Origin of the sequence: Desulfobacter vibrioformis DSM 8776 (assembly GCF_000745975.1) — a bacterium.
Lineage (GTDB): Bacteria > Desulfobacterota > Desulfobacteria > Desulfobacterales > Desulfobacteraceae > Desulfobacter > Desulfobacter vibrioformis.
Genome location: NZ_JQKJ01000026.1, coordinates 1 through 50,537, shown reverse-complemented (window position 1 = coordinate 50,537; position 50,537 = coordinate 1). Strand labels below are relative to the sequence as shown.

56 protein-coding genes are annotated in these 50,537 nt (G+C 51.8%); 30 read left to right on the top strand and 26 right to left on the bottom strand.

Annotation, left to right across the window (positions count from 1 at the left end; genetic code table 11):
- The 6 genes from tnpA to Q366_RS15225 form a co-directional block, all read right to left on the bottom strand.
- A partial coding sequence (gene tnpA, locus Q366_RS21355) for an IS66 family insertion sequence element accessory protein TnpA (RefSeq protein WP_035240539.1) occupies positions 1–233 on the bottom strand: 233 nt, incomplete at its 3' end.
- 19 nt (positions 234–252) lie between these two features.
- On the bottom strand, positions 253–717 hold the full coding sequence (locus Q366_RS21350) for a hypothetical protein (protein WP_035240538.1): 465 nt from the start codon (positions 715–717) through the stop codon (positions 253–255).
- 306 nt (positions 718–1,023) lie between these two features.
- On the bottom strand, positions 1,024–1,428 hold the full coding sequence (locus Q366_RS15240; RefSeq protein ID WP_035240537.1) for a type II toxin-antitoxin system VapC family toxin: 405 nt from the start codon (positions 1,426–1,428) through the stop codon (positions 1,024–1,026).
- Positions 1,425–1,649 carry an AbrB/MazE/SpoVT family DNA-binding domain-containing protein gene (locus Q366_RS15235; RefSeq protein WP_035240536.1) on the bottom strand — a complete coding sequence of 75 codons (225 nt, stop codon included), beginning with the start codon at positions 1,647–1,649 and terminating at the stop codon, positions 1,425–1,427. The genes Q366_RS15240 and Q366_RS15235 overlap by 4 nt, the downstream gene beginning before the upstream one ends.
- 325 nt (positions 1,650–1,974) lie before the next feature.
- Positions 1,975–2,604: a TIGR00725 family protein gene (locus tag Q366_RS15230; RefSeq protein ID WP_035240535.1), complete on the bottom strand. Its 630-nt coding sequence runs from the start codon at positions 2,602–2,604 to the stop codon at positions 1,975–1,977.
- 77 nt (positions 2,605–2,681) lie between these two features.
- Complete coding sequence (locus Q366_RS15225; protein WP_035240534.1) at positions 2,682–3,473, bottom strand: alpha/beta fold hydrolase; 792 nt, start codon at positions 3,471–3,473, stop codon at positions 2,682–2,684.
- Between the two features lie 228 nt (positions 3,474–3,701).
- On the opposite strand from Q366_RS15225, the gene Q366_RS15220 reads away from it, so the two are divergent.
- Positions 3,702–4,994, top strand: a complete 1,293-nt coding sequence (locus Q366_RS15220) for an MFS transporter (protein ID WP_035240533.1) — start codon at positions 3,702–3,704, stop codon at positions 4,992–4,994.
- A gap of 23 nt (positions 4,995–5,017) precedes the next feature.
- Here Q366_RS15220 and msrB read toward each other — a convergent pair whose 3' ends face one another.
- The 6 genes from msrB to Q366_RS15190 form a co-directional block, all read right to left on the bottom strand.
- Positions 5,018–6,052, bottom strand: a complete 1,035-nt coding sequence (gene msrB / locus Q366_RS15215; RefSeq protein ID WP_281175499.1) for a peptide-methionine (R)-S-oxide reductase MsrB — start codon at positions 6,050–6,052, stop codon at positions 5,018–5,020.
- A gap of 218 nt (positions 6,053–6,270) precedes the next feature.
- Positions 6,271–6,528 carry a phosphopantetheine-binding protein gene (locus Q366_RS15210; RefSeq protein WP_035240531.1) on the bottom strand — a complete coding sequence of 86 codons (258 nt, stop codon included), beginning with the start codon at positions 6,526–6,528 and terminating at the stop codon, positions 6,271–6,273.
- Between the two features lie 11 nt (positions 6,529–6,539).
- Positions 6,540–7,763, bottom strand: a complete 1,224-nt coding sequence (locus Q366_RS15205; RefSeq protein WP_035240530.1) for an ABC transporter permease — start codon at positions 7,761–7,763, stop codon at positions 6,540–6,542.
- The gene (locus Q366_RS15200; RefSeq protein WP_035240529.1) at positions 7,763–8,524 is read right to left on the bottom strand and encodes an ABC transporter ATP-binding protein; all 762 of its coding nucleotides are present in this window, start codon (positions 8,522–8,524) and stop codon (positions 7,763–7,765) included. Before Q366_RS15200 ends, Q366_RS15205 begins: the two co-directional genes overlap by 1 nt.
- Positions 8,514–9,527 carry a BtrH-related acyltransferase DarH gene (gene darH, locus Q366_RS15195; protein ID WP_035240528.1) on the bottom strand — a complete coding sequence of 338 codons (1,014 nt, stop codon included), beginning with the start codon at positions 9,525–9,527 and terminating at the stop codon, positions 8,514–8,516. Before darH ends, Q366_RS15200 begins: the two co-directional genes overlap by 11 nt.
- A 10-nt stretch (positions 9,528–9,537) precedes the next feature.
- On the bottom strand, positions 9,538–9,960 hold the full coding sequence (locus Q366_RS15190) for a DarG family dialkylresorcinol biosynthesis protein (RefSeq protein WP_035240527.1): 423 nt from the start codon (positions 9,958–9,960) through the stop codon (positions 9,538–9,540).
- 205 nt (positions 9,961–10,165) lie between these two features.
- Between Q366_RS15190 and Q366_RS15185 the strand changes: the two genes are divergently transcribed.
- The 15 genes from Q366_RS15185 (at position 10,166) to Q366_RS15115 (ending at position 27,669) form a co-directional block, all read left to right on the top strand.
- Entirely contained in the window at positions 10,166–12,349 is a 2,184-nt protein-coding gene (locus Q366_RS15185; protein ID WP_035240526.1) for a beta-ketoacyl-[acyl-carrier-protein] synthase family protein, read from the top strand.
- Between the two features lie 179 nt (positions 12,350–12,528).
- Positions 12,529–13,527, top strand: coding sequence for a radical SAM protein (locus Q366_RS15180; protein ID WP_035240525.1), 999 nt, complete (start codon positions 12,529–12,531; stop codon positions 13,525–13,527).
- Positions 13,521–13,958, top strand: a complete 438-nt coding sequence (locus Q366_RS15175) for an acyl-CoA thioesterase (RefSeq protein ID WP_035240524.1) — start codon at positions 13,521–13,523, stop codon at positions 13,956–13,958. Before Q366_RS15180 ends, Q366_RS15175 begins: the two co-directional genes overlap by 7 nt.
- Positions 13,959–13,962: 4 nt before the next feature.
- Positions 13,963–17,328, top strand: a complete 3,366-nt coding sequence (locus tag Q366_RS15170; protein ID WP_035240523.1) for a DegV family protein — start codon at positions 13,963–13,965, stop codon at positions 17,326–17,328.
- Between the two features lie 44 nt (positions 17,329–17,372).
- A complete protein-coding gene (locus Q366_RS15165) occupies positions 17,373–17,636 on the top strand; it encodes a phosphopantetheine-binding protein (protein WP_035240522.1) in 264 nt (87 codons plus the stop codon).
- Positions 17,633–18,052: an ApeI family dehydratase gene (locus tag Q366_RS15160; RefSeq protein ID WP_035240521.1), complete on the top strand. Its 420-nt coding sequence runs from the start codon at positions 17,633–17,635 to the stop codon at positions 18,050–18,052. Before Q366_RS15165 ends, Q366_RS15160 begins: the two co-directional genes overlap by 4 nt.
- A gap of 35 nt (positions 18,053–18,087) precedes the next feature.
- On the top strand, positions 18,088–19,221 hold the full coding sequence (locus Q366_RS15155; RefSeq protein ID WP_035240520.1) for an AAA family ATPase: 1,134 nt from the start codon (positions 18,088–18,090) through the stop codon (positions 19,219–19,221).
- Positions 19,214–19,900: a DUF4276 family protein gene (locus tag Q366_RS15150; RefSeq protein WP_035240519.1), complete on the top strand. Its 687-nt coding sequence runs from the start codon at positions 19,214–19,216 to the stop codon at positions 19,898–19,900. The genes Q366_RS15155 and Q366_RS15150 overlap by 8 nt, the downstream gene beginning before the upstream one ends.
- 99 nt (positions 19,901–19,999) lie before the next feature.
- Entirely contained in the window at positions 20,000–20,260 is a 261-nt protein-coding gene (locus Q366_RS15145) for an acyl carrier protein (RefSeq protein ID WP_035240518.1), read from the top strand.
- Between the two features lie 11 nt (positions 20,261–20,271).
- Positions 20,272–21,318, top strand: a complete 1,047-nt coding sequence (locus tag Q366_RS15140) for a radical SAM protein (protein WP_035240517.1) — start codon at positions 20,272–20,274, stop codon at positions 21,316–21,318.
- 1 nt (position 21,319) lies between these two features.
- On the top strand, positions 21,320–22,186 hold the full coding sequence (locus tag Q366_RS15135) for a hotdog family protein (protein ID WP_035240516.1): 867 nt from the start codon (positions 21,320–21,322) through the stop codon (positions 22,184–22,186).
- Positions 22,186–22,794 carry a glycerol-3-phosphate acyltransferase gene (locus Q366_RS15130; protein ID WP_245619982.1) on the top strand — a complete coding sequence of 203 codons (609 nt, stop codon included), beginning with the start codon at positions 22,186–22,188 and terminating at the stop codon, positions 22,792–22,794. Before Q366_RS15135 ends, Q366_RS15130 begins: the two co-directional genes overlap by 1 nt.
- Positions 22,791–23,504 carry a glycosyltransferase family 25 protein gene (locus Q366_RS15125; RefSeq protein WP_035240515.1) on the top strand — a complete coding sequence of 238 codons (714 nt, stop codon included), beginning with the start codon at positions 22,791–22,793 and terminating at the stop codon, positions 23,502–23,504. Before Q366_RS15130 ends, Q366_RS15125 begins: the two co-directional genes overlap by 4 nt.
- A complete protein-coding gene (locus Q366_RS15120) occupies positions 23,498–26,602 on the top strand; it encodes a methyltransferase domain-containing protein (RefSeq protein WP_035240514.1) in 3,105 nt (1,034 codons plus the stop codon). Before Q366_RS15125 ends, Q366_RS15120 begins: the two co-directional genes overlap by 7 nt.
- Positions 26,599–27,669, top strand: a complete 1,071-nt coding sequence (locus Q366_RS15115; protein ID WP_051958087.1) for a radical SAM/SPASM domain-containing protein — start codon at positions 26,599–26,601, stop codon at positions 27,667–27,669. Before Q366_RS15120 ends, Q366_RS15115 begins: the two co-directional genes overlap by 4 nt.
- Positions 27,670–27,723: 54 nt before the next feature.
- On the opposite strand, the gene Q366_RS15110 is transcribed toward Q366_RS15115, so the two are convergent.
- Together Q366_RS15110 and Q366_RS15105 are read right to left on the bottom strand one after the other, a co-directional pair.
- The gene (locus Q366_RS15110; protein ID WP_035240513.1) at positions 27,724–28,002 is read right to left on the bottom strand and encodes an addiction module antidote protein; all 279 of its coding nucleotides are present in this window, start codon (positions 28,000–28,002) and stop codon (positions 27,724–27,726) included.
- A gap of 3 nt (positions 28,003–28,005) precedes the next feature.
- Positions 28,006–28,305, bottom strand: a complete 300-nt coding sequence (locus Q366_RS15105; RefSeq protein WP_035240511.1) for a type II toxin-antitoxin system RelE/ParE family toxin — start codon at positions 28,303–28,305, stop codon at positions 28,006–28,008.
- A 287-nt stretch (positions 28,306–28,592) separates the two neighbouring features.
- Between Q366_RS15105 and Q366_RS15100 the strand changes: the two genes are divergently transcribed.
- Positions 28,593–28,982, top strand: coding sequence for a class I SAM-dependent methyltransferase (locus Q366_RS15100; RefSeq protein WP_245619981.1), 390 nt, complete (start codon positions 28,593–28,595; stop codon positions 28,980–28,982).
- Positions 28,979–29,344 (top strand): radical SAM/SPASM domain-containing protein, encoded by a 366-nt coding sequence (locus Q366_RS15095; RefSeq protein WP_035240507.1) that lies wholly within the window; start codon positions 28,979–28,981, stop codon positions 29,342–29,344. Before Q366_RS15100 ends, Q366_RS15095 begins: the two co-directional genes overlap by 4 nt.
- Positions 29,345–29,373: 29 nt before the next feature.
- On the opposite strand, the gene Q366_RS15090 is transcribed toward Q366_RS15095, so the two are convergent.
- On the bottom strand, positions 29,374–30,297 hold the full coding sequence (locus tag Q366_RS15090) for an AraC family transcriptional regulator (protein ID WP_035240505.1): 924 nt from the start codon (positions 30,295–30,297) through the stop codon (positions 29,374–29,376).
- A 189-nt stretch (positions 30,298–30,486) separates the two neighbouring features.
- Between Q366_RS15090 and Q366_RS15085 the strand changes: the two genes are divergently transcribed.
- From Q366_RS15085 to Q366_RS15055, 8 genes are all read left to right on the top strand, one after another.
- Complete coding sequence (locus Q366_RS15085) at positions 30,487–31,476, top strand: aldo/keto reductase (RefSeq protein WP_035240503.1); 990 nt, start codon at positions 30,487–30,489, stop codon at positions 31,474–31,476.
- Between the two features lie 211 nt (positions 31,477–31,687).
- Positions 31,688–32,569 carry an oxidoreductase gene (locus Q366_RS15080; protein ID WP_211251904.1) on the top strand — a complete coding sequence of 294 codons (882 nt, stop codon included), beginning with the start codon at positions 31,688–31,690 and terminating at the stop codon, positions 32,567–32,569.
- An 11-nt stretch (positions 32,570–32,580) separates the two neighbouring features.
- Complete coding sequence (locus tag Q366_RS22190; protein ID WP_281175498.1) at positions 32,581–32,709, top strand: hypothetical protein; 129 nt, start codon at positions 32,581–32,583, stop codon at positions 32,707–32,709.
- The gene (locus Q366_RS15075) at positions 32,709–33,950 is read left to right on the top strand and encodes a multidrug effflux MFS transporter (protein WP_084691847.1); all 1,242 of its coding nucleotides are present in this window, start codon (positions 32,709–32,711) and stop codon (positions 33,948–33,950) included. Before Q366_RS22190 ends, Q366_RS15075 begins: the two co-directional genes overlap by 1 nt.
- Positions 33,951–33,965: 15 nt before the next feature.
- Positions 33,966–35,051, top strand: coding sequence for an alpha/beta hydrolase (locus Q366_RS15070; RefSeq protein ID WP_035240500.1), 1,086 nt, complete (start codon positions 33,966–33,968; stop codon positions 35,049–35,051).
- On the top strand, positions 35,035–36,123 hold the full coding sequence (locus tag Q366_RS15065; RefSeq protein ID WP_051958086.1) for an alpha/beta hydrolase: 1,089 nt from the start codon (positions 35,035–35,037) through the stop codon (positions 36,121–36,123). The genes Q366_RS15070 and Q366_RS15065 overlap by 17 nt, the downstream gene beginning before the upstream one ends.
- Positions 36,124–36,217: 94 nt before the next feature.
- Positions 36,218–37,342, top strand: coding sequence for a (R)-mandelonitrile lyase (locus tag Q366_RS15060; RefSeq protein WP_035240498.1), 1,125 nt, complete (start codon positions 36,218–36,220; stop codon positions 37,340–37,342).
- Between the two features lie 41 nt (positions 37,343–37,383).
- Entirely contained in the window at positions 37,384–38,061 is a 678-nt protein-coding gene (locus tag Q366_RS15055) for a flavodoxin (protein WP_035240496.1), read from the top strand.
- Between the two features lie 17 nt (positions 38,062–38,078).
- Here the strand turns inward: Q366_RS15055 and Q366_RS20965 are convergent, their stop codons facing one another.
- From Q366_RS20965 to Q366_RS20435, 3 genes are all read right to left on the bottom strand, one after another.
- On the bottom strand, positions 38,079–38,240 hold the full coding sequence (locus tag Q366_RS20965) for a helix-turn-helix domain-containing protein (RefSeq protein WP_281175500.1): 162 nt from the start codon (positions 38,238–38,240) through the stop codon (positions 38,079–38,081).
- A 228-nt stretch (positions 38,241–38,468) separates the two neighbouring features.
- Positions 38,469–39,335 (bottom strand): polysaccharide deacetylase family protein, encoded by an 867-nt coding sequence (locus Q366_RS15045; protein WP_051958085.1) that lies wholly within the window; start codon positions 39,333–39,335, stop codon positions 38,469–38,471.
- 119 nt (positions 39,336–39,454) lie between these two features.
- A complete protein-coding gene (locus Q366_RS20435) occupies positions 39,455–39,865 on the bottom strand; it encodes a helix-turn-helix domain-containing protein (protein ID WP_051958084.1) in 411 nt (136 codons plus the stop codon).
- Between the two features lie 221 nt (positions 39,866–40,086).
- Between Q366_RS20435 and Q366_RS15035 the strand changes: the two genes are divergently transcribed.
- Complete coding sequence (locus Q366_RS15035) at positions 40,087–40,536, top strand: response regulator (RefSeq protein WP_035240495.1); 450 nt, start codon at positions 40,087–40,089, stop codon at positions 40,534–40,536.
- Positions 40,537–40,554: 18 nt separating this feature from the next.
- On the opposite strand, the gene Q366_RS15030 is transcribed toward Q366_RS15035, so the two are convergent.
- Genes Q366_RS15030 through Q366_RS15000 form a run of 7 tightly spaced genes read right to left on the bottom strand, consistent with a single transcriptional unit; the run spans position 40,555 to position 46,527 of the window.
- On the bottom strand, positions 40,555–41,898 hold the full coding sequence (locus Q366_RS15030) for a hypothetical protein (RefSeq protein WP_035240492.1): 1,344 nt from the start codon (positions 41,896–41,898) through the stop codon (positions 40,555–40,557).
- On the bottom strand, positions 41,882–42,565 hold the full coding sequence (locus tag Q366_RS15025) for an ABC transporter ATP-binding protein (RefSeq protein ID WP_035240489.1): 684 nt from the start codon (positions 42,563–42,565) through the stop codon (positions 41,882–41,884). Before Q366_RS15025 ends, Q366_RS15030 begins: the two co-directional genes overlap by 17 nt.
- Before the next feature lie 20 nt (positions 42,566–42,585).
- Positions 42,586–43,812, bottom strand: a complete 1,227-nt coding sequence (locus Q366_RS15020) for an ABC transporter permease (RefSeq protein ID WP_035240485.1) — start codon at positions 43,810–43,812, stop codon at positions 42,586–42,588.
- A gap of 9 nt (positions 43,813–43,821) precedes the next feature.
- Positions 43,822–45,078, bottom strand: coding sequence for an ABC transporter permease (locus tag Q366_RS15015; protein ID WP_245619980.1), 1,257 nt, complete (start codon positions 45,076–45,078; stop codon positions 43,822–43,824).
- 3 nt (positions 45,079–45,081) lie between these two features.
- On the bottom strand, positions 45,082–45,843 hold the full coding sequence (locus Q366_RS15010; protein ID WP_035240480.1) for an outer membrane lipoprotein-sorting protein: 762 nt from the start codon (positions 45,841–45,843) through the stop codon (positions 45,082–45,084).
- Between the two features lie 46 nt (positions 45,844–45,889).
- Positions 45,890–46,315: a type II toxin-antitoxin system VapC family toxin gene (locus Q366_RS15005; protein ID WP_035240478.1), complete on the bottom strand. Its 426-nt coding sequence runs from the start codon at positions 46,313–46,315 to the stop codon at positions 45,890–45,892.
- On the bottom strand, positions 46,312–46,527 hold the full coding sequence (locus Q366_RS15000) for an AbrB/MazE/SpoVT family DNA-binding domain-containing protein (protein ID WP_035240475.1): 216 nt from the start codon (positions 46,525–46,527) through the stop codon (positions 46,312–46,314). The genes Q366_RS15005 and Q366_RS15000 overlap by 4 nt, the downstream gene beginning before the upstream one ends.
- Before the next feature lie 351 nt (positions 46,528–46,878).
- On the opposite strand from Q366_RS15000, the gene Q366_RS14995 reads away from it, so the two are divergent.
- The 3 genes from Q366_RS14995 to Q366_RS14990 are packed head-to-tail and all read left to right on the top strand — an operon-like array spanning position 46,879 to position 50,143.
- The gene (locus Q366_RS14995) at positions 46,879–48,159 is read left to right on the top strand and encodes a TolC family protein (RefSeq protein ID WP_035240473.1); all 1,281 of its coding nucleotides are present in this window, start codon (positions 46,879–46,881) and stop codon (positions 48,157–48,159) included.
- Positions 48,156–48,605 (top strand): hypothetical protein, encoded by a 450-nt coding sequence (locus tag Q366_RS21345; protein WP_051958083.1) that lies wholly within the window; start codon positions 48,156–48,158, stop codon positions 48,603–48,605. Before Q366_RS14995 ends, Q366_RS21345 begins: the two co-directional genes overlap by 4 nt.
- The gene (locus Q366_RS14990; RefSeq protein ID WP_051958082.1) at positions 48,605–50,143 is read left to right on the top strand and encodes an ATP-binding cassette domain-containing protein; all 1,539 of its coding nucleotides are present in this window, start codon (positions 48,605–48,607) and stop codon (positions 50,141–50,143) included. The genes Q366_RS21345 and Q366_RS14990 overlap by 1 nt, the downstream gene beginning before the upstream one ends.
- On the opposite strand, the gene Q366_RS22410 is transcribed toward Q366_RS14990, so the two are convergent.
- Positions 50,034–50,417 (bottom strand): IS3 family transposase, encoded by a 384-nt coding sequence (locus Q366_RS22410; RefSeq protein ID WP_425388328.1) that lies wholly within the window; start codon positions 50,415–50,417, stop codon positions 50,034–50,036. The genes Q366_RS14990 and Q366_RS22410 overlap by 110 nt on opposite strands.
- Positions 50,418–50,537: the final 120 nt, after the last annotated feature.

The following is a 50,537-nucleotide window of genomic DNA, read 5'->3' as shown; positions in this document are numbered from 1 at the left end:
GACGCACTTGGCTCAGAGATGTTTATTGGAAGAAGGGCAAAGTTCATTTTTTCTTCCTTTTTAAAGAGTTTCCTTTTCCAGTATCCGAAACGATGGCGGGTCAAATCGTTCTGTCTACAATACTCAGCTTGACTGAGACCAGAATTTTTCCAATTATTCAAATGTTCTTGGTAAAATTCGCAAAGAATTGCCGGGGACTCCTGGCCGTTAATTGGGGTGATATTTTTTTTCATACTGGAGCAAGCATCCTTTTTATCTATTCGTTAAAAGATGGCCCACTATTTCATGAAAAACACCTCTCTGGAAGATGGGGTTTATAGAGCGCTTACTTTGTTCCACACTAAGGGCAGGCTCAAACGATTCAATAACCCACCATGTATCTTGGTCAGTCCAAAGCTGTGGTAGCCTTGTTAAGTATTCTTCTTGACCAAACTCGCTTCTATCTTGCGACGGCCAAATATTTGATGGGATCATACTTAGTTCTGGGTATCTTCCAAATACCGACCAGCCGATCAAAATCGTAAATTCATCATAGTCCTTTTGACTCGGACACAATACCACCCAACATTTAGATCCATCATTATTTAATTTGCTGAAAGCTCTTTCCCCTGGCGCAAGATAAATTGACTTAACTTTCTCCTCTTCGAACTCCGGAACGAGATCTCTCATTCGTCTTAAAAAGCGGTTTCTCAGAATTTTTCCATATTCCTTGCGCACCGTGGACTCCTAATTGGCTAATCGCGGTGCTGACCGGCGCCGTGCGCCGATCAAGCAAACGCAGTTTGATTGATCGGTGTGCGGTGTCCGGTCCAGTACCTTGTTCTGGCGCCAGAGGCTCCGGAACAAGGTGCTGGACGCAGTCAGCACCGCGATTCTCGGCGGCGCAGCCGCCGAAGAAAGCCTGCAAAGAACCGCTCACGTTCTGGCGGTCTGGGGGGGGCACCTTTTTCCAACGATTCGGATTTATCTGGGCACGACCAGTGTTTTGTTCGCTTGGTGTTTGCGATCACGTCTTGAAGCAAATTATGGGCAAATAAGTTTTATGTTTGGGAAATACGTTCTATATTTTGCGATGTCCCTTGTGACTAAGTCAAATGAAGATACTGTAGCGTGTGCGCCAATAAAGAAATCCGGAAGGGTTGAACTTTTAGTTCCCTTGTTTCTTCGATACTCAAGAAATGTCTTTCCAGCCAAAAACAGAGCTTCGCGTGGAATTTCCAGTACTTTCACACCCACTTGTTCAACAGCTTCCTCGACTTCTTCAATACGGTTGAAACCAATTGATATTTCGGTATACACAATTGAATTTATAAATAATGTATTCGTTTGACTATAGCGACTTAACACGTCTTCAGACCAGTTTCCCCATTTGGGATCATTCGTAAACAGATCAAGCAACACACACGAATCAATAAAAATTCCGTTCATTTTATTTTTCTTGTCATATTCATGATTTCGTCTGTAGACATTTTAGCTGTAGCAATCCCCCTTAACTTCGAAAATTTAGAGGTCGTTTTGTTTTTTGATGCTTTGACCAGATAAAATCTTCCGTTATCTTCATGAAAATCAACTTCTGTCTCTGGAACAATACCTAATATTTCCCTTACATTCTTGGGGATAGTGACTTGACCTTTTGTGGTTACACGCATAATAAACCTCCTTTTATAGTGTAATACCAATATAGTATTACTTTTTAATCCGTGCAACGATTTTTTGAAGCGAACAATATGATGTGTGGTTTTGTATATCCGCTTATTATCCAAATTTTAAACTGCATATCTTGAAAATATGAGTGTTATCCAGGTGCATTGGAAATACAGAGGATAAAATTAAAAATCAAGATTATTGGAAATAAAACATCTTAATGCCCTATTTAATTTGATTCCCCCCTGGCCGTGGATCAGATTTAACCCGGTCCAGCCAGGGGGATACGGTTTCAGGGGGGTACCCAGGCTGGACCGGGGCCGGGAGATACTATTGGGGCAGATTCAGGACCACCCGGGCTATTCTGGCGGCAGCCTCTTTCGGGCTGCGGCAGGGGAGCATACCCGGAATGTTGGGGGCCCCTGGGAGGCCGAGTACCTTTTTTTCAAACTGAAGGCCAAAGGCAATCTCCGAAAGGGTGCCGTATCCCCCGCCCACGGCCACGAGGCAAAGAGCGGCCCGTGTCAGGATTGCGTTTCTGGCCACCCCGATCCCGGTGGCCAGGGGGATGGTGACATAAGGGTTGGCTGTACCTGGATTTTCATCGGGCAGCAGCCCCACACAGATTCCGCCAGCCTCTGCCGCCCCCTTGCAGGCGGCTTCCATCACCCCCTGGCGCCCGCCGCAGATCAGGGTCAGCCCCATCCGAGCGATGAGCGTTCCCAATTCCAACGCATCTGCAAGCTGCTCTTCCGACGCCTTCCGGCCGCCTATAATCCCTACCGGAACCCGGCACCGGCTGCCCTGCTGCTGCAGCCGGGTGACCGCATCTGTTTCCGATACCGGGGCAAGTTCCGCCGCAATGGCGTCAAGTTCTTCCCAGGCCCGATTCTCCGGGGAAAAGATCCGGGCCGAGCGCAGATCAATAAGATTGTTTTCTAAGTCAAAAGCCAATGACATGGGAATACCTCCTGTGACTGTACCTCTCTCCGGCAGCCGCGCGTACCAAAGCGGTCAGCGTCCCCTTTGTCCTGGCATTAGTTGTCACGTAAAAAATCAACTAGCGCGGAATTAAATGCTTCGGGTTGCTCAATGTTGACCATATGACTGGCATCGGACAGCATGCAGAGTTTTGCCCCGGGAATCCGTTCGGCCAGATCCGTTGATTTTTCCGGCGGAATTGCCTTGTCTCCGCGGGCACCCATGACCAATACCGGGATCTTCAGCCCAGGCAGCAATGTTGATGAATCGCCCCGATCCCGAATCGTCTCTAACCCCAAAATCAAACCGGATGGCGAGGTCGCCGTCATCCAGCCGCGCACCTCCTCCACCAACTCAGGACGGGCAGCAACCGTCTGGTCGGCAAAAAGAAGCGGGGTAAACGCGCTTGGCACCGCCTCCGGCCGGCCGGCTTTAATCTCGGCAATCAGATGGTTGCGCTTGCCCCGGGCGGTTTCATCATCGGCGTCAGCCCGGGTGACGATAAAACAGGCAGCGGAAACCCGTTCCGGATAACGGGCCAGTAAGTTGAGCAGCACATACCCGCCCATGGACATGCCGCCGACCACGGCTTTCTCGATACCGAGGTGATCCAGCAGCGCAATCAGATCATCTGCCAACAGATCCGTTGAGCCGGCCTCGGTGCCCGGTTCACTTTCCCCGAATCCCCTCAGATCGGGAACCACAGCCCGGAAACCCGCAGCGGCCAAAGCCTGGGTCTGGGGACGCCACATTTGACGGCAAAGCGGAAATCCGTGAATCAACAATACTGCGGGCCCATCCCCTGCTTCATCATAAGCCAGTTGAATACCATTAAGTTTTGTTTGCATATAAACCTCCCGAATAAAATTTAAGATCAACCATACTCACTCACGTCAGACACATCCTACCAGCTCCCCTTGCGCACAACAAGCCCTCAAAAAAAGACCGTTTTCATTGTCCCCAGGTAATTATTATTGACAATTGCACTGCACGGTGAATAAGTTCTTTTTCAATTAGAACAATTATGGGGCATTTCCAACCTGACAATTTACGACGTGTAGCAGGAGCACGGTTTCATGCACCAGAAAAAAATTTTTTATGGCTGGACCATTGTTGCCGTGACTTTTTTGATCGGGTTTACCCAGGCCGGTGTGTTCCAGAATGTGCTGTCTATCTTCCTCAAACCCATGGCCGAGGAGTTCGGATGGAATCGTTCCATCATCACCGGTTCCATCGCTGTGGGGTCCCTGGCCGGCGGACTCCTGTCCCCTCTGATTGGTCCTTACCTGGATCACTATGGCCCGCGAAAACCGGCATTCTGGGGAATTACCATTTTAAGTGCGGGCCTGATTGCACTTTCACAGCTATCATCAGTCTGGCAGCTGTACCTGTTTTTCGGAACCGGCCGGATGATTGCTTCCGGTCTGCTGGCTCTGGTGGTCACGGTTAGTGTCTCCAACTGGTTTATTGAAAAACGGGGAAGGGCCATGGGGATTTCCCAGCTGGGCAGCCGCATCGGAATCGCTTTTCTCCCGTTGCTGGTACAGCATATCATCATTTCCTATGGGTGGCGGACAGCCTGGGCTGTATTGGGGATTATTGTATTTGCATTTTCGGCGCTTCCAAGTCTGATTTTTCTGAAACGAAGACCGGAAGACATTGGATTGCTGCCGGATGGGAGAGCCCCGGAAAAAAAGTTGGGGACCGGCCCGGAACGACCGGATGAAAAAAAACAGGGGTCCCGCTTTAATATAGAAAATGAACCGGTGTGGACCCAAAAAACCGCTGTCCGCACCACGGCATTCTGGCAACTGGTGTTTGTCATGTGTGTGATTTATCTGGTTGGGGCCGGGTCTAATTTTCATTTGTTTCCGTTTATGACGGACCAGGGATTGCCGCCAACCACGGCGGTTCTGGTCATCACTGTTTTATCGGTTTGCGCCGCATTCGGCGGGGTGTTGTTCGGTTTTCTGGCAGAAAAGATCTCTGTTAAAATACTCATGGGAGGGGTTCTGATCACCAACGGAATCCTCTTCTATTCAGTTTTCTGGGCAGTCAAAGAATCTGTGTGGATGTTTATCTTTGCCGTTGTGTACGGAACGATCCGGGGCGGCGTTCTGCCATTAATATTTCTGCTTTGGACGGAATTTTATGGCAGAAGATCTTCCGGGACCGTGCTGGGGATTGCCGGCCCTTTCCGGATGGCTGCAAACGCAGCAGGCCCTGTCTCGGCGGCGATCTGTTTTGACCTTTTCCATAACTACTGGATTCCTTTTTCAGTCTTCACTGTTCTCCTCCTCATGGCCGGTTTTTTGTGCTTGGTCGCAAAACCTCCCGTGAGCAAGCCTGGAATGCCCATGCAATACTAGTTTTGTCCCCTCTCTGCTTCGAATTATTTCACAAATAGCTCGGTGTATTGGGCATAGCCTTCCTTTTCAAGGTCTTCTTTGGGGATAAAGCGAAGTGCCGCTGAGTTAATGCAGTATCGAAGACCTGTGGGCGCCGGGCCATCATCAAAAACGTGACCCAGATGGGAGCCGGCGTTTCTGCTTTTGACCTCGGTCCGGGCCATGAACGCAGTCCGGTCAGATTCTTCCACAATATGATCCGGTTCCAGAGGCGTGGTAAAGCTTGGCCACCCGGTCCCGGAATCGAATTTGTCCAGAGAGCTGAAAAGTGGCTCTCCGGATACAATATCCACATAAATACCTTCTTTTTTGTTATCCCAGTACTCATTATTGAATGGGGATTCTGTACCCGCGTTCTGGGTAACATCATATTGAAGGGGGGTCAGTTTTTTTTTGATATCCGGGTTCCCTGGTTTAGACCATCCCCGTGTTTTTTGAAGTGTACATACCTTGTTGCGGTCCGGTGCCGAATCGGGCACATTTGCCCAGGTCTTTTTCAAAAACTGGTCACGGCCGGCCCCCTGGCGATAATACGTGTACTGAAGGGGATTTTTCTTGGCGTAATTCTGGTGATATTCTTCGGCCGGAAAAAATTTTTTAAATTGGGTAATTGATGTCACAACCGGTTTCTGGAAAACGCCCGAAGCGTCCAGTGCCTTTCTGGAGGCTAGAGCTTTTGCTTTCTGGGACGCGGTGTGATAAAAAATTTCAGCGCGGTACTGGTTGCCCCGATCCACAAACTGCCCCCCGGCATCCGTTGGATTGATATGGCGCCAGAAAACATCTAAAAGCTGTTCATAGCTGACCTTTTCAGGATCAAAATGAACCTGGATCGCTTCTGCATGGCCGGTGGTTCCCGACGACACAGAAGAATAGTCTGGCTGCATGTCATGGCCGCCGGTATATCCGGATGTGACCATGATAACACCGGGCACTTTTTCAAAGTCGGTTTCGGTGCACCAGAAACATCCGCCGGCAAATGTGGCCACTTCCAGGTGCTTATTTTCAGCTGTTTTCATTTTTTTACCCTCCGGGTTTTGGGAAAAGAGTACAGAATTGGAAAACAAAATGAATGATACCAACGATACGATTATGATAAAAACGTATTTCATGTTGAATCTCCTTTTTTGCTGGGATCTTGCCTATCCATTGAAAATAATCACGAATGAATCACAAAAAAGGGGCAGGGGGCAAAAACGCGATAAAGTGATATTATTAAAGTTGCAGTAATCGTTTCTTATAAATTCCCCCTTTCCCGTATATAACCGGCAAGGGTTTTAATCGTTGATAAAATTTCACGGGCCTGGTCCTGGGTGTCGATTCGAAGCCCATAGACATCCTGGACCATGACAACAATTTCAACCGCGTCCAGGGAATCCAGTCCAAGCAGGGAGTCCGGTCCCACCAGGGGGGCGTCCATTGGAAAGTCATCCGGAATATCTTCCTGGACATTGCAGAGTTCGACAATGGTTGTTAACAGCTCTTTTTCCAGCATTATGGTTTACCTTATTTTTTGTATTTAAAAGAGATATGGGAAATGCCTGACGCAGCAAATCCAAACACCAGCAGGTAACCTGCTTCGGGCAAAACATCTTTGATCTGTTTTCCCCTCAGAAGGATATCGTAAAATGCGTCCAAAGCCCATGCCAGGGGGGATAAGTGACTGATAAACTGCATGGGTTCCGGCATCAGATAAACAGGAACGATGATACCGCCCAGTGCTGCGGCAATCACGATGGTTGTGGGACCGATGACAAAGGCCTGTTCATAGGAGCCTGCAACCTGTCCCAGCATGAGGCCGTAATTTGCAGCAGCCACCGCACATGCGGCAATAATAATAAGCACGGCAAGCCATGGGCCCTCTATGACAAAGGCGGGCAGGCCCAGCAGGGGGAAAACAAATTTACCGATGAAAAAAACAAAGAAAAACTGAATCAGGCACACACAGATATAGGCGGCAATTTTTCCAAATATAAATATAAATCCCGGAACAGGCATGGTTTTGAGCCGGGCCAGGGTTTTATTGTCACGCTCCTGGATCATGCTGCCGGCAATGGGCACACAGATGAAAAAGATGCCGAATAAGGCCCAGGCCGGCACATTCTGCTGAACCGATGTGGGCATTTTAATGAATCCGAATTCCGTTGCCCAGGCCTCTTTGATGTCAAACCACGGGGCAGGCGGTGACGTATCCGGGAGCCTGTCCGTCAATAAAAGTGCCTGTCGCAGTTTGATCTCATACTCCAGACATAAAAGCACCTTTGAGATTGAACTTAACACCGCAGCCCGAAAGCCCCCCTGGACCGAAGGATCGAAATATACGGTGATCTGTCTGCTGTCTGTGCCTGAGGGATCAGTTTGTCCCAGGGCAAACTGCCGGGCCTTGTCAAAAGCAAAGCGGGTGCTGCCCCGGGGAATGATAATGCTGAACTGGTACTGGCCTTTATTCACAAGGGATTTTGCAGCGGCCTCGGTGTCACAGCCGATATCTTTCCCGTTTACGGCAATAATATTGTCCGACGCTTTTAAGCCTTTAAAAATAATTTTCCCGATCTCATTTTTATCGTTATCAAGGACCAGAACATGGGTGGTGGGGTTCAGCACTTTTTCCTGCACAAGACAGACAATGGTCACCAGCACGGCAGGCATGACAAACAACAGCACCAGCCCCACCCGGTCCCGGATGAGCAAAAGCAGTTCTTTTTTTAATGTGGCAGCCAAAAGTCCCATTAACAATTAGTCTCTTTTCCTGTGGCAGTCAAAAACAGCTCATTAAGATCACGGCATTTGTCATTGCCGCTGATCAGATCTCTGGTGGCACCTTGGGCAAGGCAGATGCCCTTGTCCATGATCAGGACCCGTGAACAGATTTTTTCGGCCTCTTCCATGTAATGGGTGGTATAGATAAGGGTGCTGCCCTTAAGGCTTAACTGCTGAATCCGGGCGAGCAATGCGTTGCGGGAGGGAACATCCATTCCCACGGTGGGTTCATCCAGAAAAATCAGTGCCGGATCGTGCAGAATCCCGCAGGCAATATTAAACCTGCGCTGGATGCCGCCGGAACATTTGCCTGCCAGCTCATCGGCAAAATCATCAAGGTCAAACAATGCCAGGGTTTCAGAAATTTTCAAACCCAGCGCTTTTTTTTTAAGGCCGTATAACGTGCCGAAGTAGCGCATGTTTTCCCGTCCGGTGAGTTTGGGGAACAAAGCGATTTCCTGGGGGATCAGGCTGATAAGGCGCCTGACTTTAACGGGATGTTTCAAGGCGTCCACCCCGCAGATCCGCACGCTGCCCCGGGTGGGTTTTATCAAGGTGGACAAAATTGAGATGGTTGTGGTTTTCCCCGCACCGTTGGACCCCAGCAATCCGAAAATCTCGCCTTTTTCAACCCTTAAATTCAGGTCGTTCAAGACATCTTTGCTGCCGCCTGGATAGCGTTTTCCCAATCCACTGACCTCAAGAACCGATTGATCATTATCAGCCGGCAATGGATAAAAGTTCCTTAAAGGTGCGGGTTTCGATATCCGCGCAGGCATTAAGCACCTGACGCATGGCATGTACCGAGTCGTCCTGGGTTGCCCTGCCTTTGCAATGCCTTGCGGCCTTGACGGCAAATCTGCGCCACAGATCTCCGGAAGCTGTCATCTGTTCGGCCATGGGGGTGAGCCGCGGGTCATCCAATATCCCGGCAGCCTGCTGGAGAAAGGCCGAATACATGAAGCGAAAGCCGCCGCCGCCTGTACCGATCTCCTCCTGCATCCGTATGAGCTGACCCAAAAGGAGTATGGTTTTCTCCTGGCCGAATTTTTCAGGCCACTTTTCAACACATTTTCCCAGGAAACGGATCCCCCGGGTGCCCAGAAACGGCACAGGCGTTTTCACCATGCTTTTTGCCGCACCTTTGATCCCGGACAATATGGCCGGTTTAAGATCAATTTTTCCAGGTACCCGGGTAATCCGGTACATGCTTCCCTTGGGTGCAAGTGCCCCCTTTGCAAACCGGGCAAGGGCCAGGTCCTTTGCCGGGCACTCTACCACCGACGGAAAAACCGGATCACTGATGATATAGTTATCCCCCTGTTTGCCGATCACTACGATATTGTGCATGTTAAAATGAAATCTCAGTGCCGGGGGAAAATACGGGAGCCAGTACCCGCCGGTCCGGCATCCCACGGGATGCCCCTTGTCAAGTTCCATGTCCAGGGCATCCATGGCTTTGGGGACGCTTGAAAACTTCTGCCATTTGACGTCAATACCCAAAGACCGGGTCACGCTTTTGAATATTTTGCCCACCGGGCACCGAAAGGTTGTCAGCGGCAGTTCATTGACCTTGATAAACGGCAGGTATCCGAAAAAGATGCCCTGGCCGATGCCAAATGCCAGGGCTTCTGAAAGCTGCGGGTCACTTTCTTTTACGGCATGATTGATCAGGTTTGCTGTGACCCCGCATTCGCAATGGGCAGACTGGGTATGTTTAAAATCAATTATCATTTTTTTATATTTATATATGGCAATCCCTGGTCAGTTTGTCCGGCAGCGATGTTAATTCATCCACGGATACATTGAATAATGCCGCGTACTTGTCCAGTACATTTTTTTTGATTCTTTTGAATACCGCAGGCTTGAGATGCCGTCTGACCTGCCAGCAATACAATCCCATATACTGGGCAAGAAGCCTGATATCCATCTGGTTGCACGCCATATAAAACCCAATGGGACTGAGCTTTCCGCCAAGGATATCTTCACGGGCCTTATTTATTTTTTTTTCAATGGCCTGCCATGCCTGTCTGTTTGCTATATTTTTGGGATACCAGCCAATACTCTGCACCAGATTGTAATTGCCGTTCTGGTCTACGGCATAGCATATTTCACGGCCATAATCGTCTAAAATACCAGGGTCTTGGGGGACGTCTTTAATTTCCATCACAGATAAAAACTTGTGTTAAAAAAGGGGTTAAAAAATAGTGTGTTCAAAGTTTGCATAGGACTTACACTGAATTTATCGTTAAAAACAAGCCTAATTTTACAATGTGCTTCCATTGGCCTGCCTTAAATGATATTTCGAATGGGAAAATTTTCCAACAGGGTCTTGTTTGCCGGTCACCAGCCTGACGATAGGAGCTTAAATTATGACATGTGGTGCTTACATTGCTGCAATGGGAATTATCTCCGCATTGGGGACAGGGACGGACAGCACCTTCCAGGCCCTTAAACGCTGCGAATCCGGCCTGGTTTCCGTGGATTTTTTTCAACTCAACCGTCCGGAGTTTCCCAAGGTGGGCATGGTCCGCGGGACAATCAAAAACACGCTGCCCAGAACACACGAGCTTGCCCGGATCGCTGCCGGACAGATCATGGCCCAATGCAGCCTGGTTCCGGATGCCGTTGTTCTCGGGGTCACCACCGGGGGCATGCTGACCTGCGAATCCCTGCTTAAAGCAAAGGAAACCGATCCAGCGCTTTTTCAATACCACGGTCTGGGAACGGTTGCAGAGGATATTGCCGAACTGGTTGGCTGCACCGGCCCGGCTATCACCGTGGCCACGGCCTGCGCTTCGGGAAACACGGCCCTGACAATCGCTTTGGAGATGATCCGTTCGGGCCAGGCACAAACCGTCCTGGCCGGGGGGGCAGATGCGCTGTGCCGGATGACCTGTTTCGGGTTTCAATCCCTGCAGGTGGTTGACCCTGCCGGGGCCCGCCCCTTTGACCAAAATCGTTCCGGCATGAGTGTTGCCGAGGGTGCAGGCCTGCTGCTGCTTGTATCCCAAAGACCTGAAAATCCCGTTGCACAACTGTCCGGCGGCGGCCTGTCCTGTGATGCATTCCACGCCTCATCCCCGCACCCCGAAGGGAACGGGGCGTTTGATGCCATGGCAAAAGCCCTGGATGACGCCGGTATCACACCCGAACAGGTCGATTACATCAGCCTTCACGGCACCGGCACCGAGGCCAATGACAAGGCCGAAGCCATGGCCGTGAACCGGCTTTTTAACCGGAACAGACCTGCGGCATCATCAATAAAAGGCGCCACAGGCCACCCCATGGCCGCTGCCGGGGCCATTGAAGCGGTCATTTCCGCCCTGGCCGTATCCAAAGGCATCATTCCCGGCAATACCGGGTTCAGTACACCGGATCCTGAACTCAATTTTATCCCGGTGCCCGGTCCCATACAAAAGCCAGTTCACAGGGTATTGTCAAACACATTTGGATTTGGGGGCAATAATGCGGCCATTGTGATATCAGAAACCCAAAACCGGACATCCGGGGCCTGGGCCCGGGATGTAAAAGGGGGGCAAGAGCCGAAGATGGGTCCCATGTCGGTTCTGGGTTACGCCTGTGTGACCGGTGCGGGCACCACGGCTGAAAGCCTGGACGCATTTTACAAGGGGCAGTCCCTTGCCGGAATGATCCCGGACAAAATCCTGACAGACCTGCTCTCCTTGAAAAAAGTGCGGCGGATGAAACGGTTTTCCCGCCTGATGCTGGCCCTGGCAGTCCTGGCCGGGAAAAATATTTCCGGCATATCGCCGGCATCCATTATCGGCGGAACCGGCTGGGGATCTTTGTCGGAAACCTGGGATTTTCTTTCGCGGCTTTTTGCAGGCAATGAAATGTCCTCCAGCCCCATTGATTTTGTGGGATCAGTCCACAACGCAGCCCTGGGCCATGTGGCCATGGAACTGGGTGCCAAAGGCGCAAACATCACCACCACGGGCGGGGATGCCTCCTTTGAACAGGCCCTTTGGACAGCCGGGATGCTAAGTCAAAAGGATCATGCCCCCATGATGGTCATGGGCGCAGATGAACACCATAAGGATCTGTCTTTCAGATTTGACATGTCCGTGGTCCCCGGGAACACGGCATCGGACGGCGGCGGTGCCCTAGTGCTGGTCCCGGGGGCGGTGCCCGGCAAAACCACCCTGACTCCCCGTCTTTTTATGAAAAATGACAATAATGTGCCACCCCAAGATGCCCTGGCAGGCCTTATCCGGGAACTGCCGGAGGTCAATGACAGGTATGGTGCTGTCATGGCCGGTATTCCCCGGGCCTGTGCCGTCCGGGGAAAGGCCCTGGCTGATGCGTTGCCCCACGCGTTTTCATCGTCCATACCCATCCTGGATTACCGCTGTCTGACCGGGCAGTTTGCCACGGCCCCGGCTGTTGCCGCCGTGCTTGCCGTGGATGCGATAGAAAACAACAGGCTGCCTGACCCCCATGCCCCGGGACAATACATAGACCTTCAAGACCGCGGCATTCTTCTTTTAGGCCTTGGCCGGTATCTCACAGCCGTTGAGGTGATGCCCGGATGAACGCGCGTTTTGATTCTAGCGTTTGAACGCAAAGTCACCCATCTGCCGCGGTGCAGAAAAATTTGCGTCCAAACACGAATTTGGGTCCAGACACTATTTTAGTCTTGTTTACGGTGCGTCATTTTATTATATTACCTAACCTTTGAAGAATTAATACAGGCAAGTCAAGGAAACTGTCTATGAAAACAGTTAGTTCACTGCTGGACCAGCAGTGGTATGCACGATATAAAGCGATTTCCAAGCTTAACATAAGAAGTTCCATCTATGATGTAACCAACCGCTGCAATCTGCGGTGCAAGGGCTGTTTCTTTTTTTCATCCGGCGAACACGAGGCAGCCAGAGAACAGATGGATGTTTCAGAATGGGAAGCCTTTATTGACCGGGAAAAGGAGCGGGGCGTCAACCTCGCCATTCTCATCGGCGGGGAACCCACCCTCTGCCTGGACCGGGTTGAGGCGTTTTATAAACGCATGCCCGCCTTTGTTGCCACAAACGGGCTGATCAAAGTGCCCAGGGACCGTTTCCCGGATATGATGGTGGGCATTTCGCTGTGGGGCAGCAGCGACGACGAAAAAACATTAAGGGGAAAGGATACCTTTGCCATATCCAGCCGCCACTATGAAGGCGATCCCCATGTTTACTATCTTCTGACCATTACCCCCAGGCTGGTGGGAAATATCGAGCCCATTATCCGGAAAATCCGCAATGTCGGACTCAAAGTGCATATGCAGCTTCTGTCCAATGACGAAGGCGTGGACGGATTCAGCTGGACAGAACCTGAACTTGCCGCCGTGTGCCGGGAGATGGACGAATTGCTGGACCGCTATCCGGATACAGTGGTCTCCTCAAAATACTACCACAAAATTATTACCACAGGCACCATGCTGGGCAGGCCTTTCGGGTGGCCGGAATGCCCCTCGGTAACCCAGCCCCTGGACAGCCGGAAAAATAACCCCAAACGGCTGACCAACTTCATCCGCTGGGCTTCGGACCTTAAAACCATGCACCGCTGCTGCACCTCTGAAACCCGGGACTGCAAAACCTGCAAGGACGGCGCAGCCCACATGAGCTGGGTCATGGTCAACAAACGGGCCCACATGAACAGCACCCGGGATCTGCAGAACTGGATAACGGTTTATGAAATGTTCGCCAAACTGTATCAGTTCATTCCATGGTAAAAAAAAACGAAAATAAAAAGCCGGTCTACAGGCAGATCGAAACGATCCACAAAGTCCCGTTCCACGACCTGGACCCCATGCATGTGATGTGGCACGGCAATTATTATAAATACTTTGATATCGCAAGGTTTGATCTGTTTAAAGCCGCGGGCATTGACCTGTATGAATACTCCATGTCAAAACAGATCAGCTTTCCGGTGAGCCGTTCATCCATCAAGCATATTGCGCCCTTAAAATTTCATGACGAATTCATCTGCAAAGCGGTTGTGACTGCGGCTGAATACAAGATTGCCATGGATTTTGAAATCCGGCTTAAAGATACGGGCCAGGTCTGCGCCCGGGGAAAAAGCGAACAACTGGCTGTGCGTGTTCCTGAAATGACGCTTCAGTACAGACTCCCCGGGGATATAATTTCATCGCTTCTGGTGTGACGCCATGCCAAAAGGCCCTTTTGAATGTACTGACACACAAAAAATTACAAAAGCCCTTGCCATTGGCTACGAACGGATTGTGGCCTGGGCCGATCTGCTGGATCAGGTGAATGTCTTTCCGGTCCATGATTCAGATACCGGCAAAAACCTGAAGATCAGCCTGGCGCCGTTTAAGCAGGTTGAATCGGTCAATGGCCCCGGCAACATATCTTCAGGGGGTGATTTTGACCAACACGCCTTTAATCAATTAATTAATAAGCTGTCAATGTCAGCCGTAGGCAATTCAGGCAATATTGCGGCAGCCTTTTTTTCAGGCTTTCTGTCTTGTCCGTTGCCTGCATCTTTGCCCGATGCCACGGGACATGGCTTAAACATGGCCATGAAAGCCGTGGCCGATCCCAGGCCCGGTACCATGCTGGACCTGTTTGAGAGCCAGGCCCGGTTTTTTGATGACAGGGCAGGTAAAGGCCAACGGCAAGAAACGTTCTTTGATACCAACGCACTGACCGAAGTGCTCAGACAGAGTGTGGCCCAGAGCATCACCCGGCTGCCGGTTCTGCAGAAAGCGGGCGTCGTGGATGCCGGGGCACTGGGGATGTTTCTGTTTCTTGAAGGATTCTTCAAAGCCCTTGAGAACAGGCAGGCTCAATGCATTCCGGTTATGGAAAGTTTCAAGGACCTGCTCTGTGTGTCGGCCGGGTATAAAGAATCGGCAGAACCGGCCTTTTGTGTGGATTTACAGATCCGGGCGGATCAAGGCGTCAGCGCTCCGGATGCGCTGATCAGAACCCTTGGCGACAGCGTGGTTATGGCACAAACCGGCCAGTCACTTAAGATCCATGTACACACCAGGGACAGGGACGCGCTCAGGCAGCGGGTGTCTGAAATAGGATCTATTGTGGCATGGGATGACGAACCCATCACAACCCGGCCAGAAAAGGCGCCGGACCGGACAAACCAGAACACGGTGGGCATCATCACGGATGCGGCAGGTTCCATCACCCTTGACCGGGCCGCAGCGCTTGGCATCACGCTCATGGACAGTTTTATCGTGACCGGTGACGGCGGGTTTCCTGAAACCCTGGCAGACCCGGCCCGGATCTATGCGGACATGACCCGGGGCAAACGGGTCATGACGGCCCAGGCCTCGATATTCCAGCGCCAGGAGACCTTCAGGAAGGTGCTGGGGCAATACCGCTCGGTCCTTTATTTGTGCGTGGGCTCCGTGTATACAGGCAATTATGACGTTGCCGTCCAGTGGGTTGGGGCCAACGGGCTTTCGGAACGGATGCAGGTTGTGGATACCGGTGCGGCATCCGGCAGGCTCGGGCTCATTGCTGAAGCCGTTGCCCTGGCATCCGGAACCCTGACGGATCTGGCAGAACTGACGGCCCATGCATTAAAAATCATTGGGGCTTGCGACGAACTGCTTTTCCTCAACCAGCTTAAATACCTGGCCATGGGGGGCAGGCTGTCCAGGACAGGCCGTGTGGCGGGTGATCTTCTCAGCATCCGGCCCATCATCAGCCCCAGGGCAGACGGCGCCCAAAAAGTCGCCACTGCCAGAAACAGTGAAAGCCAGATCCAATATGCCGTAAACCGGCTTGAACGCGAGTTTGGAAAAACCGCGTCACCCAGGATACTTCTGGAATATTCCGACAACAGGGCATGGGTAGAGGCCTCGGTCATGCCGAAAATACGCCAGGCCTGCCCCCGGGCACGTGTTTGCCTTGTCCCGTTGTCCCTGACATCAGGTGTTCACATGGGGCCGGGCACCTGGGGAATGGCATTTTTACCCGAAGAACTGGCCCCGGAGGACGCAGATAACCGCGTTTGCCATGACACCCTTTTCAATCACCATTATCCCTTTTTCCAAGGAGAGTCTGCCATGAAGGTACTTCTGCTGTCCATGCCGGATGTGGCGCCCCTGGTGATTCACCAGGATGCTGTGCATTTCCCCAGCCTTGGCATTGCCAGCATCGGCGGCAATATTCATGAACGGCATGAGGTCAGAATCATTGACCTGATCCGGAAACGCCGGTCCATCAGCGCCTATTTGACGAAACAGATCATAAAGCTTGGGCCGGATATCGTCGGACTTTCAGCCATGTCCTGGCAATGGGACACCTGTTGCCGGATTATCCGCCTGATCAAACGTGTCCGGCCCAGTGCCAAAATCGTGGTCGGGGGATATCATGCCACCCTGATGACCCGGGAGATCACACAATCCCCGGAAGGCAAACTGATTGATTTCATTGTCCAGGGTGAAGGCGAGACCACGTTTAAACGCTTGGTGGAAGCCCTGGACGGCCGTGACGCCTTCCATGACATCCCCTCCCTGACGTACAGAGACGGAACCGGATTTATCACCAATCCCATGGGAGAACTGCAGGATCTTTCCACGTTGAAACCGCCCATCCGGGACAACCGGCGGCTGACCTGGGGATACCATGTGATGAACATGAAGGCCGAGGTGCTGGAAACCTCAAGGGGATGCACCCGCTCCTGCAATTTTTGCAGCATGAAGCACATGTACGGCCGCACCTTCAGGACCTATCCCATTGACAGGGTCATTGCCGACCTTGATGACATTTACTACAATAAAAAAACCCGGCTGGCCTTTATTGTGGATGACAACCTGGTTCTGGACACAGATAGGGTCATCCGGCTGTGTGATGCCATCATCCAGCAAAGATACAGGCGTCTGAAACTGGTGGTCCAGGCTGACAGCCTGACCATGGCCACCCATGAGGATATGATCCGGAAAATGGTCCAGGCCGGTTTTATATCCGTATTTTTAGGGATTGAAAATGTCTCAAAAACAAACCTTGCCGTGGCAGGTAAGGGCAATATTGTGGAATATTCAAGAAAAGCCGTGGCATTGTGCCAGAAACACGGCCTTATGGTCATCGGGGGCCTGATTTTCGGATTCCCCGGTGATGACGAGACAGCCATCATTGAAAATTACCGTTTTTTAAAAGAGATCAATGCCGATGCCGCCTATTGCCAGATCCTGACCCCCTATCCCAAAACAGGCATGCGGGAGCAGCTGATGGATCAGGGGCTTGTTACCAATGCCCTGGATTTAAAAAAATATAACGGTCTGTGGGCCAATGTCAAAACCCGTCATCTGAGTGCCGACAAGCTCCAATACCTTTTCTGGTATCACCGCCAGACCGTTCTGGGGTGGTGGGACCCGTCGGCCAGGGCCAAGGGAACCGGGAAATTATGGACAGGTATCTGGACTTATATGTTCAAACCATTACTCCAGCAGCAGCATGCCAGGGTCCTTAGGAAAAAGGGGTGGGACGGCATTTATAAAGATGTGTTAAAAGAGCAGGAAAAAATGAACGCCTTTGAAGACCTTTAATATACAGAATAAAAATAAAACCCATAACGGTTATTGGATATATTATGGAAAAGCTGATTTCCGAACTGAAGCAAAAAATTGTGGACACACTGGGACTGATGGATGTAACCCCCGGGGATATCAATGAACAGGACCAGCTCATAGGCGGTCCTTTGGGGCTTGATTCCATTGATGTTCTGGAGATGGTCATGATGCTGGAGAACGATTACGGGGTTGTCATTGACAACAAGGAGCTGGGAGAAACCGTATTCGCGACCCTTGATAGCCTGGCCCGGTATGTTAACGACCACGGAAACCGGGGATCATGACCCCATCCGCGGATATGGCGGACCCGGGCGTATCCGGGTATGAGATCCATGAGATCAGCATGCCCGACGACTCGGTGGTCACAGCCCGGATTATCGTTGGACCCGGCTCGCCTTGGTTTGACGGACATTTCCCGGGCAACCCCATTGTTCCGGGCATTGCCCAGATGAGCATGATTTTTGACCTGATGCAGCGGACAATGGGCCCCGGCCTGAAACTTAACGGATTCAAGCGGGTCAGATTTAAACAGTTAATCAGACCGGACACCCTTGTTTCAGTCCTGATAAAACCGGCGGGGAAAACCCCGGATCGCTTTGAATATAAGCTCACGGCGGACCAGGCGATTGTCTGTACCGGATTTATTGACATCTGTGTTGACCAAACCGTCAGCCCCTCGGGACAGGGCAATTGCATGTAACTTTCCTGCCTTATAAAACTATAGGGGTTTTTGTTATGAGAGGCGCTTTAGATAAATTAACAGTAAAAGGCTTCAAATCCATTAAAGAACTCAATGAGTTCAAACTGGGCGACCTTAATGTAATCATTGGTGCAAATGGGGCTGGAAAGAGTAATTTTGTCCAGATTTTCCGCATGTTGATGGCAATGACACAAAAAAACTTGAGCCGCTTTATTCTTGAACGCGGGGGAGCTGATAATTTTCTTTTTAATGGTCCTAAACGCACGTCAACAATCAATATGGAGTTTGAGTTTGCGTCGCTCAGCAGTTTTTCCGCCGGCTCTAATTCATACAGGTTTGAGCTTACCCCAACGGCAGATGAGGAATTTTTGATCAGTGAAGAACGCAAATATATAAATACAAACTGGCGCCTTTATGGAGGGCCATCTAAGGAAAGCCGTTTGTATGAAGAACGCAATGAAAAATCAATGAATGGTGAACGGAACGGTGTAGGGCATTTCGTTTATGAATCTATCTCCAATTGGATGGTTTATCATTTTCATGACACCGGAGAGCGCTCCCCCATGCGCCGTTCAGAGATCGTGGAAGATTATCATAAATTAAGGGGAGATGCGGCAAATATTGCACCGTTCCTGTTACACCTTAAAAATGAGGAATACTTTTCCAGCTATTATAAAAAAATTATTGATGCGGTCCGTTTGGTCATCCCTTTCTTTGATGACTTCCGGCTAGATGTGCGCAAACGCGGTGAAGCGGAAAAAGTTCGACTGAGCTGGTCCCAGAAAGGGTCGGACTTTCCGATGCAGCCCTATCATTTTTCGGATGGTTCTATCCGCTTTATCTGCCTTGCCACGGCACTGTTGCAACCCAGTCCTCCTTCAACCATTATCATTGATGAACCCGAATTGGGCCTGCATCCGGCCGCAATCGTGGTGCTTGCTGAACTGATACAGGCAGCCTCAAAACAAACTCAAGTTATTGTAGCAACCCAGTCTCCTGCGCTTATTGATCAATTTGGCATTGAAGATATCATCGTGATGAACCGTCGAGATGGTGCCTCAACTTTTGAACGGCTTAAGGAAAAAGACTTTTCAGCATGGCTGGACGATTACTCAGTTGGCGAACTCTGGTCAAAAAACGTCATTGCCGGGGGGCCGGTTTATGAATAATTACATTGAGGTCATTGCCATTGTGGAGGGCAAAACAGAGCAAATTTTTATTGAGCGGATTTTAGCACCTTATATAGGGCATAAGAATATAGGGATGCGTGCCACACAGATATCAAAACCCGGGCAAAAGGGTGGGGATGTCCGTTTCTCCCGTGTGCGGCGGGATTTGGAAAATCATCTGAAACAACGCGCTGATACCTATGTGACAACCTTTATTGATTACTATGGGATCAAAGAATGGCCTGGACTTGATCTGGTGCCGCCGAACGCGTCTCCTGCTCAAATTGCCGGAACGATCAATGGGGCAACCAGAACGCAGGTTGTCTCGCTTTTTCCCGGCCGTCAGGCAGAACGCAGATTTATACCTTTTGTCGCAGTGCATGAGTTTGAGGCACTGCTTTTCAGCGATGCCGGGATTCTTGCCGGACAACTGGGGATAGATGAATCTAAAGTGGCAACGGTTGTTTCAGCGTGCGGATCACCTGAAAAAATTAATAATAATCCCATGACGGCTCCTTCCAAGCGACTTGACGCCTGGTCAGCCAATGGGAAGTTCCTTAAAACAACCATGGGCATAACCATTGCCAAAGAGATCGGCATAGACAAGATTCGAAACGCATGTCCTCTTTTTGATGCGTGGCTGACAGTTTTTGAAGCGCTCCAGAGCGGTTGCCAATGAATGATTTCTGTTACCCTTGACCCCGGAATCCTGAAATGGATATCCTGGCAGGAATATGTTAAGACGCTTTAAAATTATAAAAGGGAGAAAAATCAAAAAATGAACAAAGTAAAAACCATTGACGAGGTCATTATCCATGTGGCCCGGATTATTATTGATGAACTCATGATTGAAGATGTGACGCCTGAAACCTTTGATCCGGAAATGGACCTTGTGGATGAAGTCGGTATTGACAGCATGGACCTTGCCACCGTGGCCCTGGTGATCCAGGATGAATACGGCATCCGTATTGACGAGGATGACTACCCCAAACTGACCAACATCCGGCTCATTGCTGAATACATCAACAATAAATTATAAAAGCGCGCTCCATGCAAAAACAGTGGAAATTTTCAGATATTCTGTCCGATCCGGTGATTCGCAGCCGATGGCAGCGGGTAAAAAAGTATTTTTTCCTGAGGGAATCCACCTATGACATGACCAACCGCTGCAATATCCGGTGTGAAGGCTGTTATTTCTATGAAGGCGACAAACAGTTTGTCACTGAAAATAACGACCCTGGCGCATGGCAAAAGCTGATGGCCGAAGAAAAGGAGCGGGGCATCACCTTTGTTGTCCTGGCAGGGGCTGAACCGGCCCTGGTTCCCGGGCTTTTACAAGCCTGTTACCGGGAAATCCCCCTGGGCGCCATCGCATCCAACGGGTTAAAATTCATACCCGAAAGCGTGGGATACAGGATTCACATCTCCGTGTGGGGCAATGACCGGACAAGCCAGGCTGTCCGCAGGGCAGACCGCCTGCTTGAAAAACAGATCGAAAATTACAAAGACGATCCCAGGGCTGTGTTTGTCTATACCTTTACCCGCAGCAATATTGACGAGATACGGGATGTGGCACCCATACTTGCGGAAAACGGCTGCCGCTTCACCTTTAATATGTTTTCCGCGCCGGTTGGCTATAAGGGAGACCTTCGGCACACCCGGCAGACACTGGCCAAGACCCGGGATGTCATGCTGGAAATGCTTGGGACCTATCCTGAACATCTGCTCTTTTCCCACTATAACATCCTGGCCCATACCTATGAGAAGGGTCTGCATGATCTGTTTCAATGCTCTTATCCGAGAATGAATCCCCATGAAGATGTGGGCCTGGGCAGAACCTTCAGGCAATACCGGGCAGATCTGACCTGGGACAGAAACGCGGCATGCTGTGTTCCGGATACGGACTGTGCGGACTGCCGCCACTACGCGGCCGGCAGTGCCGTTGTCACGGCACGGCTTTTCAGACACGCCACCAATCCTGAAACCTTCAAGGCCTGGCTGGATTATGTGGATACCTATCTGGCCGTATGGGTGATGGGGTATGAAAAAGGGGAAAACCTAAGCCCCAAATTCGTAGACCCGCCAAGCAGAACCTGATATGGACAGATCGGTTACCCAGGTTCCGTTAACCATTGCCGTATATCCCCACTTCATGGACCATTGTTTTGCAGGCCAGGCGGTTTTTCCGGCTGTGGAGGCGTTGAAGGTCCTGGCCGGATCAATTCAGGCACACAACTTTCTTCCGTCTGCCGCAGCCCCCTGGCATATGGCGGATGTACGGTTCAACAAATTTCTTGTGCTTGAACCGGGGCAGAAAACCATTGGGGCGCTGTGCAATATCCGCCGCATTGACGATAACCGGATCACGCTCTCCCTGGCCACCCGGGTTCCCATAAAAAACGGGGCCATGACACGGCTCAGGGTGCATTGCACAGCAACCTTCAGCACTAAAACAGAACCTGCCCCAAACTTGTCATCTGCCCGGATGCATGAATTCAGTGAGCCGGTGTTTCATGTGGCCGCTGCCGCCATATACCGGGAACTGGTTCCATTCAGGCCTGCCTTTCACTCCATTACAGGTGAATTGCAGCTTTCCCGGTCCGGCGCGTCAGCAACACTTAAAGCGATGCCGGAGGATACAGACGATCCCTTGAAAACGGTGCTGGGATCGGGATTTTCCCTGGACGGTGCCTTCCATGCCGGATGTGTCTGGAGCCAGCGGTTTTTCGGCATTGTGGCTTTTCCGGTGGGATTTGACAAACGGGTCATTTACAAGCCCACGGTTGAACATGAGGCGTATACTGCCCGGGTGATCCCCCAATACCAGATCCACGGAACCCTGGGGTTTGACATATGGATTTTCGATGACCAGGGCGATCTGTGTGAAGCCGTGTCCGGGGTGATGATGCGGGATGTCAGCGGCGGGACCATCACCCCGCCTGCATGGATCAGGGAGGGTGCCTAATGATGTTTGCGCTTTTCTGCCTGATTGCCTATGCTGCAGGCGCTTTGAACGTTTCCATCCTTGTGCTGCAACTGAAAACGAAAAAAGATCCCCGGACCCTGTTCAGCAAAAATGCCGGCACAACCAATATTTACAGAATCCTGGGGATGAAATGGGCCGGATTTGTTCTCATGGCCGATGTGGGAAAGGCGTTTCTGATTTCAGCGGCTGCCGCCCGGTTTCTGTCTGTGCCCGCAACCCTCTGGGTGGGATTTTTTCTGCTCCTTGGGAACCGCTTCCCCTGTTTCCACGGATTTAAAGGGGGAAAAGGCGTTGCCCATTTCATTGGTTTCTCCCTGTTTCTAACCCCTTTATTTACAGTGCTTTCCCTTGCCGGCTGGTGTGCCGGATATCTGTTTTTCCGGCAACCCTTTGCAGGCTCCATGGTGCTTGTGGCCATTATCGGCATGGGCCTTGCCCGGATATCCGGAACCGATTTTCCGGGAATCGCTGGGGTGATTGTATGCATGGGATTTATCGTGCTGAACCACCGAAGCAACTGGCTTGCCTTTGTATCCGGGAATCATTGTATGGACGTTTCAAAAAAAATAGCGAATGACAGGCCATGACACCTGAACCTGAAACCCCCTGGGCCTTTTTTGACAAGCTGTACTGCATCTCCCTCCGGGACCGTACTGACCGCCGGGAACGGGCCGGGGTTGAATTTTCACGCATGGGCATTGGAAAACGGATTGAATTTATCCTGGTGGATAAAGACCGCAACGACCCCTGCCGGGGAATCTTTGCATCCCATCTGCTGTGCATGGAAAAAGCCATTGATGCCGGGGCTCGGGCCTGGGTGGTGTTTGAGGATGACGTGGTGTTTCATCGGTATGACCCAAAGAGATTAAGAGGTGCTGTTCAACATCTGTCAGCCTGCAGCACCTGGACCCTGCTCTTTTTCGGTTGTCTGATCAAGGGCAGTTCAAAAACCGGCAATCCAGGGGTAAAAAAAATCAGGTATCATGCCTTGACCCATGCCTATGCGGTCAGCCGCACCTTTGGCAAAAAGATCGCAAGCCAGTCCTGGCGCGGGATACCCTATGATGTGATGCTCAGAAATCTTAGTGACGACTACCTGGGAACAACGCCTTTTTTTGCCTTCCAGAGCAATGCGGAAACAGACAATGATGCCTGCCGGGGCCTGGACAGGTTCCGGCGCTGTTTTGGCGGCCTTGGATTCATCCAGATGATGAACGAATTTTTTCATGCCCACCGCCCGATGATTATTATCGGTCATTTAGCGGTTCTCGGGTTCCTTGGGGTGTGCCTGTGGTAAATGCAACACAACGCGACAAACAACTGAACATCGGTCTGTTAATCATCACGATCCTTAGTGCGGCATTGATGCTTTTTGTCAGTTTCCAAAGGCTTCATATAGAAACCGATATCACGGCATCGCTTCCAACACACAACCCGGTGATCCGTGATGCCCTTTATTTTTTTGACCACCACCCCATCCAGGACCGGGTCGTTATTAGTGCAGGCCTTGGCACCCGGGATCCGGAACGACTGGTAAAACTTGCCGCCATGGTGGAGGAAACGCTTTGGGCATCCGGACTGTTCAGCAGTGTGGGAATGGATCACTACCAGGAGATCATGCCGGAATTGATGACCCAGGTGGTAAAGACCCTGCCTTTTCAATTCACCCGCACCCAGCTTGAAACCGATATTGCACCTTTACTGGCACCTGGTGCCATCCGGGAAACCCTGGGCCAGACCCATGCCAGACTGCTGGGCCTGGAAGAGGTTGGCACATCTGAATTCATCTCCCTTGATCCATTAGGGTTGAAAAACATTGTGCTTTCAAGGCTGAAGTCCCTGGCGCCGGTTGACGAGTTCAATATTTACAAAGGAAAACTTTTATCCGGTGATTCCAGGCACTGCCTGATCATGGCCACCCCGAAAAGCTCGGGCACGGATTCAAAATTTTCAACCCGGGCCATGGATCTGATCCATGCTATCCAGACCCGTGCCCAGACAGGGTTTTCCCGGCCCGGAGAGCATGCCGTACTTACCTCAGTAGGGGCATTCAGGGCTGCCTATGACAATGAAAGAATAATTAAACACGATGTCCAAAACGCCATTTTCATTGCCACGGCAGCCATCGTTCTTCTATTGTTCTTAGCCTTTCCCCGGCCATGGATCGGGCTTTTGGCCCTGGTTCCCGCCATGTTCGGCACCATTGCGGGCCTTTTTACCTATTCTCTGTTATATGACAGTATCTCCCTGATTGTCCTTGGATTTGGCGGGGCCATCATCTCCATCACCATAGACCACGGCATTACCTATCTGCTCTTCCTGGACCAGCCCCGGAAAACATCTGGCAGACATGCATCCGCACAAGTGCGGGCCGTGGGTCTTATCGCCACCCTGACCACGGTATGCGCGTTTCTCTCCCTGGGGATGAGTGATTTTAAAATCCTTGAAGAGCTTGGCAAATTTACAGCCCTTGGCATGGGATTCTCCTTTGTCTTTATTCATTCCCTGTTTCCAAGGATCGTACCCATGCTTGGCCCGGCCAGGCCCCGGGCCCTCCCTTTAAAACGGCTGGTCAATGCCCTGATTATTCCCGGTAACGCAGGGGCCTGGTTTGCCCTGGTACTGACGCTGATCCTGGTGTGGTTTGCCTGGCCTGTTTTTCATGTGGACCTGTCTGCCATGAGTACGGTGAGCCGGGAAACCCGGGATGCGGATACAAAATTCTATGAAACCTGGGGTAAAGGGTTTACAGGCAAATCCCACCTCATGCTGACTGCGGGCTCGGTCCCGGAACTCCAGGATTTAAGCGACCAGCTGGCGGATAAGGTTTCTGCCGTTCAGACCCAAGGGATTCCGGCGTCGGGCACAACCCTTTCAATGATATTTCCGGGAAAGGCAAAAAAACAGGAGAACTACCAGGCCTGGGTACAATTCTGGACTCCGGAACGGGTCAGTGCCTTTAAACAGACCCTGGTCCGGGAGGCCGGGCAACTCGGTTTCACCCGGGATGCCTTTGACTCGTTTTTAAGCCTTCTTGTCCCGGCCGGCCTTCCGGACGGACCCGTGGCAATTCCCCAGGCCCTTTATCCCATGATGGGCATATCCCAACCCGGGACAGATGGGGGCCACTGGGTCTGGACCACAAGCCTGATGCGCAACCCGGCTGTGGATGAAAAAAGTTTCTATGACGCGTTCAGCAGCGTTGCCACCGTGTTTGAACCCCAGCTTTTTTCCACCACCCTGGGCGCCATTTTGTGTTCAACCTTTGTCAAGATGTTCTTCATTATTGCAGGGGCTGTTCTGATCCTGCTTTTTGTCTTTTTCCTGGACATCAAACTCACCATCATCACCATGCTGCCGGTCTTTTTTGCCTTTATCGGCACCCTGGGCACCATGAAACTTATTGGACACGACCTGGACATTCCCTCGCTGATGCTCTCCATCATTGTCTTCGGCATCGGCATTGACTTCTCCCTGTTCTTTGTGCGCGCCTACCAGCGCTACCGTGACGAATCCCATCCATCGGTTGAACTGATACGCCTGGCCGTATTCGTGGCAGGCATTTCCACCATGATCGGATTCGGGGTGATGTGCCTGGCCGAGCATTCGCTTTTGCAAAGTGCCGGCCTTTCCTCCCTTCTGGGCATCGGCTTTTGCCTTGGGGGCGCGTTTTTGATTCTGCCGCCCCTGCTGCGCCGCTATTTTATGTCGCAAACCGCTGAACCGCCGGCGGGCAGGAATCCGGAAATGGCTATACCTGTCCCATCCCGGATTCTCGCCAGGTACCGCACAGCCGAGGCATACCCCAGAATGTTCGTCCGTTTTAAGCTGAAGCTGGACCCCATGTTCAGGGAGCTGCCAGGCCTTTTGGCAGGCAGGGAAAATATTTCCCGGATACTGGACATCGGCACCGGGCTGGGTGTGCCGGCCTGTTTTCTCCTTGAACTGTTTCCCCATGCCCGTATATCCGGCCTGGAGCCGGATCCTGAAAGCCAACGGATCAGTGCCATGGCAATTTCAGGCCAGGGACGTGTTGATCAGGGCCACGCCCCGGATATCCCGAATGTTTCAGAACCTGTCCACATGGCCCTGATGCTGGATATGGCCCATTTTCTAACACCTGATGAATTCAGGCAGACCTTAACAAAAATCAGGGCAGTTATGGCGTCCGGCGGTACCCTTATTCTCAGGGCGATTATTCCCCCGGCCGCAAAACCAACCCGGGTCTGGGCCATTGAAGCGCTGAAGCTGAAATTAAAAGGGGTGGTTCCCCATTACCTGTCTGTGCAAGCCATCACAGATTTTATCAACGAGGCGGATTTCAGGATGGAATACACCAAAGTATCCGGTAACAACCCGGAAACCGTCTGGTTTGTCGCAAAGGTGTCCCCATGAGTATCTGTACCAGTCATAACATTGGTTGTGCCGGAAATTTTGAATTTTCCAGACAAAAGATCGATCAGGCCGTATCCGGCAACCGGCTTCTCTCCATGGAAATTGAGTTAAGCCTGCGGTGCAATTTTCGCTGCACCTACTGCTATGTGCCCCATGATTCATATTTTGATAATGAACTCAGCCTGGACGAGATTTTTGAGGTTATTCTCCAGGCCAAAGCACTTGGGGCCGGAAAATTTATTCTCCTGGGCGGAGAGCCCAGCATCTACCCCCATATCCGGGAGGTTATTGCATTTTTAAAAAGCCACCATCTTGAAATAGAAATGTTTACCAACGGCACCGGCATTACCCCTGATTTTGCCCGGGAACTTCATGCAGGCGGGGTCAGGGTTGTCCTGAAAATGAACTCCTTTGATGAAGACAGGCAGGATGCCCTTGCAGGCAAAAAAGGGGCGTTTAACATTATCCGCAATGCCCTGGGCAACCTTAAGGCAGCAGGCTATCCAGCCAAGGACGCGTTCCTGGCGTTGAGCACCATTATCTGCCGCCAGAACCGGAATGAACTGACTGACCTGTGGTCCTGGATCAGGGACAACAACATGGCACCCTATTTTGAAATCATTACCCCCCAGGGCCAGGCAAAAAATAATGCCGCCCTTGAACTGACCCCCCTGGAGCTTAAAGCGGTGTTCGAGGAGATCTGTGCCGTTGACCGGGAACGCTACGGCATTGAATGGGACCCCCAGCCGCCGCTCATGGGCAACCAGTGCATGCGGCACCAGTTTTCCTGCATGGTCACCTCCATCGGCAATGTCCAGCCCTGTGTGGGCATTACAAAACCCATAGGAAACATACGGGAAACCGGCCTTAAGGATATTCTGGACCATTCACGGGAACTTGCCCTGTTGAAAAATCACCGGCAGACCATCAAGGGATTTTGCCGCACCTGTGAAAAAAATGACACCTGTTACGGGTGCCGGGGCGCAGCCTTCCAGGTCACCGGCGATCTTTTGGCTTCGGATCCCTTGTGCTGGCGAAATCCGGATAATCTTAAATCCACAATTTAATCGTTCAAACTCCAATTAAATTGATTTTCAAGCAACATAAAAAAAATATCAACGTTAGGCGACTGCCAATTTACAGCCTAAAGCGCGGGTTACCTTGCTGATGGTGGAAAACCTTGGATTGCCCCCTTCGGAAAGGGATTTGTAAAGGCTTGCGCGGGTTACCCCCGCCTTTCTGGCAACCTCCGTCATGCCCATGGCCCGGGCTGCCGTACTCAATGCGTGAATAAAATCGGCTTCGTCTCCGGTTTCCAGGACCTCCTGCAGGAAGTCACGCACATCTTCATGCGTTTTCAAGTGTTCAGCAATATCAAAAGATCTTGTTTCGATAGCCATCTTTCAATCCTCCATTTCTTCCAAAAGAACTTCGGCCTTCTCGATGTCTTGTTGTTGACCGGATTTGTCGCCACCGGCCAGCAGAAGAACTATTCGTCCGTCCTTAATGGTATAATAAATTTTTAATCCAGGGCCGAAGAACAGCCGCAATTCGTATAGCTTGCTTCCCAGTTGTTTGAAATCCCCGAAGTTGCCGTTCTCAACACGAGAGAGCCTGGCCAGAATTTTGATTTTGGAAGAACCATCCTTCAGTTTTCTGAACCATTTGTCATACTGCCAGGTGCTTTCCAGTGTATATTTCATAGCTATATATGTATCTCGCAAGATACATTATGTCAAATATAAAAATGGAAGTGCGGCTATCCGAAGAGCGATAATTTAATTTTTTCAAACCCCTTCGGGAACGGGCAGCGTCTCTTTTCACCTGTTCCATGACCGCCTGCCCGGTCAGTTCCGATAACGGCACCACCGGGATCTTCCGGGTTTCAAGTCCATTCAATATACGCTCAAGTTCGGTTTAAAATGAGGTCAGAACTGTGTTATCCGGATTTTCCGGTTTTTTGACCCAGGGCTTTGAATCGTGGAGCAGAATGATATCACCGGATTTCACCCGGCCCAGAATTTTTGAAGCGATGCCGGATATCCCGAATGTTTCAGAACCTGTCCACATGGCCCTGATGCTGGATATGGCCCATTTTTTAACACCTGATGAATTCAGGCAGACCTTAACAAAAATCAGGGCAGTTATGGCGCCCGGCGGAACCCTTATTCTCAGGGCGATTATTCCCCCGGCCGCAAAACCGACACGGGTCTGGCCTATTGAAGCGCTGAAACTGAAATTAAAAGGGGTGGTTCCCCATTACCTGTCTGTGCAAGCCATCGCAGATCTTATCAACAAGGCGGATTTCAGGATGGAATACACCAAAGTATCCGGTAACAACCCGGAAACCGTCTGGTTTGTCGCAAAGGCGTCCCCATGAATATCTGTAGCAGTCATAACATTGGTTGTGCCGGAAAATTTATTCTCCTGGGCGGAGAGCCCAGCATCTATCCCCATATCCGGGAGGTCATCGAATTTTTAAAAAGCCACCATCTTGAAACGAAAATGTTTACCAACGGCACCGGCATTACCCCTGATTTTGCCCGGGAACTTGCCCTGCTGAAAAATCACCGGCAGACCATTAAGGGATTCTGCCGCACCTGTGAAAAGAGTGACACCTGCTACGGGTGCCGGGGCGCAGCCTTCCAGGTCACCGGCGATCTCCTGGCGTCGGATCCCCTGTGCTGGCGAAATCCGGACAACCTTACCCCCCCAAAGTTAAACGGCGTTGGGCCCGGTTGATCCCGCTTAATTGGCAGCAAGGAATGTGTTTACCCACTTACACTTGTCGCCTGCTGGCGCAGGGCCATGATGTCCCGTACCGGTGGTGCTCCATATAGGCGGCTGTATTCACGACTGAACTGTGATGGGCTTTCGTAGCCAACTTGAAATGCAGCGGAGGCGGCATCAATATGTTCGATCAGCATCAGTCTCCGTGCTTCTTGTAACCGCAGTTGCTTCTGGTACTGAAGTGGGCTAAGTGCCGTCATGCTGCGAAAATGGTGATGAAAGGTTGATGTTCCCATATTAGCCATTTCAGCTAGTTCATCGACTCGCAATGGCTGTGAAAAATTTGATTTTAGCCACAATACGGCTTGGGCAACCTGCTGGCTTTGGGTACCTGTCACTGCAAGCTGACGCAATATGGCCCCCTGTTCTCCCACCAGTAATCGATAAAAAATCTCACGCTGAATAACAGGCGACAGAATCGGAATGTCTTGTTTTTGGTCAAGCAGGTCCACCAGCCGCTGAAACGCATTCAGTAACGGCACTGTCAATTCTCCGGTAGCCATGCCCCTGTCTGTTTTCCTGACTCGCGGTGCCGGGAGCTGGCTGTCCGCCATCAGTTGAGATATATCGCGATAATCAAAAGTCAATCTGAAGCCCAGGTATGGTTTTTCCTGGCTTGCCTCGATTACCTGCGCAATTACGGGTAAATGTAATCCCGAAAATAAATAACGGCTTGCATCGTATACATATGTATCATCCCCCAGCAACACTCGTTTAGCCCCCTGGGCAATCAGGCAGACGCTCGGCTCGTACATTCCTGTGACCGGCTCGGAGGGTTCTGTTTTTCGAAAGAGCGATAATCCGGGAACGGATGTTGTGCGCAACTCTCCATTTTCAGTTAATCGGGCAATGCTTTCCACTAAGCCGTTCATAGCGAACTCTAACGCAATATCACATTTTTTCATAGATTTGCCTCATTGTTTTAGCCTTTATTGCCTATCCATGCTACGCGTTCAATCGTAATACATCAATGTTTTTTTTGCCAGCCCACAGAGGAATAGGCAACCATTCGACAGGATTGGTCTACCTGGGTTTGTGCATGTTGCTATATTATTGCAACATAAATGAGACAGGATTTTAAAAGGAGACGCCATATGAAAAAACGCAAACTTGGCAACAGCGGTCTGGAAGTCTCGGCCATGGGGCTGGGATGCATGGGACTGAGCTACGGCTATGGACCGGCAACAGAAAAATCAGAGGGGATCAAGCTGATTCGCACAGCCGTGGACAATGGGGTGACCTTCTTTGATACGGCAGAGTGCTACGGACCATTTATCAATGAGGAACTGGTTGGAGAGGCGCTGGAACCAGTCCGCGACCAAGTGGTTATCGCCACCAAATTCGGCTTCACCTTCGGAGACGACGGGAGACAGCAGATTCTGAACAGCCGTCCGGAGCATATCAGGAACGTCATCGGCAGCTTCCTGAAGCGTTTGCGAACCGACCGCATTGATCTGCTTTATCAGCACCGGGTTGACCCCGACGTGCCCATTGAAGATGTCGCCGGAACAGTCAAGGAACTGATTGCGGAAGGCAAAGTGAAGCACTTTGGCCTGTCCGAAGCCGGGGCGCAAACCATCCGCCGCGCCCATGCGGTTCAGCCTGTGACAGCGCTTCAGAGTGAGTATTCTCTCTGGTGGCGCGAACCCGAAAAGGAAATCCTGCCGACACTGGAGGAACTGGGTATTGGATTTGTGCCATTCAGCCCGCTTGGGAAAGGTTTCCTGACCGGTAAGATCAATGAAAATACGCCATTCACCAAAGATGATTTCCGGAACATCGTACCCCGTTTTTCTCCCGAAGCGCGCAAGGCAAACCAAACCCTGGTTAAACGTATTGAGGCCGTTGCTACGTCCAAGGGCGCAACGCCATCACAGATCGCCCTTGCCTGGCTCCTGGCCCGGAAACCGTGGATCGTACCGATTCCGGGAACCACCAGGCTTCATCGCCTGGAAGAGAATCTTGGTGCGGAAAACGTGGAACTGACAAAGGAAGATATAGACGGCATCGAAAACGCCATTTCGAAAATTAAAGTGCTTGGAGACAGGTACCCGGCCAATCTACAGAAACGAGTCAATCGCTGATCAATGATTTGACTAGAACAGGAGCGCTTAAAATGCAAAAGCACAAACTTGATAAAATTCTGCCTTCGGCCTTGGCTGCATGTGCACGAGCAGGAATTATTACGGCCCGGCTGGGAACAAATCAAACAAGGTTCTCGGAGAAAGGTCCGATTTCAGAAAACCTTATATACGTCACAACGAAATGCCGTTTTGAATAACGGAGGATTAATTTATGAAAAACGCACAAGAGCTAAGCAAGAAGAATAGTAAAGGAAGCGTGAGTGATATGACGACATGGCTGATTACCGGCTGTTCAAGCGGGCTTGGGCGTGCGTTTGCCCTGGAAATCTTGAAAAATGGAGACAATGTCGTCGTGACCTCCAGGAATGCTGATGATATTCATGGTATCGTCGAAAATTATCCGGATACGGCATTGGGTCTTTCTCTGAACGTTACCGACAAAGAACAGATTGCAAATGCAGTCAGTCAGGCCGAAGCTAAATTCGGAAGTATCGATGTGCTCATCAACAACGCGGGCTATGGCTACCGTGCGGCGGTCGAGGAAGCCGAAGCGGATGAAATCCGTACATTGTTCAATACGAACTTCTTTGGCACGGTCCATATGATTCAGGCGGTATTGCCCGGGATGAGAAAACGGAAATTCGGCACAATTATGAACGTATCATCAATCGCCGGTCGTTTTGCCATGCCCGGCTCCGGATATTATGCGGCTTCAAAATTTGCTATTGAAGGAATGTCCGACGCCCTTCGCAGAGAGGTTGCACCGTTAGGCATTAGAGTAGTGCTGATTGAACCGGGAGCTTTCAGGACCGATTTTGCCGGACGGTCATTAACAGGATCAAAAAAAGAAATCTCAGATTACGACGAAACTGCCGGGCCGCGGCGGAAAAAGAACGACAGGACAGACGGAACACAGCCCGGAGATCCTCAAAAAGCCGCTCAGACCATTATAAAAGTTGCCAAGGGTTCCAAAATCCCGTTCCGGCTGCTACTTGGAACCGATGCAATCAACGCCATTCGTGCCGAGTTGGATGGTCAGCATACAGAATTAGAAAACTGGAAAGAGATCAGTGTCAGTACAGATTATAAATAAAGGAGATGAATATGCCTAATTTAAATAAAGTCGTGGTTATCACCGATTCCTTTGCGCGGGCGGTGGTCTTTGCTATGAGCCAGCCGGACGAGGTGGATATCAACGAGATCCTGTTTCGGCCGACGGCTCAGGAGTTGTAATGGCGTGCTTAGATCAATTGACGATTCATGGGAATGCTGATGTTTCAGCTTTGGCTGTGCAGCAGCCAGGGTGGTATGTACTCGCGGTCCTCAGCCTGTTGATGGGGTTTGCTTCCATTTCCACGGATCTTTATCTGCCCGCCATGCCTGCCATAGGGCATTCCCTGCACGCAAATACCGGCATGATCGAATGGACGATCTCAGGCTATCTGATCGGTTTCAGTTCGGGGCAGCTGTTCTGGGGGCCGATTAGCGACCGTTACGGTCGTCGATTGGCAGTCGGGAGCGGTCTGATTCTGTTTATAATCGGCTCGGCCGGTTGCGCATTGTCAAATGACGTGATGACGATGATCGGCTGGCGGATCGTGCAGGCCCTTGGCGCTTGTGCCAGTGTCGCTCTTTCGCGCGCCATGGTGCGTGACCTTTATAAGGGCACCAGGGCTGCTCAAATGCTGTCAACCCTGATCACAGTGATGGCAATTATGCCCTTAGTCGGGCCGCTGGTCGGTGGTCAGATTGTTGCCATGGCCAGCTGGCGAGCCATCTTTTGGGTTCTGGTCGCAGTCGGGCTGTTAACTCTTGGCGCTCTTTACACCATTCCCGAAACCCTGCCCGTTCAAAACCGCAATTCGGAACCACTTGGTCGAGCGATGTTGCGCTATGTCGAGGTACTCAAGAATCGCAGGTTGCTGGGATATCTCGGTGCAGGCGGCTTTCTATATGCCGGCATGTTTGCTTACGTGGCCGGGACTCCTTTCGTCTATATCAGTTACTACCATTTCCCTGCTCGCTTCTATGGCCTCCTGTTTGGTCTCGGCATCGGCGGCATCATGATAGCTAACCTCCTGAACCGGCGGCTGGTCGGCAGTTTTGGTTATGACCGGATTCTGTTGTTCGGGACCATTACCGCCATGTGTACCGGTATCTGGGCAGGTTGCGCCGCCCACAGCGGATTTGGTGGGCTGTGGGGGCTGGTTGCGCCGCTGTTTTTGTTTGCGTCAACTACCGGCCTTATTGTTGCCAACTCAATTACCGGAGCCCTGGCTGACTTCCCGCAACGGGCCGGAGCTGTCTCCGCCTTAACAGGAGCCGTTCAGTACGGCAGTGGAATCTTCGGGTCCGGGTTGGTGGGTCTATGGGCCGACGGCACACCGTGGCCGTTGGGACTGGTGATCGCCTTGAGCGGACTCGGCTGCCTGTTGTCGATGTTGCTGTTGATTCCCCCAAGGGATGGTAAATAAAATAAGGAGAAAACAATGTCCAGTTTAAAAATAGTAACGCTGCTGTTGGCGGCAATTATCAGCATTTCATCAGGAGCAGCAAGGGCAGCAGACTATAAACTCAATCCGTTTACACTGACCTATGACAATGCGATCACCGAAAACGTGCAAGGCAAAGTAAATATTTATCCGGTTACTTACAAACTTAATGGCATCGATATTTCTGCCAACGTTTACATCCCGGCGAACTATGACCCTATTCATAAATATCCGGCTGTGGTGGTCGCCCACCCCAATGGCGGCGTGAAAGAGCAGGTTGCCGGGCTGTATGCTCAACGCCTGGCAGAGCAAGGATACATCACCATTGCTGCAGACGCGGCATATCAGGGGGCCAGCGGTGGTGAGCCCCGCAATGTTGATAAACCGGCAAACCGGATTGAAGATGTCCATGGCATGGCTGATTTCATCACTCAGTATACCGGCGTAGATGCTAACCATTTAGCATTGCTTGGTATCTGTGGCGGCGGCGGTTATTCATTAAAAGCGGCCCAAACTGACAAGCGCTTTAAAGCAGTTGCCACTTTGAGCATGTTTAATTCCGGACGGGTGAGACGCAACGGCTATATGGACTCGCAGATTTCCACCATCCGGAAACGTTTGCAGCAAGCTTCTGACGCCCGTGCGCAGGAAGCGGCCGGAGGCGAGGTCCTCTATTCAGGGGATGCCGATATGACGGATGAGCAGATTGCCAAACTGCCGTTTGATCTGTATCGACAGGGTTATGAGTACTACTGGAAGACACATGCGCACCCCAACTCGACCTTCAAATATACCACGAGCAGCTTACTGGACTTGATGAGCTTCGATGCTACCGACCATATTGATCTGATTAACCAGCCGTTGCTGATGATCGCTGGAATCAAGGCCGACAGCCTGTACATGACTCAAGACGCTTTCAAAAAAGCGGTCAATGCGAAAGACAAAGAACTGTACTTGATTAACGGTGCAACCCACATCGAAACCTATTGGAAGCCGCAATATGTAGAGCAAGCCATGGGCAAATTGACCGAGTTCTTCGGCAAGGAACTCAAGTACGGGGCAATCGATGAAGACAAGGTTTGAAAAGTTAATTGCCGCGCTCATGCTGACTTTTGTCAGCGTGAGCCTCTCCGCCTGCTCAGTTGCACAGCATACTGACAAACTTGAGCCGATGGTCATCCAGCAGCAAGGCAGTTTCGCTGCCGGCGGAACGGTTATGATCAACCCGGGCACGTTCGATCCCGTTAATATGTCTCCGGAGGGGCAAACGTTACACGGCGATCATCTCTATGCCTTTTACCAGATTCCGGCAAACGCTCGTAAGTTTCCATTTGTTATGTGGCATGGATATGGTCAATCAGCAAAAACCTGGGAAACCACTCCGGACGGGCGTGAAGGATTCCAGAATATTTTCCTGCGGCGCGGTTACGGGGTTTATCTGGTTGACCAACCTCGCCGGGCCCGGGCCGGGCGTAGTACTCAGCCAGTTATACTGACACCAACCCCAGATGAGCAGAAATGGTTTGATATCTTCCGCCTTGGGATCTGGCCGGAGTTCTTCCCTGGTGTGCAATTTTCACAAAACCCGGAAGCCCTGGAGCAATATTTTCGGCAAATGACTTCGGACACGGGGCCGATTGATATCGACGTCAATGCTGATGCTGTTGCGGCACTTTTCGCAAAAATCGGACCTGGCATCCTCGTCACCCATTCCCACAGTGGCGGTATGGGGTGGCAGTCGGTTATTAAAAGCCCAGATATCCGCGCTGTCATTTCCTATGAGCCGGGAAGCGGTTTCATCTTTCCTGAAGGAGAGGTTCCTGAAGAGATGCCGAGTTCAGCGGGAACACTTAAAGCGTCCGGTGTACCTCTGGCAGATTTTATGAAACTGACCAAGATTCCGGTTGTCATCTATTACGGTGATAATATCCCGGAACAACCTTCTGAAAATCCCGGCCAGGACAATTGGCGCGTCCGCCTGGCGATGGCTAAATTGTGGGCTGCTGCCGTGAATCGTCATGGTGGTGATACCACGGTCGTGCATCTGCCAGAACGAGGGATACACGGTAATACGCACTTTCCCTTTTCGGATCTGAATAATCTCGAAATTGCGGATCTTATGTCCGAATGGCTCGCAAAGAAAGGGCTGGATTAATGCTTGTTCCGGAGTGTCCGAACCGGGTGAATAAGGTTTTTGAAAAAATATATGAACTGAATCCTAACTTACTAAAACAATAAAGGAAATTACCATGAAAACGTTTAAAGTAACCATTCCAATCTTGGTTGTAGCATTCGTCTGCATGATTGGTATTTCCTCACCGATAGCAGAGACCTGCGAAACACTGAGTACCGGGCAAAGAAAAATTATTCCCATCGCAGCCTTCACCGCAAATGGGAACATGCCGAAGCTGGAAGCAGCCTTGGTTGAGGGGCTGGATGCAGGACTGACGGTAAATGAAATCAAGGAAATTCTGGTTCATTCCTATGCCTATGCCGGTTTTCCACGAGCCCTGAATGGCATCAGCATGTTCATCACCGTCATGGATAGGCGCAAAGAACAAGGGATAAAAGATGAAATTGGCAAGGAGGCAACCGCCATGTCTTCCGATTTTGATAAAAATACATATGGACATAAAGTACGGAATGCGCTGGTGGGCAGGGATATATCAAAACGTACCGGTGGCTATCCGGTTTTTGTTCCGATCATAGACCAGTTTTTGGTCGACCATCTATTTGCGGATATTTTTTATCGGGATGTTCTTAATCATCAGGAACGAGAACTGGTGACGATCAGTATTCTGGCCGCGATGCCCGGAACGGAACCACAGCTCAATTCACATCTTAGGGTCTCAATGAATGTGGGACTGACCAAAACACAGATTGAAGATTATCTGGCGGTTCTTCGAGAGGAAGTCAGTGAAGAAAGTGCCGAAAGAGCCACTAAAAGCTTTAACGACTTGCTAGGCATCGGTCCTGTCGAAAACATAGAAAAAGCTGTTAAGGTTATCAAAAAAGGGAAATCAACAAAGGGTTCGGCCGATTATTTCACTGGTAATGTCACTGTCGAATCACGGTTCTCTTCAGAAAAAGAGAATAGCTATCGTGGTGGCATTGTGAATTTTGATGCAGGAACACGTACGGCTTGGCATACCCATCCTTTGGGACAGACGCTAATCGTCACTTCAGGACGGGGGGTGGTACAGTCAGAAGGAGAAGCCGTTCAACAAATCTTGCCGGGAGATGTTGTCTGGATTCCAGCAAATGTGCGCCATTGGCACGGTGCTACGCCGGATAGCCCTATGTCGCATGTGGCAATTTCAGATTCCATGAATGATTCTACTGTGGAATGGATGGAAAAGGTTAGTGATGAGTAATACGCCAACACATGTTCCTTCAAAAAACAAGGAGAAAAACCATGAAAGCAATCCTGTCTACAGCCATGATCCTCGCTGCGTTGGCGTCTATAACCATTGGCTACAGCAAAGAGGCAAAGGAAAATAAGGCTGAAATGAAAAGCAATTCGGAAAGCCCCACAACTGTTTCTGAAAAGAAATTTTTGATTGTCTACTTCTCAATGCCGGAGACCACCGATCCAAATGAAATGACCACCGATGAGGACAACAGCGTTGTGGTCATCGACGGCCATGTATTGGGTAACACCCAGTACATGGCCTATGTAATTCAGGAAGCCACCGGGGCGGATATTTTCCGCATTGAGCCGGCGACTCCCTATCCCACCAATCATGCGGCACTGGTCGATCTGGCAGAGGACGAAAAGGGTGTAAACGCCCGCCCAGCCATTGAGGCGCAAATTAAAAACTTGGCGCAGTATGACATGGTTTTCATCGGCTACCCCATCTGGTGGAGCGATATGCCCATGATTCTGTATACTTTCTTTGAGGAATACGACTTCTCCGGCAAAACTATTGTGCCTTTCAGCACCCACGGCGGCAGCAGATTCGCCAGAACGCCCAAGACGATCCAGCATCTGGAGCCGGAGGCAAGGATGATGGACGGTCTCACTATCTCTCGTGACCGTATCCAAAACGCGGAGCAGCAGATTATGGACTGGGTGAATGGGCTTGATCTGTGATCCAAGAAAGGAATTTTTTATGGTATCGGTTCAAACTCCACACTCACCCGATATCCGAGTGCATGTGCATACTTTGAAATAGTCATAAAGGTGGGGTAGGATACATTCTCCCCACATTCCAAACGAGAAATATTGCTTTTACTGGTTCCCATTATTCTATTGATCTCAGCCTGAGTCAGTCCCTTACTACTATAGTTCCGGTCAAATGACTTGACATTAAATCACCACGTTAAATCATTAAAAAAACAGTTAGTTAAGGTTGAAAATTGGTTTTAAGTCATGTGACCGGAACTATAAGCCGCATTTCAATCAATTTTTTGCGCACCAAGGATAACGATCTCCTGGTTTTTATACCTGGCTTCGGACCCCCTGTGCTGGCGAACCCCGGACAACCTTAAGCCCCAGATTTAATCGTTTAAATCCGTTCCGGCAGGGGCAGCGCAGGGGGCCACCTGTTCCATGACCGCCTGTCCGATCAGTTCCGATAACGGCACCACCGGGATCTTCCGGGTTTCAAGTCCATTTAATACACGCTCAAGTTCGGTTAAAAACGAAAAGAGAGGTGTGTTATCCGGATCTTCCGTTTTTTTGACCCAGGGCTTTGAATCGTGGAGCAGAATGATATCACCGGATTTCACCCGGTCCAGAATTTTTGAAGCCATGCCGGATATCCTGCGGTTGCCTTTGTCCATGGCCCGGCAGGAAAAATTCACAGCTCTGAGTCCAAGTTCTGCCAGGACAGGTCCCAGTTTCGGATTGGTGATGCCTGCCGGCGGCCTGAAAACCAGGGGCCGGATGCCATGGGCCGCCAGAACCGCCTGGGTTTTAATGATTTCCCCTTTGAGGCGCTGACCTGATTTGAGCATGATCAAGGGATCATGGGAATAGGTATGGTTGCCGATGGTGTGGCCCTGGTCCAGAATCCGGGCAATGAGATCCGGATGGGCGGCAGCATTTTTTCCCGTGACAAAAAATGTGGCCGGTACCTGGTAAGAGTCAAGGAGGTTCAGAATTAACGGGGTTGTCACGCTGTCAGGGCCGTCGTCAAAGGTGAGAGACACATAACCGGCGTTGCGCGGCCCCCGGCAGATAACAGGCAGGAAAAAACCGTAACCCGTAACAAAAGGAGCGGCCAGACAGACCAGGACAAATCCTGCCGGAAAAACAATGCCCCAGCCCGGCCCCCACAGGACAAAAAAAAGACCTGCCAGGATAAACGCGGCAATCCCGGTTTTCTCCCCTGTGCTCAACGCGGGTTTTTCAGGTATTTTCATTCGGACGCCCCGGATACTTTTTTACCAGGGAACTGACCCTGGCAGGCAGGATCATACCACAGAGCCGGAATAGAAGCAGGATATTTTCTTTCTTTGCAAATGTCCGGCACGGTCCCAGGTCAGTTGCCGCTTTCCCGTTCCAGTTCCACCAGTCCCTTCAACTGCTGGATGACGCCAAGTTTCACTTTCCGGTTCCGGAGCTTGCGGAATATTTTCAAAAGGTCGCGCTCTTCCGGGGTAAACACAGGGGAAGGGAGCGGCTCGGAGCGACTTGTCTCATAAAAAACCGGCCTGGGTTCGTCCACCTCATCGGGTTGGGGCGGTGGCGCATAGAACGTCTGGGCCGGAACCCCGAATGCCTCGGCAATCTGCTGGAGCCGGCTCACCGAAATGGCGGTAGCGCCTTTCTCATACTTCTGGACCTGCTGAAAGGAAAGATTAATCTTTTCCGCCAGCTCGATTTGAGAAAGTCCGTATTTTATTCTCATCGACTTGATGTTTAAGCCGATCAGTTTGTTGATTGTTGACATGTCCCTAGTATCACTGCTCCCAACAGAGTTAAGCCTGATAAATATCCTAGCGGGAAGCCAAAATCCAATACCTGGGAGTTGTATTTTTCTATTGACATATATCTCCTTACGGTTGTATTATGGCCCGACATATGAACCGCAGATCCGTATTCCGTTCTCTTGCGCCTCTTTTTCGCGGATTCTGTATTTAAAAAAATCATCTGCCCCGGGAGGTGTGAAAGATGAGATCCATTCTTTGGATTGATGATGAACCTATTGTCAATGATATGGGGGTACTGTTCCTCAAAAAACTGGGCTACCAGGCCAGGGCCTTGTACAGCGGCATTGAGGCCCTTTCTGTTTTCAGGTCCCGGCCCCATGCCTTTGACCTGGTGATCACGGATTATATGATGCCAAAGATGACAGGGGATGAACTGACCCGGCGGATCCGTGAGATCCGGCCGGATATTCCTGTTGTTTTGTGTACCGGATCTGGGAATCTCCCTGCCGATACCCTGGCAAATTGGGGCATTGACGCACAGTTGCCCAAGCCCTACAGCATCGGAGACGTCTCCCGCCTGGTCCGCAACCTTGTGGAGGAATCCGGACAGAATCACAAGGGGAAACCGGCCCCCGGGATGACAACCTCGCCCGAAGGCTGCCATGGTCCCGCCAGAATCTGCGGCATTTGATTTTTCCGGGCACCCGGACTAAAAATACCAGGTAATCCAGGCCGAAATGGTGTTGGCAGGTGTGGCGTAAAAGCCTGTACCAGGGATGGCATATCCGCCGTATTCGGTGTTGGCATCTCCCCAGTTCAGGGTGGCGGTGAGGGTGGCGCGGATATTGTCCGAGACCTCATATACGATCCTGGGCAAAAGCATGCCGGATCCGTCGTTGAGGTTGACGACGGGGGTGATGTATGCATTGACCAGGGGGTGGATTTCCAGGTTGAGGCTGGCACTGGCATACCATCGGCCCAGGACAAAGAGTTCTCCCCTGTCCAGGCGCTCTGAAACAGCCGGATCATCAAATTGATCCGTATAATTGTTCCGGGAAAGGCCGTTGTAATAAAGTTCCACATATCCGTACCAGTTTTTGCCAAGCCAGATCCAGGAATAGTCTATGTTGGCTAGGGCGGAAAGGTAAAAGGACCGGCCATGGCTTTCTTTATCAAGAAAGGTTCCGGTAAGATCCAGCCGCCAGGCCGCATTTCCCAGGTCCCCCACGCACCCGATCCCGGTGATGAAATCCCGGTAATGGCGGGCAGCCATGAGATCGGTTCCCATGTCGCCCAGGCGGAAATGGAGTTTTGCGCCCAGGGAATTTTCATCTGTCCCGGTATCTCCGGTATCAGGATTCCTGCGGACCACGTAGATCAGTTCCACATCCACCCCGTTCACAGGGAACTGGACAAGGATCAGGTCGTCCCCGGTTTTGTACTCCCGCTCAAGGTCGGTGGGGGAAAAGGGGTTGAAAAGGTCCATGGGGTTAAAGGTGAATCCATGCCCCCAGGTCACGGCCTGGCGCCCCAGGCGGATTTCCCCCCAGGACGGGGAAAAGGAGAAAAACGCCCGGTCCAGACGGTGATAGCTGAACGTGTCACGACTGTCGTGCAGGATGGCGGTAAGATCAAAAAACCTGCGGTCATCCCGGACCGGGTTGGAAAGTCCATGGGGAAACAGGCCGGGATACATCTCTTTAAGCCTTTCCCCGTCCCTGCGGGTGTCGCCGCCCCCGGCCAGGGCTTCGTAGTTCACCTCAAGAAACAGGGCATCGCCGAAAAAGGTTTTGTTGTTCAGGCGCAGCTCTGCGTACCCGTCAAAATTTGAAGAAAGGCCCACGGCCTGGTACGGGCTGTCTGATCCGGGGAAAAGTGCCCGGGTGTATAGTTTCAGGTGGCCGTCCCATTCCGCCCCGGAAATAAGGGCCTCTTTTCCGAAACCGCAGGGTACGAAGGCAAGGCAGAACCCGCACAGAACAAGGGCAATTGCCATTGTCCAAACAGGTGTTTTACCCGGGTGTCCTGCTTTTTTTTTACTTGATCTGCTCATGGGCCACCAGCCCGTCCTTGAGCCGGATAATCCTGTGGGCAAAGTCCATGACCATCCGGTCATGGGTGGAGAAGATAAAGGTCACGTTCCGTTCCTCATTCATCCTTGCCATCATTTCAAGCAGGCCCTGGCCGGTCTGGGAGTCCAGGTTGGCCGTGGGTTCGTCTGCCAGGACAATGGCGGGGTTGGAGACAATGGCCCTGGCCACGGCCACACGCTGCTGCTGTCCGCCTGAAAGTTCAGCCGGCCTCCGGTCATGCATGCCCGCAAGTCCCACATCATCCAGAACAGCCCTGGCGCGTTCGCTCCTTTCCCGGGCCGGCACCCCCTGCATGAGCATGACATATTCGACATTTTCCCGGGCAGACAATACCGGGATGATGTTGTAGGACTGGAATATGAATCCGATTTTGTTCAGGCGGATGCTGGCAAGCCTGGATTGGGAAAGCCCGGTGATCTCATCATTGTCCAGGAAGATTTTCCCCTGGGTGGGCGTGTCAAGCCCTCCGATCAGGTTGAGCAGGGTGGTCTTGCCTGACCCCGAAGGTCCGGCCAGGGCGCAGAATTCCCCCTTTGCAATGGAAAGGGACACGCCTGCCAGGGCATGGACCGCCACCTTGCCCTGTTTATAGGTTTTGCTTACCTCTTTTACGTCAACCATATTCATAGCGTAATTTCCTATATTGTTCAGTTCATGGCTTCCACCGGGGTAATCCCCGCAGCCTTGACTGCGGGATACAGGCAGACCAGTAATCCCAGCCCCATGATGACAGCGTTGACAGATAAAAGATCCTTTGCCGTAACAAAGGGGACCACCAGCCGTCCCAGGCCCCAGAATTCCGAGCCCTGGGCCATGAAGGACATATCAATGCCGCCGGAAAAAAGATAAATGGTCAAAACGCCGAGCAGGTTGCCGGCGCCCAGGCCGATGACCAGGAGGACCAGGCACTCCAGCAGGACATTTTTGACAATCCGGACAGGTGTCAGGCCCAGGGCCTTGAGCAGGCCGAACTCCCGGGTTCTTTCCAGGACAGCCATGAGCATGGTATTGACCAGGCCAAAGGCCATGGCAATAAAAACCACCAGGTACCAGAGCAGCATAAAGCGGTCAAACATGCCAAGATATCCCTTGAGCAGCGGAAGCAGGTCAATCCATGTCAGGGCGGTGAGGTCCCGGGGCAGCTCCCGGGTGAGGGCCTCAACAACCGGGTTGAGTTCAGCTTTGTCCTGCCCGGTCCTCCCCGGCAGGCGGATGCAGGCCAAAGAGACGTTATCGCCGATTCCCAGAAGTTTTTGGGCCGCGGCAAGGGTGATGAACACGTATTGTTTTTCTGTACCTTCCATTTCCGCCCGGAAGGTGCCCCGGATTTTAAAGGCCCTGGAAGCGGTTTCCCGGTCAGCATCCTGGGTCATGAGCACCAGTTTGCGGCCGATTTTTGTTTCAAAGCTGTCCAGCAGGGCCTGTCCCAGGATAATTCCCCGGTCGTCGCCGGGTTCAAGAAGGCGGCCCTGGGCCGTTGCATTCCCGTAAAAGGAGAGTTCGGGTTCTTTTTCAGGATCAATACCCACAATGGTGATGCCCTGGGAATTCCTGGCATTGGAAGCCACACCGCCTGCCTGGACCCGGAAGGCCCAGCACGACCCTTTGGGCAGGGCATGGTCAAGCAGGGCTGCCACTGGCGCAGGATTGCGGATCCGGTTTTCCACGGCCGGATCTTCCCGGAATCCCGGATTCTGGATCTGGATATGCCCGGTCAGGGTATTTAAGGCGCTCTCCAGGGACGAGGCCATCACTCCCCTGGCAAGGGCGCAATAGGCCAGCATGGTCCATGCCCCGATGATGATGGCCACCAGGATGATGCCGGTTCTTTTGGGGTTTCGCCAGACATTTCGCCAGGCCATGTGAAAATTCATGATTCCTCCTTACACCGCCCGCATGGCATCCACAGGGGTGAGCCTCCTGACTTTCAGGGCCGGATACAGGGCCGTAAGTGTGGTGATGATAAAGACCAGGGCAGGGCCTGAAAGGGCTGTGGCCAGGGTCAGCCTGGGCCGGATGAGTCCGGGGATGCCGTATTGTTTGAGCATGCCTTCGGCACCGCCCAGGGGGATGCCTGTGTGCTGGAACCAGAAGGTGAGGACGCAGCCTGCCAGGATGCCCAGGGTAATGCCCCAAAGGGTCAGGAATGCCGATTCAAGGACCAGCATCTTTGAAAGCCGCCCGGGCCCGGCCCCGATGGCCAGGAGGGTGCCCAGCTCCCGGGTTCGCTCAAACACGGCCATGACAAAGGTGTTCATGATGCTGAAGGCCACCATGACCAGGAGGATGGCGTAAAAGATGAGTCCGCCCCCCAGATCCATCTGGATGGACTGGATCAGCCCGGGGGTCAGTTCGTCCCAGGACAGGCAGACAAGGCCTTGGTCCGCATCCTGCCCGGTTGGTTCAGCCGGCGGCTTCGGGTGCAGTGCTGCTGCCAGGCTCTCTTTGACCCGGCTCACATGCCACAGGGAGTCACAGGTCACCACGACTTCATGCACGGCGTTTTCCATGTAAAAAACTTCCTGGAAATGGGGCAGGGGGATCTGGATGGCAGACCGGTCATAATCGTCCATGCCCGAAGAGAATATGCCGGCCACCTTGAGAACAGTTGCGGCAACAGAGCCGTCCATTGCCGATCCCAGGGCCACCACCTCATCCCCCACATTAACCTTGAGGTTTTTTGCAAGCAATGCCCCGAGAACAGCCGTGTTGGTGTCCGAAGGCTTAAGAAACCTGCCTTTGCGCATGGTGTGGACTATGTTTGAAATCTTTGATTCCCTTTCAGGATCAACCCCGGTGATCAGACCTGCACAGGTACGAAGATCCGAGGAGAGCAGGGCAAATGCATTGGCCCGGAAGGTATGGGCGGTGACATGGGGTGTTTGGTCCAGGATTTTTGCAATGGATTCCGGGTCGCTGACCACCTGCCTGATTTTGTGGTCCTTGTTGTACCCTTTTTTAATCACCTGGATATGCCCGGTCCTGGTTTTCACCGACGCATTGATCATGACTTCATAGGTGCCGACCTGGACGGAAAGCATGAAAATCAGCACCAGGCAGGCAAAGGCAATGGCAAGGATGGTCAGGATGGTGCGTCTGGGATTTCGCCAGACATTTCGCCAGGCCATGAGAATTTCCATGGGTTACCTCTGGGTTTTTTTCAATGCGTTCAGGGTGAAAAGATGATCCGCCAGCGGCACGTCAAATTTCAGGTTCCGGTATTCCAGCAGGGTATAATCTTCTTTGGAATCCGCATCCATGGACCGCATGGTCCATTTTTCCGGGAAAGGCCTCCCGTCCATCTCCACTATTCCGGATGTGTCCATGATTTTCACCGCTTTCATATCCTCGTCGTAAAAGGCTTGTTCCAGGAGTATCCCGTCCTCCCGGATTTTAAGGGTTTGCATGCCCCATACCACCGGGGCTTCGGGCTTTGGAAGGGATCTGATTTCATAGACCGTGAACCCGTCGCTACGTGTCGTGCCGACAATCTCATGGGTATAATCGTTGAGAATGGTATCGGCCTTGGACAGGTCATTGTTGGAAAAGTCGGACCCCATCCAGGATTGTGACATCATGGACGGCGGGATTTTAACCACCCGGTTGATTTTCGGGTTGTAAGTCCACATGTCCCGGCCGATTTTCAGGGTGCCGTTTCCCTTGTCTTTTTTAGGGGAAATAATCTGGAAAATGGAGTCTTCCAGTCCCCTTGTCCAGGCCTTGATGACCGATGTCCTTTCCCAGTCGGCGCGGTGCACCGTCATCCGGACTTCGGAAACCGAGGTTCTTCCCCGCATGTAATCCCATGCTTGGGCAATAATGGCCTTTGCATCGGGTTGCGCCGAAAATGCCGTGGTTGAAAACAGCACCAGGATCAATCCCGGAATTAAAATCAGTTTTTTCATTATCTTTTTTGGTCTCAAGTTTCGCTTGTTTGAATTTTGGTTTGAGTTATTTTGGCGTCTTGGCCCCAGGTAAAGTTTGTGCTGCAAGATCAAACGTGAAAGCCCCATAAAAAGGTTTATTTTCTTTGTTGGCGGCCTGCTTAGATTTGTTGACGATCAGAGCATCTGTAAAATCAGCTTCTTTACCCTTCACCGGTTTTGCATTTTGATAATCGGTAAGCGCCAGCCACACGGCCTGACCATCTTCAAACCTTATATTCGGTTCCTGGAACAACGATTGAATAACTGTCACCAGTTCAGGCTTTTTTAACTGGTACTTTTTACCGCGCAGTGTCCAGATCGTTTCAACCAGCACGACATCTGTAACTAAAACCTTTTGCTGACCTGACATCAACTTGACCGCTTGTCTAAACTGTTCGGCATCATCTTCAAGCAGGTACCGTAACAAAACGTTGGTGTCGATTGCGATCATTGCAGAGAATTTTCCATAGACTCCTCATCAGTCATAGAAGGATTCCCTAGGACGTGCTTTAAGACGCTTCTTGCAGCGCCCCGCTTTTTTTTTACAATGATCAACTGACCATAAGCTATAAAGCTTTCCACGTCATCCCCTGGTTCGATTTCCAGAGCTTCACACTGACTTACAGGCAAAGTGATTTGTCTTTTTGCACTGACCTTTGGCATAATTCCTCCTTTACTTTATAGATATAGTAAAGATGTTGTAATCGTTACAATTTGTCAATCCGTAAAGACTATCTTTTTCGTTCGAACGAAAAAAGGACCATATAAACCGGCTTTTCTCTGCCAATTAATATAAGGAATTTTTAGCGGCCTTTTCAGTTTTATTGACCGTCTGGCCGGTATTCGTCAAGGATAATTTTACCAGGAAACCGGACAAAATGAAGATTTCGCTTGATCAAAATTCAATACGATAGTAGGGTTTCCGGGATTACAGCCATATCATCGGTTCCGAATTAATCAGCGGTCTGTCGCCAGCGGTATATGGGACCATGAAATCCATGGAAGGTGGGTACAGTGATTCGTTTAATCGTTTTTATTTCATTCTGTTTGACTTTTGCCGCTTTTTTCCCTGTTTTTTCCCTTGCAGCCGGCGGGGAACCGCCTGGAATTTCCCTGTTCGCGGCCATGCAATACACCCTGGAAAAGAATCCACAGATTCTGGCAGCAAAGGAAAGTGTCCGTGCATATGAAGCAGCGCTCAGGTCGGAAAAAAGACAGTGGCTGCCCGGCGTTTCCCTTACAGCGATCGGCGAGGAGAGAGATGATTCCTATGCCTATGTGCGGGTGCAGCAGCCCTTGTGGCTGGGGGGACGAATTACAAATGCCGTTGAAAAGGCAAAACGCCAGCTGGACCTGTCTGAAATGCAATTGCTCAAGGTCCGGCGGGAGTTGATGGAACAAACCGTTATCGTTTACACCACCGTGACCGGTTTGACGGAACAGCTTAAGGCGGCCCGGTTGAACATTGACGAACATGAGCGGTTCCTGGATTTGATTTCCCGCCGTACACAAGGGCAACTTGCGGCCGAGGCCGATGTGCAGCTTGCCCGGTCCCGGTATTCCCAGGCCATGCTGACACAGGAAGACCTGAAAGGCCAGTACCAGACGGCCCTCAATGACCTGTACGCATTGACCCGCACCCCCATGGCTCAGTTTAAAACGGACCGGTTTGAACCGGTGCCCCGGGAATTGCTGGACCTGCCCGGCCACGCCCAGGTGGAGGCAGAGGTGAGCGATGGATCCCCCCGGATCAGGATGGCGGTTATGGAGATCGACAGCGCCCGGATTAACCGCCTCATCAGCCGGGCTGAATGGTACCCCCAGGTTTACGGCCGCCTGGACCAGGATCTTTACGATAAGGAAGGCACCACCAGCCAGCAGCGGGACACTACCCTTGCCCTGGTGGTGCAGAGCGCACTGGACGGGGGCGGGTTTCGCACCCTGGAACAGGTGAGGGCTGCTGATGCCCGGGGCCGGGCCGCGCAAATGCAGTCTGATGCGGAAAAAAATGAGGTCAGCCGCGCTACCCAGGATCTGCTCACGAACCGGGATATGGTCCGGCAACTGACGCGATTATACGGATCCCTGGTCCAATCCACGGGCCAGACCCTGGGTTCCTATACCCGGCAGTACGAGGCTGGCCGCAAAAGCTGGCTGGACCTGCTCAATGTCCAGCGGGAGCATGCCAATGCCCGGCTCTCCCTGGCCCAGGTCAATGCCCGGTATGAGCAGACCTGCCTGAGACTGGCCGTTCAAATGGGGCGGCTGGACAACCAAATCGGGCTTGCCCAATGACGGATCAACCCGGCGTAGTTTCCGCGGAACAGGAACAGGCCCCTCTGGTCCTGACCGTGCCCATCACCCCCCTGGTCCTGGGACGGCTCATGGAAAAAAACGGGATATCTGTTTCCCCCGGTGCACTGGCAAAATCCTGCGATGTTTTCCAGCCCAAGGGGGCGCGTATTCGGCCGGTGGAGCGCCTCACCGGGATTTTAAACGGCCTGGAACACCGGCAACTGCGGGCCTGCCAGCTCCGGTGGGACCGGATGGACCGCCGCCAGCTCCCGGCCCTGGTTTTTCACAACGGGCAATGGGCCTATGTGGAACCTGCCACGGAAGACAAGGTCTCACTCACCCCGCCGGGGGGGCCGGATTACCACCTGGACCCGGATGCGCTGACCCAGTCCCCGGTGCTCTGGTTTCGCGGCCCCGGGAAAACCGCCAGGCCACAAGCCTTCTGATGCAGGAACTCTGGAAGGACAAACGCTGGTTTTTTGAGATGGCTGCCGCCACTGTTGTCATCAATATCCTGGCCGTGGCCTCCTCCCTGTTTGCCATGCAGGTCTATGACCGGGTGGTGCCCACCTTTGCCTATGCCACCCTCACGGCCCTGGTGGCAGGCATGGTCATCATTGTCTGCCTGGACTGGTCCCTGAAATTCATCCGGGCCAGGATCACCGACTCCCTGGCCCACCAGGCCGACATCTCCATATCCCGGCAATTGTTCGACCATATCATGAATCTGCGCCTGGATACCCGGCCCAACAGCCTGGGAGCCCTGGCCGCCCATATGAAGGGGCTGGAGCAGGCCAGGAATTTTTTTTCCTCCTCCATTGTGTTTTTCATGACAGATCTTCCCTTTTGTTTTTTCTTTTTGGGGGTGATTTACATCATCGGCGGCAGGGTTGCCTATGTCTATTCATTTCTGCTGCCCATCGCCCTTGTCCTGGGGGGGCTGGCCCAGTGGCGGCTGCGGCGGCTGGCCCGCAGGGAGGTGCAAAAAGGCCAGGAGCGGCAGGGGCTTTTGCTGGAAAGCATCCAGGGCGCCGAGACCATCAAGGCCACGGGCAGCACCTGGAAATTTTCCGACCATTGGCAACAGCTCACCCATACCATGGCCGGCTATGGGTTCAAAAACAAAAGCATCACCACCACAACAGTCGTCAGTACCGGCAGCCTGGGCACCATCGGGTATGTGGGGGCCCTGGTGGTCGGGGTCACCCAGGTGGAGCTGGGGCAACTTACCACCGGCGGCATGATCGCCTGCGCCATTCTCGGGGGGCGGATCATCGCGCCTGTGGCCCAGAGTGTCCGGTTCATGGTGCAGTGGGAGCATGTGCGGGAGGGGCTGGACATGGTGAACCGGCTCATGGCCATGGAAACAGATCGCCGCCAGGACCAGGAAACCCTGTTCCCGGACTATCTGCCGGACCTGGTGGATCTGGAAGGGGTACGGTTTTCCTATCCCAACTCCCCCATTGTCAGCATCGACATCCCCACCCTGTCTTTCAAGGCAGGCGACAGGGCTCTGATCCTGGGGCCCAACGGCTGCGGCAAATCCACGTTCCTGAAAAGTCTGGCCGGGCTTTTCAAACCCTCCGAGGGCCAGGTCCGGCTTGGCCGCACCGACATCAGTGAGCTGGACATCCAGGTGATCAACCAGCGGGTGGGTTATCTGCCCCAGGACGTCCACCTGTTCAAAGGCACCCTGAAGACCAACATGGCTTTAAGCGGCGGGGTGCCGGACGCCCTGGTCGTGGAAGTGGCGCAACTGCTGGGGATTGACCGGGTGGCGGCTGAAAACCCCAGGAGCATGGATTTGGAAATTTTTGAAGGGGGAAGCGGACTTTCCGGGGGCCAGAAACAGCTTGTGGCCCTGTCCCGGATTTTCATGGCCCGGCCCCGGGTATGGCTTCTGGACGAACCCAGTGCGTTTCTGGACCTGGAATCGGAAAACCAGGTGATGAACGCCCTGAAACAATGGGTCCGGCCCACATGAAGCCATTCCCGATTCTGATATAGGTAATATCTGTGCTCCAGACATGGTCCGGCTTATCAATGACGACATTCCTTAGTAAATATGGATAGATCTTATGATTTTCATTTCTTTTGGTCGTTTTGGGCTTAGGATAGATGGCTTCTATCCGCATCAGTTTCATCAACCGCTGAACTCGCTTCCGGTTAACCGGATGCCCGAGGGCATTAAGGTAGGCGGTCAGCCGCCTGCTCCCATAAAAAGGGGTCCTGGTGTGCTGCTCATCCAACAGATCCATCAGGGTAAGAGTATATGAATCTACAGGTTTCGGCTTGTAATACAGGACTCCCTTTGAAATTTGCAGCAGTTCACACTGCTTGGTAATGCTGATCTCGGGATGTTTTTTGTCAACCAGAAG

Excerpts from the sequence above, each read along its gene's own strand:
- Q366_RS15240 (WP_035240537.1), bottom strand. The coding sequence starts at position 1,428 with ATGAACGGAATTTTTATTGATTCGTGTGTGTTGCTTGATCTGTTTACG.
- Q366_RS15235 (WP_035240536.1), bottom strand. The coding sequence starts at position 1,649 with ATGCGTGTAACCACAAAAGGTCAAGTCACTATCCCCAAGAATGTAAGG.
- Q366_RS15230 (WP_035240535.1), bottom strand. The coding sequence starts at position 2,604 with ATGTCATTGGCTTTTGACTTAGAAAACAATCTTATTGATCTGCGCTCG.
- Q366_RS15225 (WP_035240534.1), bottom strand. The coding sequence starts at position 3,473 with ATGCAAACAAAACTTAATGGTATTCAACTGGCTTATGATGAAGCAGGG.
- Q366_RS15220 (WP_035240533.1), top strand. The coding sequence starts at position 3,702 with ATGCACCAGAAAAAAATTTTTTATGGCTGGACCATTGTTGCCGTGACT.
- msrB (WP_281175499.1), bottom strand. The coding sequence starts at position 6,052 with ATGAAAACAGCTGAAAATAAGCACCTGGAAGTGGCCACATTTGCCGGC.
- Q366_RS15210 (WP_035240531.1), bottom strand. The coding sequence starts at position 6,528 with ATGCTGGAAAAAGAGCTGTTAACAACCATTGTCGAACTCTGCAATGTC.
- Q366_RS15205 (WP_035240530.1), bottom strand. The coding sequence starts at position 7,763 with ATGGGACTTTTGGCTGCCACATTAAAAAAAGAACTGCTTTTGCTCATC.
- darH (WP_035240528.1), bottom strand. The coding sequence starts at position 9,527 with ATGATAATTGATTTTAAACATACCCAGTCTGCCCATTGCGAATGCGGG.
- Q366_RS15190 (WP_035240527.1), bottom strand. The coding sequence starts at position 9,960 with ATGGAAATTAAAGACGTCCCCCAAGACCCTGGTATTTTAGACGATTAT.
- Q366_RS15185 (WP_035240526.1), top strand. The coding sequence starts at position 10,166 with ATGACATGTGGTGCTTACATTGCTGCAATGGGAATTATCTCCGCATTG.
- Q366_RS15180 (WP_035240525.1), top strand. The coding sequence starts at position 12,529 with ATGAAAACAGTTAGTTCACTGCTGGACCAGCAGTGGTATGCACGATAT.
- Q366_RS15175 (WP_035240524.1), top strand. The coding sequence starts at position 13,521 with ATGGTAAAAAAAAACGAAAATAAAAAGCCGGTCTACAGGCAGATCGAA.
- Q366_RS15170 (WP_035240523.1), top strand. The coding sequence starts at position 13,963 with ATGCCAAAAGGCCCTTTTGAATGTACTGACACACAAAAAATTACAAAA.
- Q366_RS15165 (WP_035240522.1), top strand. The coding sequence starts at position 17,373 with ATGGAAAAGCTGATTTCCGAACTGAAGCAAAAAATTGTGGACACACTG.
- Q366_RS15160 (WP_035240521.1), top strand. The coding sequence starts at position 17,633 with ATGACCCCATCCGCGGATATGGCGGACCCGGGCGTATCCGGGTATGAG.
- Q366_RS15155 (WP_035240520.1), top strand. The coding sequence starts at position 18,088 with ATGAGAGGCGCTTTAGATAAATTAACAGTAAAAGGCTTCAAATCCATT.
- Q366_RS15150 (WP_035240519.1), top strand. The coding sequence starts at position 19,214 with ATGAATAATTACATTGAGGTCATTGCCATTGTGGAGGGCAAAACAGAG.
- Q366_RS15145 (WP_035240518.1), top strand. The coding sequence starts at position 20,000 with ATGAACAAAGTAAAAACCATTGACGAGGTCATTATCCATGTGGCCCGG.
- Q366_RS15140 (WP_035240517.1), top strand. The coding sequence starts at position 20,272 with ATGCAAAAACAGTGGAAATTTTCAGATATTCTGTCCGATCCGGTGATT.
- Q366_RS15135 (WP_035240516.1), top strand. The coding sequence starts at position 21,320 with ATGGACAGATCGGTTACCCAGGTTCCGTTAACCATTGCCGTATATCCC.
- Q366_RS15130 (WP_245619982.1), top strand. The coding sequence starts at position 22,186 with ATGATGTTTGCGCTTTTCTGCCTGATTGCCTATGCTGCAGGCGCTTTG.
- Q366_RS15125 (WP_035240515.1), top strand. The coding sequence starts at position 22,791 with ATGACACCTGAACCTGAAACCCCCTGGGCCTTTTTTGACAAGCTGTAC.
- Q366_RS15115 (WP_051958087.1), top strand. The coding sequence starts at position 26,599 with ATGAGTATCTGTACCAGTCATAACATTGGTTGTGCCGGAAATTTTGAA.
- Q366_RS15110 (WP_035240513.1), bottom strand. The coding sequence starts at position 28,002 with ATGGCTATCGAAACAAGATCTTTTGATATTGCTGAACACTTGAAAACG.
- Q366_RS15105 (WP_035240511.1), bottom strand. The coding sequence starts at position 28,305 with ATGAAATATACACTGGAAAGCACCTGGCAGTATGACAAATGGTTCAGA.
- Q366_RS15100 (WP_245619981.1), top strand. The coding sequence starts at position 28,593 with ATGATATCACCGGATTTCACCCGGCCCAGAATTTTTGAAGCGATGCCG.
- Q366_RS15095 (WP_035240507.1), top strand. The coding sequence starts at position 28,979 with ATGAATATCTGTAGCAGTCATAACATTGGTTGTGCCGGAAAATTTATT.
- Q366_RS15090 (WP_035240505.1), bottom strand. The coding sequence starts at position 30,297 with ATGAAAAAATGTGATATTGCGTTAGAGTTCGCTATGAACGGCTTAGTG.
- Q366_RS15085 (WP_035240503.1), top strand. The coding sequence starts at position 30,487 with ATGAAAAAACGCAAACTTGGCAACAGCGGTCTGGAAGTCTCGGCCATG.
- Q366_RS15080 (WP_211251904.1), top strand. The coding sequence starts at position 31,688 with ATGAAAAACGCACAAGAGCTAAGCAAGAAGAATAGTAAAGGAAGCGTG.
- Q366_RS22190 (WP_281175498.1), top strand. The coding sequence starts at position 32,581 with ATGCCTAATTTAAATAAAGTCGTGGTTATCACCGATTCCTTTGCGCGG.
- Q366_RS15075 (WP_084691847.1), top strand. The coding sequence starts at position 32,709 with ATGGCGTGCTTAGATCAATTGACGATTCATGGGAATGCTGATGTTTCA.
- Q366_RS15070 (WP_035240500.1), top strand. The coding sequence starts at position 33,966 with ATGTCCAGTTTAAAAATAGTAACGCTGCTGTTGGCGGCAATTATCAGC.
- Q366_RS15065 (WP_051958086.1), top strand. The coding sequence starts at position 35,035 with ATGAAGACAAGGTTTGAAAAGTTAATTGCCGCGCTCATGCTGACTTTT.
- Q366_RS15060 (WP_035240498.1), top strand. The coding sequence starts at position 36,218 with ATGAAAACGTTTAAAGTAACCATTCCAATCTTGGTTGTAGCATTCGTC.
- Q366_RS15055 (WP_035240496.1), top strand. The coding sequence starts at position 37,384 with ATGAAAGCAATCCTGTCTACAGCCATGATCCTCGCTGCGTTGGCGTCT.
- Q366_RS15045 (WP_051958085.1), bottom strand. The coding sequence starts at position 39,335 with ATGAAAATACCTGAAAAACCCGCGTTGAGCACAGGGGAGAAAACCGGG.
- Q366_RS20435 (WP_051958084.1), bottom strand. The coding sequence starts at position 39,865 with ATGTCAACAATCAACAAACTGATCGGCTTAAACATCAAGTCGATGAGA.
- Q366_RS15035 (WP_035240495.1), top strand. The coding sequence starts at position 40,087 with ATGAGATCCATTCTTTGGATTGATGATGAACCTATTGTCAATGATATG.
- Q366_RS15030 (WP_035240492.1), bottom strand. The coding sequence starts at position 41,898 with ATGAGCAGATCAAGTAAAAAAAAAGCAGGACACCCGGGTAAAACACCT.
- Q366_RS15025 (WP_035240489.1), bottom strand. The coding sequence starts at position 42,565 with ATGAATATGGTTGACGTAAAAGAGGTAAGCAAAACCTATAAACAGGGC.
- Q366_RS15020 (WP_035240485.1), bottom strand. The coding sequence starts at position 43,812 with ATGAATTTTCACATGGCCTGGCGAAATGTCTGGCGAAACCCCAAAAGA.
- Q366_RS15015 (WP_245619980.1), bottom strand. The coding sequence starts at position 45,078 with ATGGAAATTCTCATGGCCTGGCGAAATGTCTGGCGAAATCCCAGACGC.
- Q366_RS15010 (WP_035240480.1), bottom strand. The coding sequence starts at position 45,843 with ATGAAAAAACTGATTTTAATTCCGGGATTGATCCTGGTGCTGTTTTCA.
- Q366_RS15005 (WP_035240478.1), bottom strand. The coding sequence starts at position 46,315 with ATGATCGCAATCGACACCAACGTTTTGTTACGGTACCTGCTTGAAGAT.
- Q366_RS15000 (WP_035240475.1), bottom strand. The coding sequence starts at position 46,527 with ATGCCAAAGGTCAGTGCAAAAAGACAAATCACTTTGCCTGTAAGTCAG.
- Q366_RS21345 (WP_051958083.1), top strand. The coding sequence starts at position 48,156 with ATGACGGATCAACCCGGCGTAGTTTCCGCGGAACAGGAACAGGCCCCT.
- Q366_RS14990 (WP_051958082.1), top strand. The coding sequence starts at position 48,605 with ATGCAGGAACTCTGGAAGGACAAACGCTGGTTTTTTGAGATGGCTGCC.
- Q366_RS22410 (WP_425388328.1), bottom strand. The coding sequence starts at position 50,417 with ATGGATCTGTTGGATGAGCAGCACACCAGGACCCCTTTTTATGGGAGC.